The following is a 46,438-nucleotide window of genomic DNA, read 5'->3' on the forward strand; positions in this document are numbered from 1 at the left end:
CGACGGCGAAGCTCAGCAGGAGCCGGTCGAGAACCTTGGCAGCCCTGGCCCGCGCCTTGGCTGGGCGGTCGGCGTGCGCTACGAGGAGCGCTGCCTCCTCGACTGCCGCCACCAGTAGATGGGTCAGCTCGCCGACCGGGTGGTCGTCGATAATGCCCTCGGCGATCGCTTCGTCCACCATCTCGTTGATCAGGGCAATGCTGTTGCTCTCCTGGATGGACCGCAGCGTCCGCCAACCCAGCACCACCGGCCCGTCGATGAGCATGACGCGCTGCACTTCCGGTTCGAGAGCGGACTCGAGGAATCCCCGCATCCCGACGGCCAACTTTTCCCATGCGTCAGCGCCTTGCGGGGGTGAGGCGAGCGATCGCAGTGTCAGGTCGCGTTCGACCTCTTCGAAGACCGCGCGAAAGAGTTCGGCCTTGTCCTTGAAGTGGTGGTAAAAAGCACCGCGAGTGCCTACACCGGACCTCGTCACCAGGTCCGAAATACTGGTTTCGAAATATCCTTTCTCGACAAACAGCGCGCGACCGGCGTCGACTAAATCGCGCCGAGTCCTATCCCCCCTCGCCCGGCGCTCGACGTCGGCGCCACCACGCTTGGCCATTCCAGCATCGTAGCAACATTCAGCCTGTATGTTGAGTGCTCAGCGCACGATGCCGATCACCGGCATCAGCCCGAGATCGCTGTGGGACTTGAACCCCGGCGGTGCGTCGCAGATGGCGGGAATGGTGTTCACGGGCTCCATTGCGGTCCAGGCGTAGCCGACGTAGCCGGGTTTGGCGGTGTCGCGAGCGTTTTGGTCACCGCGCAGAATCAGTTCGGTGCCCGGGTCGCCCTCGATGACGATCCTGTAGTGGTAGTAGGGTTCCCAGTCAGGTTTGGGCTCGATGGCGTCGTGTTCGATGAACGAGTACAGCTCGTGCAGCGTGATGAACGGCCTGCCGTCCACCCATGCCGTCCAGAGATGATGCTGAGCGGCGACGGTTCCCATTTTGATCACGCCCTTCAGCCCCGGCATGTCCATATCCGCGGTGCCCTCGTACGGGATGTCGCGGGTTGCGATGCCGAGCTTGACCTCCGTCGTGAACCTTTCCACGGTCTTGCCCAGTCCTTCCACCACCATGGTCAGCGACTGCGCGAACAGCGACCAGGCGTGGGCGAAGAGATTGCCCTTGGCGAACTCGTCCGGTGTCTTCCCAAATCCCATCTCGTCCAGATACTTCAAGGTGTCTTTGTTGAAGTTGACCGCCTCGTAGATGTGGATGTGGTCGGTCCTGCCGACGATCCGGGCCAAGGTGAGCACTAGCAGGTCCGCGGCGTAGCCGGGATGGATTCCGCCGCCGTGGAACGACGTCGCGCCCTCGGCGCATGCGAGCTCTATCTTGTCGATGTCAGCCGCATTGACCTCGGTTCGGTGCCACCACGCGCCACCCGAGGCGACGACGTTCTTGCCGCCGCGCAGCAGTCGGCAGATCTCGTCGATGTCTGACCACAGGGGCGCATAGAACACGCAGTCCGCGTCTAACGCCTCGAGCGCGTTCTTGTCGGTGGTGGCCACAACGCCGATGGCTGGAAGCCCGACGAGCTCGCCGGCGTCTTTGCCCACCTTCTCCGGGCGATTGCACAGCACCCCGACAACTTTGAAGACGGGGTTGTGCGCCATGTGGCGCAGCGCGAGCGTCCCGACATTGCCCATGCCCCACTGGATGACGCGGTACTTCTTGCCGGTGGTCGATTCGACGGACATGGCGGCGACGCTACCAATACCCGGTAATTCGTATATGCGGTTTCGTAAACGCCCATTTCCGTCGGCTGGCGGACAACCTTCGTATTGTATGTTGCCCTAATGGCAGACGAAAAGGTTCGCGCGTACGGATCGGTTGCGCCGTTGAAAGTGGGCTTGCTCAACGATTATCCGACCCAAGCCGGCACCGAGAACGACACTCTCGACACACTGCAGTTGGTCTTCGACGAGGCGGTCGCCGCGGGTCTGGTCGACCGGCCGATAGAACTGGTGGAACGCCATGTGATCGGCCTGCCCAACGGCACGTACCACGCCGTGGAGACTGCCTACGACGAGCTGGTCGCCGAGGGGTGCCTCGCGATCTACGGTCCGTATGTCTCCGACAACGCGGTGCCATTGGCCGCGCACGCCGATCGAGTGGCCAAGGTTCCCAACATCATCCTGTCGGGCTCCGAGGGGGCGCTCGGCGAGTGGACGTTTGCGCTCAACAACGGATCGATGCCCGAAGAGCCGGTGATGCTGGCCGCCGTGATGATCGGGGACGGCCGGTCGCGGATAGCCATCGCCTACGAAGCATCTCTGATCGGCAAGGAGTACCTGGCGTTCGCCGAAAAGGCTTATTCTGTCGCCGGATTGAAGGTCGTGAGCAGGGTCGCGATACCGCAGGTAGAAGCCGACAAGTCCAAGGTCGTCAACGAGCTGCGGGATGCCGAGCCAGACGCCCTGGTGCATGTCGGGTTCGGCCACGGGTTGTGGGGCTTCACCGACGCGCTGCTGGCGGCGGGGTGGGACCCGCCGCGGTACACCACCACCGCATTCGAGATGGCGCACATCAACGCCGAGTGGATGCGACAGCTGTCGGGCTGGGTCGGGCTGGACAGCTACGACGAACGCAACCTCGTGGGGCAGGCCTTCCTGGATCGTTTCGAGGCCCGATTTGGTCGCAGGCCGGCACATTCGATGCCCGGCCTGACGCACGACGTGGCGACGGTGATCGCGCGCGGGCTCGCTGCGGCGCGCCCGTTGACCGGAGATGGCGTCAAGCAGGGCATCGAGCAGGTCAAGCTGGTCCCGTCGGCCAGTGGGGCGCCGGGGACTTTTTTGCGATTCGGCCGCTACATCCGGCAGGGCTGGATGGGAACGGACTATTTGATCGCGCGCCGGGTGCTGCCGGATGGTTCGGCGCACGTGTTCCACGCTGCGCCCAGCGACCACATCTCACGCGCGGTTGGTGTCGGCACCCCCTAGCTGGATCGCACCGAATACCGGGGCGGTGACGACGCCGGGTGGCGCAGCCAGCACGTCGGGAATCGCGCGGACCGCCCCCATCGCGATCATGAGATGCCCCGGCTCGGCGTGCGTACCGGTGGGCGGATCGCCGTCCCATCCGACATCCAGCTGCAACTCGAAACTGGGCCTTCCCTTGATGACGGCCCGGATCAGCGGCGCCTTTTCGCCGGCAGTGAGGGGCTTTAGGCCCCACTGCGGGAGGTCGCGGGTAAGGACCCACTCCTCGTGGATGGCAAGCAGCGGCCGGTCAGACCAATGGCCGACCCACGAGAACCGTTGTCCCACGACAGTTCCCGCTTCGATGGTGCCGGCGCGGACCTCGAGGTCGTGGGGGAGTGTCGTTGCGTCGACCGAGACCTCGACATGTGACAGCGTGATCCCAAGGACGTCGGCGGTGGCGTTGAGCGCCTGGCGATAGGCCAGGTCGAGCTTCTTGATGATCGGGGAATCAACGCTGACATCTCCGGGCGGTCTGCCCATGCCCATCAGGTCGACGAGCATCGGTTTGCTGTCGACCGCCGACACGTCGGTGGCCTCGTAGAGATCGATCCGGTCGATGCTCTTGCACAGCGCCGTCACCGTGGCGACCAGGCGTTCGAACATGAAGCCCGGATTCTCACCCGCCGCGTGGAAGCGGGACCCGCCTGCGCGGCAGGCTGCGAGAAAGGCGCGCTCGGTCTCCGCCCCGTAGGTGGGCAGATGGTTGTACGAGGTGGTCGTGATGACACTGGTTCCCGACGCGAGTAGTCGGCAGATATCTCCGGCGTTGGTTTCGACGGCATGCGCCTTGCTGGCGGCGTGGATGACGACGTCGGCGCCCAGCGCGAAGATCTCCTCCTTGTCCGATGTGGCGAGCACTCCGGTGGTGGGTGGCAGCCCGCACAAGGTTCCGGCGTCCTGCCCGGCCTTGGCGGGGTCGTACACCAGCACACCGACCAACTGGTAATCGGGATTCTCAATCAGTTCCTGGAGCGCGGCACGGCCCACCGCGCCCGTAGCCCATTGCACGACTCGAGTTGCCAATCGAACGCTCCTGATTGCTCTTTCGGCGATCCACAGTTATTGGTGCCCTCAACCTACATCATGTAGGTTTTCAACCAGCAAGGTGTATGTTGCGCGAGCCGATGCATGAGTGAGGAGTCGTCACATGGCCGAGCCGGCGACTGTCGAGCAGCTTGAACAGAGCATTCGAGACGCACAGGACAGATTCAACCAAGGTATGGGTGCCGACGGGGACGCATCGCCATATCCGATGCTCAGGAAACTCCGTGCGCAGAGCCCGGTGCACGCCGGCTGGCCGGAGATGGGGATGGTCGGCAATTCGGGTGACGGCCCGCCCACCTTCACCGCCTACACGTTCGACACCGTGAAGGCAATCTTCACCGACAACATCACCTTCAGCACGCGCTGCTATGAAGATGTCGTCCGGCCACTCCAGGGTCCGACGATCCTGGAGATGCAGGAACCCGAACACGCGGTCTACCGCAAACTGCATGAGTTCGCCTTCGCTCGCTCTTCGATGAAGCGGTGGGACGCCGAACTCGTCGGTCCCTTGGTGGACAAAACCATCGCGAAATTCAAGGACGCCAAGCGCGCCGACCTCGTCGACGCGGTTTTCATGCCGATCCCGGTGCGGGTGATCGCGGCACTGCTGGGCCTTCCGGATGCCGATGTGCTGCAGTTTCACCGACTCGCCATCGACCTGCTGGGCTTCCGCGGGGACATGGAATGTGCGTTGCGGGCATCGGCCGAGATGAAGGAGTACTTCGTCGGGATACTTGCCGACCGACGCAAAGCCCCGAAGGACGACATGGTTTCGATCCTGGCCGGTGCCGAAGTCAACGGCGTAAAGATGTCCGACGAACAGATCTACGGTTTCATGCGCAACCTGCTGCCCGCCGGCGCGGAGACGACCTCGCGGTCGACGGCCAGTCTTGCCCTGGCGCTCTTGACGCATCCCGACCAACTCAACGCCGTCCGCGACGATCGCACGTTGCTACCTCAGGCCATCGAGGAAGGGATTCGGTGGGAAACCCCGCTGCTCAATTTCATGCGGGAGGTCACCTCCGATACCGAGATGGGTGGCGTACATATTCCCAAGGGCGCGACCATGATGCTCAGCCTGGGCAGCGCGAATCACGACGAAACGCGATGGGACGAACCCGAGAGGTTCGACATCTTCCGGGAACGCAAGCCGCACATCGGCTTCGCTCACGGAGCGCATGTGTGCCTCGGTATGCACCTGGCCAGGCTCGAGACGACCAAGATATTCAATGCGTTATTCGATGAACTCCCCGATCTGCGGCTCGACCCGGATGCGGCGCCGCCCTACATCACCGGCACGATGTTCCGGTCTCCGCCGCGCCTTGACGTGGTATGGGACTGAAAGCGATATGCCATGACACGGGTGATCCAGTGGGCGACCGGCGTTACCGGGATGATGTCGCTTCGTCACGTCATCGAACGGGCGGATCTGGAACTGGTCGGGGTGCGCGTGTACGACACCGCGAAGGCGGGTGTGGACGCCGGCACGCTGTGCGGTGCGGGCGAAGTCGGACTTCGCACCACCGCCGATCGCGGCGAGGTCATCAACACTGACGCGGACGTGGTGCTCTACATGGGCAAGGTCGAGACCGATACGCCCGGCTGTTTTGCCGACGTGTGCGAGCTCCTCGCGTCGGGCAAGAACGTCGTGGCCACCGGGAGCCGGTTCATCCATCCCCGGTCGCTGCACGCATCGTTGGCAGACGGCATCGAGAACGCCTGTAGCACAGGACAATCCTCGTTCCTCGGAGTCGGCTTATATCCGGGATTCTTCGGCGAATCACTCACGCCCATCCTGTCGCGACTCACCGCTCGCGTCGGGCGGATCAGCGTCCGTGAAGTGCTCGACTACTCGACGTACGCCAGCCACGATCTGATCTTCAACGCCATGGGTTTCGGGCATACTCCCGACGACACGACGCCGCTGCTGGCCAACACGGAGTACGCGGCGAGCGCCTGGATCGGCAGTGCCACTGTGCTCGCGCAGTCGTTGGGGCTGCAGATCAGGTCCGTTCAGGGTTTCCGCGACGTCCGGACCACGCCGCGAGTGTTGACGGTGGCCGCCGGCGAGATCTCCGCGGGCACCGTGGCCGCCATGCGATTCGGTGTCGAGGTCGATTGCGGCGCAACCATATTGGCTGTCGAGCACCTCACCCGCATGGCAGATGACCTCGCGCCGGAGTGGCCAACCGATATCGGCTACGACGTGAGTTTCGACGGCGAGCCGAATCTGAGGTGCCACCTCGTGATCGGCTCGCACGACGAAGACCACTCCAAACAAGGGTGCTTGGCCACCGCAATGCATGCGATCAACGCGATACCGATGGTCGTGGCGGCCGATCCGGGCCTTTACGACATTTCCACGATCCCCCCGTTTGTCGCGCACTGGACAAACGGCTAGAGCGCACCCGGACTTCGATTGCCGAAACCGGTGTAGCTGCGGATCAGCGGGAGGTCGGCCATGGTCGCGAACCCTGCCGGCGCGGCGCACACGGCTGGGATGGCGTTGACGACCTGCATGGCGACGGTTATCAGTCCAGCTCTGACATGCTCCTCGATCGAGGCCTCGCGCGAAAAGCTGGCCAGGGGAAAGAAGTGCGTACGCATGGATGGATCGCCCTCGATGGTCAGCGTCCAGCCGTCAAGAGGTTTGGGCCAGTGCTCCGGGTATTCACCGCCGAGCGTCCATAGCGTCTCGAACTCGACTAGCGTCTCGCCGTTGCGATGGCCGACGAAATTCCATCGCTGCCCGGCGGTGGTGCCAGCCGCGACAACGTAGTCGAAGATCTGCAAGTCCTTTGTCGCCGGGACGGTCTCAAGCGTGACTGAGACATCGTCGATGTCTGCGTTCAGGGTGTCGGAGATGAACCAGGTCTGCTCGACGAACAGTCTCGTCAAGAACCTGAGGTACTCGTTGGCTGTCGGCGTGACCTCCTCGATTGGCCGACCGAACCACATTCCGTCGAAGGTGATCTCGGTGCTATCCCACAGCGTCCAGTCGGCCCGCTCCTGCAGCATGATCCGATCGATCGTGCGGCTCATCCCGGACAGCGCCAGGGGCAGCACGCCGGACAGGTTGCCTGGATTGAGGCCGCTGCCGTGGATGGTGCTGTTGCCTTTGTCGCATGCGGCCTGCAGGCGAACGCGGTCGGCTTCGGGGATGCGTCGCGGGTGGAATAGGAACGCCGGCGTTGCCACGTTCTTCCCGCTCTCCAACAATGCACAGATATCGTCGATACTGGTGAAGGACGGTGCGTACAACACCAGGTCGGCTTCGAGCGCGAGGATCTGAGCGACATCGGTAGTTGCGGTGACGCCGATCGGCTCTCTGCCGACCAGGGTTCCGATGTCTACGCCGTTCTTGGCATCGGCATAGACCCGCGCGCCCACCAACTGGATGTCTGGCCGGTGATCGAGGATGGTCGTGACCATCTCGGTGCCCACGGCGCCGGTGGCCCATTGGATGATTCGTAGCGGACGGGTGCTGGCGGTCAAGCGTCGCTCCCTTCACGTCCCCATCGCGGACCTTTAATGTATCGGTCGCATCGATGTTCGTAAGGCAAAAAGTCGTTACGGCAGCCGATAACGCCTATTCTCGTCCTGTGACATACAGGGTGAAGGTTGATCCGTACTATGACCCTTTCGACTTCGAGATCGACAATGACCCGTATCCCGTGTGGAAACAGATGCGTGATGCCGCGCCGCTCTACTACAACGACAAATACGGCTTTTACGCGTTGAGCAGGCACGGAGATGTCGCGCGCGAGTTGGTGAATTGGAATGACTACCGGTCCGGTAAAGGCACCACCATCGACATCATTCTCAACGGGGTCGAGGTGCCTCCCGGGATCATCCTGTTCGAGGACCCGCCGATTCACGATGCGCACCGGCGATTGCTGTCAGGGGTGTTCACGCCGCGTCGGATGGCGGCCATCGAACCGCTGGCCAGGGAGTTCTGCCGGCGCGCGCTGGAGCCCCTTTTGGACGCCGACACATTCGACTTCATCGCCGACCTCGGCGCGTGGATGCCGATGCGCACGATCGGGTACCTGCTGGGCATACCTGAGGACAGGCAGATCGCGATCCGGCGGAACACCGACCGGCTCCTCGAATTGAAAGACGGCGGGCTCGTCCAGGTGGCCGATGACATGCTGACGCGTCAGGGATCGATGCTGGAGGAGTTCATCGACTGGCGCTACGACCACCCCTCCGATGATCTGATGACCGAACTGGTCAACGCCGAGGTCGAGGAACCGGACGGTAGCCGCAGGCGGTTGACCCGTGCAGAGGTGCTGACCTACACGGGCACTGTCGTGGGCGCCGGCAACGAGACCACGACGCGGTTGATCGGCTTCGCCGGGCAGCTGTTGTCCGATCACCCCGACCAGCGCCGAGAGCTCGCAGCGGATTTCAGCCTGATTCCCGGGGCGGTCGAGGAAGTGCTGCGCTACGAGGCCCCGTCACCCGTGCAGGCGCGCCATGTGGCCCGTGACGTCGAACATTATGGGCAGACGGTACCCGAAGGGTCGGTGATGTTGCTGCTCAATGGATCCGCGAACCGCGATGAACGCCAATTCGTCGACGCCGACCGATTCGACATCCACCGGCGGGTGGCACATCTGTCCTTCGGGCACGGCATCCACTTCTGCCTGGGTGCTGCGCTGGCGCGGGTTCAGGCACGCATCGCGCTTGAGGAAGTGCTCACCAGATGGCCCGACTGGGAAGTCGACTACCACAACGCCAAACGCGCTCACACCACCAGCGTCCGCGGCTGGGCGAGCCTGCCAGTGCATGTCTGACATGACGAATACCGTCGACAGCAACCCAGATGCTCACGCCACCGATGTGACCACGCCTCGGTTCTCGCGATGGCCGGCACGAGCGGGCTGGGGGCTGTTCATCGTCGCCTACCTGGCCTTCGCGGTCGTCACCATCGCGACAATTCAATCCGGTCTGCACGGCGACCCGACGAGGACCAATCCACGTCCGAATGCCGCGCCCTATCCACCGTTCCTCGGCTTCGACAACTGGCCGCTCGCCGTGTCTATCAGCTCGGTTCCGATGGCGATCGGCCTGATCGCCACGCTGGTATGGCTGTCCTATAGGCAACGCAAGGTGCACTGGGCGGTGGTGATCGCCTTCGCCGGGTTGATCACCGGCGCGCTCGATCCTCTCGCCAACTGGGCAACGTTCGCGATCTTCGATCCGCGCATGCTGCACTTCCCGCTGACCTGGCCGTATGTCAACATATCGCCGAATCTCGAACCGGCGCTGGCATTCCTGGGCGGCTATGCCGCCTACTATCTGCTCACCGGCCTCGCCATCCTCCAACTGCATGACCGAATCGTCGATCCGCTGATCCCGCGGACGAGTTGGCTTGCGCGCCATCGGCTTGTCTCGGTCTTCCTCGGCGCGGCCGTCATCACAATTCCCATCAACGGACTGGTTCAACTCACCTGGATGAGGTGCGGCATCTTCTTCTACACGGAAGCCGTCGGCCCCGTGCTGCGCGTGGGGCATGTCTATTTCCCACTGATCATGGCGGTGTACGACTCGTTCATCTTCGCGATGGTCGCGGTGATGTGCGTTCGCGACGACGAAGGCGAACTGTTGCTGATCAGCCGTATCGCGGCCTTGATGCCTGCGCGGCAAGGACGTCCGAAGCTGACGTTGACCCGACAGTTGCTGATCTCGGTGACGGTGGGCCTGGTGTCGTTCGCAATGCCGCTGGCGGTGCTCGCGGGCCTGCGGGCGGCAGGATTGTCCGAGCCCGCCTACGAGCAGAACCCCTATCCGAGTGTCAAGGTCTACGACCCCTACGGCCATCTGCAAAACGCGGGCAAGCCCGGGCCGTTCTATCGAAATGCTAAGGAGTAGTGAAACATTGGCGACGGAAGGTAAGGGACGCTACCGCGTCGTCCACGTCGGTACTGGACTGACTGGCCGCGAGGCGTTGCGGGCAATCATCGACGATCCTCTGCTGGAACTCGTGGGCGTCAGGGTGTCGACACCGGAGAAAGTCGGGGTGGATGCGGGTCAACTCTGCGGGACTGCGGATGTCGGTGTAAGCGCAACCGGCGACATGTCAGCGGTCTTGGCGCTGGCTCCGGACTGTGTCGCCTACTGCGCGACGGCGGTCCGACGCGAAGGCGAAGCCATCGCCGACATCGCCGGCTACCTCGAGGCGGGCATCAACGTGGTGACGTTCTCGACCATCCCGATGGTCTATCCGGCCGCCGCCCCCACCGCATGGCGAGAAGTGCTGGAAAGCGCAGCCCGAAAGGGTAACTCGACGTTCTACGCGACCGGCAGTGAGCCGGGTTTCATCAGCCTGAACATTCCCACCGCTCTCTTCGCAGGGGCAGGACGGGTCGACTCGTATCGAATGGACGAGTACGCGCTCGACCTGGACAAGGCGTATCCGATCTGGGACGTCTTGCACGAGTCGATGGGCTTCGGGAAGCCCGACGGTCATGTGCCGGTTCGCATCGCCTCGGGAAAGGTGAATAAGGACTGGGACACCGTGGTGCGTTACATCGCCGACATCCTGGGTTTCGAGCTCGACCGGATAGAACTGGATTGGGAGACGCTGCTCGCGCCGACAGATCTCGACACCGCCCTAGGTGTCATCCCCGAGGGGACGATCTGTGCCCACCGCTGGCAACTTGCCGGTGTGGTCGGCGCGAGACCGGTTGTCGCCGTTCAATACTTCGCGACGGTCAGCAGCACGCCATGGCCGGATCGCTGGCCGAAGCCGGCCCGCGAGGATGAAGGCGGCATGGTGTTCCGCGTTCAGGGCAGTCCGAATATGAGCCTGGAGTTGCATCTCGAGCAGTCGGCAACGGACCGGGTGAACCCAGGCGTCGCGGTCACCGCCATGGCCGCTGTCAACGCGATTCCGGACGTCGTCAAAGCCCCGCCTGGCGTGATTGCCAATCCGCTGTCGGGACCCTCGATCGTGAGCAGGCAGTCGCGTATCTAGCCGACGTCTATTGCGTTGAGCGGTGCGGTGATCGGCAGGTCCAGCGACGTCGCGATCCCCGGCACGGCGTCGATGACGTAGGGGATGGCGTTGACGACGCGCATGGCAGTTGCCTCCATTGCGTTGTCATTGGCCGACTCTGGAGTGTCCTCGGTGCCGAGCCGTAGGTCGCACTGCATATGAGGTTGGCCCTCGATGATGAGGCGGTATGTGCCGTTGGGTGCTGTCGCCCACTCCGGGGCCAGGTCGGGAGCCATGCGGTTGATGTGTTCGATAGTGATCACCGGCTGACCGTTGACCACGCCGGTGGTTTCGGCGCGGACGGCGCCAACTGTCCCGGCGGGAATGGTCCCGCACGCTACATGCAGATCACGCGGGGTGATCACGCGTTCGTAGGACTCGGTGACCTCGTCGAGCTCAACGCCGAGCGCTTTGGCGACCAAGCCGATGGGCGGCCCCCAGGCGAACTGCTGGGCACCCTCGAGTTCAAGCAGCGGAGTGAAGTCCAGCGGCTTGCCGAATCCCATTGCAGTAACCATCAAGTCCTCATTCGGATAGGCCGAGTAGTCGAAGATCTCCTGCGCGCGAATAGACCGGATCGTGTTCGACAGGGTCGTCAGCAACACCGCGAACTGATCACCGGCGAAGCCCGGCTCGATACCCGAGGTGTAGATGGTCACCCCGCCCGACAAGGCCGCCTCGCGCACCTGGCTGGCCAGCTCGGGAATCCATCTGTCGGGGAACATCATTCCGGGTGTGTTGGTCGTGACGACGTTGAGGCCGCCGCCGAGCAGCCGCACGTAGTCGCGCACCGCCGCGGCATCCATCTCGGCGCTGGCCGCACCGTAGACGACGCAATCGGGCTTTAACGCGATGATGTCGTCGAGGTCGTCGGTCGTCGTCACTCCGATCGGACCCAGCCCGACGATCTCGCCGGCGTCGCGTCCTGTCTTCTCCGCGCTGTGCACCCATACCCCGACCAGCTCGAGGTGCGGACGCCGCACGATCGCGCGTATCGCCAGGCTGCTGATCCAACCGGTGGAAATGACGGCAACGCGTAACGGTTTGGTGGTCATGGCCATTGCTCCTACTCGTACTCGATCACAGATCGGGAATGGACAGTTCCGATTTCGGTTCCCGGATGCCCATCACTGCTCCTATCGCAATCAGCTGCATGCCGGAGCCTGTTGGCGCTTGATAATTCGGGGCGCGAGGTGCACGATTTCGCTGACCACCGTGGGGTTGGCACGTGAAATGGCAATCAGGGAGAGCATGGCATTGGCCACGTCTTCGACTGTGGACATCTCGTCTGGAATCTGGCCGTGTACCACCCATGCACGGTACAGATCGGCCAGTAGGTCCCGGTCGGCTCCGCGCAGGATTTCGGTGTCGGCGGTGGGGCCGACGCTGACCCGGATCACGGCGAGATCGGGATGCTCGGCCCGCCAGGACCGCAGGATCTCGTCGAGCGCCGCCTTGCTGGCGTGATAGGCGGCCACACCCGCGCGAGGCCGGCCAACGTCGTGGCTCGACGCGACAATGACGACCGCGTTGTCCGCCAGATGGGGGAGGGTCGCACGCAGCACATGGGAAGCACCAACGGCATTGACGGCGTACGCATACAGCCAAGTCTCCACTTCAGTCTCTTCGATCAGCGCGAAGGGCACGACGGCGCTGGTGAACACGACCGCATCCAGCTTGCCGAATTTGGCCACGACCTCACCAACAACGGATTCGACACCGCGGGGGTCGGACACGTCGAGCTCGTGCGACGATCCGTGCAGTTGATCGGCCAGTTTCGCCAGGAGGTCCAGCCGCCGCGCGGCGAGCGCCACGTTGGCGCCCCGGGAATGCGCGGCAACGGCCAATGCCTGTCCGATGCCCGAGGATGCCCCGATAATCAGCATCCGCGTCCCTGCAATGCTGGAGTGCCGGTCGCTCATGAATCGCTCCCTTTGTGCCGTGGTCGAGGCAATTCTCGCATGTGAGAATAAAGATTCTCGGCACGGGTCCACCGCAACCACTTAACGCTCAGCGGCGCACCAGCAGTCCGCTGAGCTGTTGCGCCAGCTCCGCCTTCTTGACCTTTCCGGTCGCGGTGAACGGAAGATCTTGCTTTGAGGTAACCCAGATAACCTTCGGCACCTTGTATGCCGCAAGTCGGCCCCGCAGTTGCACCCGCAATGACTCGCCGTCGAGCGTCGAATCGCCCCGGGGCACCACCGCCGCCGCGACCACCGTTCCGTCCTCGGGGCTATCGACGCCGACCACGTACGCTTCGAGCACGCCGTCGCAATCGGCAAGTGCCAGTTCCACTTCGCTCGGTGTGACGTTGGTTCCGCCGCCCGTCTTGATCAGATCACCCAACCGACCGGTGAATTTGATCCAGCCGTCGTCGTACTCGACGCCGCAATCACCGGTCCGGTAGTACCCGCTCGCAGTGAACACATCCTCGCGCTCACGCTTGTAGAGGCGCTGCATCAACGAGTAACCGCGAACCCAGATCTCACCGGTCGTCCCGAGGGGGACCGGTACACCGGTCTCGGGATCGACGAGGATGTGGCTGAGACCTTCGATCGAAAACCCTCCGGTCTCAGCTCGATCCGGCGGTTGTGGCGGATAAGGGTCCACGCCAATGTGGTTGCCGCACAGTTCTGTCATTCCAAGGGCATTCGGCCCCTTGGGTCGCCGGTCCGGCGGCACCATCGCGGGCATACTGGTGCGCTGCACCGAACTCAGGTCGCGCCCGGCGAAATCGGGATGCTCCGACAAAGACTTGCCCTGCTGTGGCCAACCGAGCGCGATCGTCGCGCGATACCGCTCCATCAATTCCAGGGCCTCTGCCGCATCAAACGCCGGCTGAGTGACGAGCGTTGCTCCGTGGTGAATCACAGCCTGCAATCCGGTGATCAACCCGCCCACCCAGAAAAACGGCATTGCGGTAAACAAGACGCTATCGGCGGTGATGCCGTACTGGAAGGTGAGGTTATAGCTGTGGCGAACCAGGGTGCCCTGTGTGTGTACCGGCGCCTTCGGGTCACCAGTACTGCCCGAGGTGTAAATGATCATCGCCTCGTCCGCCGGGGTCACGCAGGACTCGACATCGATAAGGAAATCGGCGTCGATGCCTAACGGTAGTTTTTTGTCCTCAAATACTGTCGCCCAGGCCCGGTCGCACGGTCCCCACACCCCGATCGTGCGCAGAAAAGGCGTCTTGTGCAGGACGATGCGGCCCGGTTCACGCTGTTCCGCGAGACCCGGTAACGCCTCCTCGATCCGCTCGACGAAATCGTGGTTGCGGAAGGCGGACCATGCCAAGACCGCCTTCAGGTCAGCGTGACGGGCGGTCCAGGCCAATTCGGATGCCTTGTAGAACGTGTTGAGCGGAACGGCGATGACACCGATACGGGTGGCCGCGAACCAGGCGAGCGCCCATTCCACGCTGTTGGGCATCAGAAGCCCGATGTGGTCGCCCTTTCCGATACCCTCGGCGAGCAGCGCCATCGCCAACTGCGACGACCGCACGTCGAGATCGACATATGTCAGCACGTGCCCGTCGGCGATGAGGAACGGCTTGTCGCCGAAACGCTCTGCAGACGATCTCACCAGGGCGGGGACCGTAGGCATGATCGTCGGGAAGGGCATGTGGTCGTCATCCTCCTGTTCATTGGGCCTCAACAGGATAGTTGCCTTTCCATGAAACGAGAACACCGGTTCTCGGTCGTAACGTCGTCGAACTACACTGCAAACCATGGCGCCGGACCGTCTGGATCGGATCGAGTCCAGTTTGGCGATCAGCCAGCTGCCGAGCCGCTATGCCATGGCGCTGGACGCCCGCGACCTGGAGAAGCTAACGGCGCTTTTCGTCGAGGATGTCGAGGCGGGCGCGCAGGGCCGCGGCCGGGAGGCGTTGCAGCGCTGGTATGACGGGCTTCTGCGGCGGTTCTACCGCAGCATCCACCTGATCTGCGGGCACGAGTTCGACTTCATCGCCGCCGATCGTGCGACGGGATCGGTGTACTGCCGCGCGGAGCACGAGGACGGAGACGGGTGGTACGTCATCACGATGCGCTACGACGACGTCTACGAACGACGCGATGGCCGGTGGTACTTCGTCAAGCGGCGTGAGCATCCGTGGTACTCCGTGGACGTGACCGAACGGCCCGGGCCGGACTTCATCCGGTGGCCAACGGACGTACCGTTTCGCGCGGCCATGCCACAGCGAATGCCGAGTTGGCACGCGTTTTGGGAGAAGGGCGATCCCGAGCAACCCGGGCGCCTCTCGCGGAGCCCGTAGTCCGTTTACAATGCAGAGCGAAAGTGACATTCTCATTTACGTAAATGCTAGTTTTCGCAAGTTGGGGAGGGCGTCATTTCCGACGACAAGGTGCTCAGCGGAGTTCGTGTGCTGGAGGTTGCCGCGTGGACGTTCGTGCCCTCGGCCGGCGCGGTACTCGCGGAGTGGGGCGCAGAAGTCATCAAGGTCGAGCCGCGTAGCGGCGGTGATCCCCAGCGCGGACTGGTCACGATGGGGATCGTTGACGGGGGCGGCGGGTCGGTCAACTACATGATCGAAATCCCCAACCGGGGTAAGAAATCCATCGGGGTGGACCTGAGCACTCCCGGCGGTCAGGAAGTGGTGCGCGAGCTGGCCAAGACCTGCGACGTGTTCTTGACCAGTTACCTGCCGGAGCGCCGCAAGAAGTTCGGCATCGACGTCGAGGACATCAACGCGGCCAACCCGAGCATCGTTTATGTGCGGGGGTCGGGGCACGGGCCGAAAGGCCCCGATGCCGACAAGCCTGGCTATGACGGTGTGTCCTACTGGGCGCGTGGGGGAATCGCTAACGTTCTCACCGAGGAGGCCGACGAGCTGGTGCGTTCGCGTCCCGCGTTCGGCGACCTGCTCGGCGGGATGACGATCGCGGGAGGGATCGCCGCCGCGCTCTACAAGAAGGCGACGACCGGTAAAGGCTCGGTTGTCGACGTCTCGCTACTCGGGCTGGCCGCATGGAACCTCAGCCCCGACATCGCGGTAAGCCAAATACACGGCGGCAGTGCCATTCCCAAGTATGGGCACGCCGATTCACCCAACCCGCTGGTGGCCACCTACCGCACGAAAGACGACCGCTACGTGCAGCTGATGATGCTGCAACTCGACAAATTCTACGCCGAGGCCATGCGGGTGATTGGTCTGCCCGAGTTGGTCGACGATCCGCGATTCGCCGATCCCGCAGCGCGGTTCGAGAACCGGGTAAGTCTGGTCGCGCTGCTGGACGAGGCGTTTGCCAAGCGCACGTTGGCCGAATGGCGCGAGACTCTGGCGGCACTCTCGGGGGCATGGGGAATCGTGCAGACACCGGCCGAGCTTTGTCAGGACCCCGCCGTCGTTGCGAACGGCTACATCGCGCACACCCAGACCGTCGGCGGAGTGCCATTTTCGTTGCCCACCAACCCCGTTCAATTCGACGGGCGATCGGTTGTCCCGCCCGGAGCGCCCGAGCACGGCCAGCACACTGAGGAAGTCCTGATGGATGCCGGCATCGACTGGGACACGATCACGAAGTACAAGGAATCCGGGGCGATCCTTTGAGCTCAGCGATCTCCATCGAATTCGACCCATTCTCGACCGAATTCTTCAATGGGGCCTACGACACCTACAGACGGCTGCGTGACCAGGCACCCATCTATTACAACGCGAAGTGGGATTTCTGGGCGCTTACCCGGTACGACGATGTAGCACCCGCAACCAAAGACCACGAAACCTTCTCGTCAGCCAAGGGCGCGACGCTGGACATGGTCAAGGCGCACGACGACGCCATCCCGGTACCCAAGGTGATCATCTCCATGGACCCGCCCGAGCATCAGAAGATGCGCAGGCTCGTCAGCAACGTATTCACCCCGCGGTCGATCGCCGCGTTGGAAGATATGGTGCGCGACAAGGTCTATGAGCGCATCGAGGCGCTGGATCTGGCGTCCTTCGACGTCGTTGCCGACTTCTCGGCCCTGTTTCCCAACGAGGTCATCACCACCATGCTGGGCGTGCCGAAGCAGGACCGCGACCAGATCCGGCTCTGGCTGGACTTGCTGCTTGAGCGCCATCCTGGCGAGATCGCCACCACCAAGCGGGGATACCAGGCCTCGGTGAGTACGGGCCTGTATTACTACGATTTGGTGCAGCAGCGGCGGGCCCACCCAGAAGACGACATGATCAGCCGATTGATCGAGACGGAGATCGAACGTGATGGCGTGGTGGAGAAGCTCACTGACGTCGACATCACGGGTTTCGCAACAATGCTCGGAGGGGCGGGCGCCGAAACGGTCACCAAGTTGGTGGGCAACGCGATGGTGGCGTTCGCCGATTTTCCCGACCAGTGGCGCAAGCTTCGCGACGACCGAAGCAAAATCCCGGCCGCGGTGGAGGAGTTGCTGCGCTACGAGGCGCCTTCGCAGTATCAGGTCCGGACCGCCACACGCGACGTCATGTACTACGGGACAACGATTCCGGCAGGCAGTGCAGTGCTACTGGTAACAGGCTCGGCGACCCGGGACGAGCGAATGTTCGACGACCCCGACCGGTTGGACATCGATCGAGACCGCAAGATGGGTTTCAACCTCGCGTTCGGCTACGGCATACACAGTTGTCTCGGTGCGGCGCTGGCTCGGATGGAGAGCCGCATCGCACTCGATGCGCTGTTGGACCTGCTTCCCGAGTACGAAGTCGACCGCGACGGGCTACAGCGGGTGGCCATGGCGAATGTCTGTGGCTGGTCCAATGTTCCCGTGCGCAGGGTCGGCTGAGGCCTGCCGTTCAGCGCCGGCGCGCGCCGCCGTCGACGAACCCTTTCACGACGTAGGCCCGCACGAAGTCGGCCACCGCGTCGTCGTCGCGCATATCGATCGTCGGCGACGGAGTCGTGAACAACGAGAATAGGATTCGAGCAAACCACTCGGTCGCAGTGGGGATGTCGAGATCACTTCGGACCTCGCCGGTCAACCTGGCAGCCGATACGTACGGCGCCAGGAACTCGGTGCATTCCTTGAGAAGCATTGCGGCGTTCTTGGTCATCATCAGGCTGACTTCCGCCTCGTCGAAGTATGCTTCCGGCTCGACGACGCGCCGTGCCTGGCTCACGAAGACGGCGGCTTCCACAAGCCGGCCCTCCAGGGTGCTACCGCCGCGACGGTCGATCGCCTTGGCCATGTTGCGGTAGAACCGCTGCGATGCCGCCTCCGCGCAGGCCTCGACGATTGTCTCCTTGTCCCGGAAGTATTCGTAGAACGTGCTGCGGGACACGTCGGCCGCCCGCGCAATGTCGACGACCGTCGTCTTGGCCAGGCTCTGGGTCCGAAAGCAGGCGAAGGCCGCCGCAATGATGGCAGCGCGGGTGTCGGTCGCGGTTGCCTGCGTCATGGAGGACCCCTTTCTAGCTTCCGGTCAGGGTAGCGGTGTTGCGACTCAGCGGTCGGGCGAGAGGATCAGCCCGCTGGTCGGGACGCCGGTTCCCGACGTGACCAGGACATGTTCTACGTCGTCGACTTGGTTGTAGGACGTGCCGCGCACCTGTCGAACCCCCTCGGTGATCCCGTTCATCCCGTGGATGTAGGCCTCGCCGAGCAGGCCGCCGTTGGTGTTGATCGGCATCCGTCCGCCCAACGACAGTTCGTCGATCGACACAAAATCCTTGGCCTCGCCCCGTCCGCAGAACCCGAGCTCCTCGAGTTGGGTGAACACGAACGGTGTGAAGTGGTCGTACAGGAACGCCGTCGAGATGTCATCCGGTTTCAGCCCGGAGTCGCGCCACAGCTTGTCGCCTACCACGCCCATTTCGGGTAGCCCGGTGATCTCTTCGCGGTAGTAACTTGTCATCACCTCGCCGTCGTAGGCGGCGCCTTGGGCGGCCGCGGTGATGACGGCGGGTGGCTTGGGCAGATCGCGCGCGCGCTCGACGCTGGTCACCACCATCGCGACGCCGCCATCACTTTCCTGGCAGCAATCCAGCAGGCGCAGCACCGGCTCGATGATCCAGCGCGACTCCTGGTGCTGCTCAAGGGATATCGGCTTGCCATAGAACCAGGCGTCTGGATTGTTGGCGGCATGTTGGCGGTCGATGACAGAAACCTTGCCGAAGTCGGCGTTGGTGACCCCGTAGGTCGACATGTACCGCTGAGCGTGCAGGGCGACCCACGCGGCCGGCGTCATGAACCCGAACGGGGCATATGGAGCCATCCACAACGGCGTCACACCGGGTTGGCGTCCAGCGCCGCCGAAACGAAAGCCGGAGCGCTCGTTGAATGCTCGGTAACACACCACCGCCTCGGCGGCACCCGTCGCAACGGCCATAGCGGCCTGCATCACCGTGCCCGCCGCTGCTCCGCCGCCGTGCGGCACCCTGGTGAAGAACGAGAGGTTCTCGATGCCGACGTTGCGGGCGACCTCGATCTCCTCGTTCTCGTCGACGGTGAACGTCACCATCCCGTCGATCTCGCGGGGACGCAGGCCCGCATCGTCGATGGCCGCCTTGACCGCCTCGCAGGCAAGCTGCATTTCGGTGCGGCCAGACTCCTTGGAGAATTCAGTCTGGCCGATACCGGCGAGAGCCGTTTTCCCGCCGATGCCCGCGCTCACGCATCGACCCCATCGAGCAGGCTGAGCACCGCGGTGCCGGAGACATGCGCTCCGAGGCTGTTGGTGCCCTTGAAGGTGACCTCCACCAAGCCCTCTCCGTCGGCCGACGACTTGTCGGTGACGCTGCCTTCGAAGCGCAACGGATCGTTGGGGTAGGCGGGAACACCGAGGCGAACGGAAAGCTTCTTGACCATTGCCTCGGGTCCAGCCCAGTCGTGCAAAAACTTCACACACAGCCCGTTGGTGGTCAGGATGTTGAGGAAAATGTCCTTGGAGCCTTGGGAATTGGCGAAGTCGCGGTCGTGGTGCACCGGCATGTAATCACGCGACGCGATGGCGCCCGCGACGATCAGCGTGGTGGTCACGGGCACATCCATCGGTGTGACCTCGTCACCGACATTGACGGTGTTCCACGCCAGGGTCGTTGTGCGCTTGATGGTGGAGGTCATGTGTCGCTTCCTTCCAGGTATGCGTTGCCGAGCCGGGCCAACTGCAGTGATGCCGACCCGAGTGCGAGTTCGTTCTGCTTGGCCCACAAGAAATAACGGGACAGCGGGTAGGTGACATCGATTCCCATGCCGCCGTGCACTTGCTGGGCCGAGGAGGCGACGCGGGCGCCTGCCTCGGCGGCCCAAAACTTGGCGATGCGGGCCTCTCGATCGGCCGGTCGTCCTTGGGCGATCAACCATGCCGCGTGCCACGTGGTCCAACGGATGGCTTCGACGTCAATGAACGCGTCGGCGAGACGCTGCTGGACGGCCTGGAAGGATCCAATCGGGCGGCCGAATTGTTCGCGCTCGCTGGTGTACTTGGCGGCCAGTTTCAAAGCCCGTTCCACAACGCCGATTTGGATCGCACACAAGCCGACGACGGCGCGGGTGTAGAGCGAGCCGACTATATTCCCGGCGACGTGCTCAGTGAGCCGGCGCCCGATCGCACCGGTCATGTCCATATCGGCGTGGGGTTCACCATTGGTGGTGGGCACGGGTGTGATACTCACGCCATCGGTTCCGGTGTCGACGATGAATAGGCCAGGACCGTCTTCGGTCTGCGCCGAGACGACGACGGCCGCAGCGAGTTGCGCCGCGGGCACGAGCTCCTTGCTGCCGTCTAGCCGCCACGTGTCGCCGTCGGATCGTGCGGTGGTGCGCGGGGCGTTCGGTTCGGAGTTAGCCGGTTCGACGAGCGCCGCGGTGAGGATCGTGCTGCCGTCGACCACGCTGGGCAGATACCGCTGCTGCAACACGGAATCGCCGTGCCGTGCAATCGTATCCGCGCCCAGGACGAGCGTGGCATAAACCGGCACCGGCGCGACGCTGAACCCGACCTCGCTGAGCAGAACACCCAACTCGAGGAATCCGCCGCCGCTGCCGCCCACGGATTCGGGTAGTGCGATGCCGAGTAGGTCCGCGGACGCCAGTTCGGTCCACAGTGCGGCGTCGTAGCGCACGTCGCCGGTCTCCAGCTCGGTCAGATGCTCGGGCGTGGCGCGGTGCTCGAACAGCTGGCGCGCAACTTTACCGACGGTCTCTTGTTCTTCGGTGAAGGTGAAATCCATTGTTTCCGCGTTACCTTCGGTCAGCCGGCCGGAATTGGTGCAGCACCAACTCGTCGCCGCTCGGCAGTGCTTCGAAGGTCTCGTAGAAGACCTCGACGGGCATGCCGACCTCGATGGCGGCGGGGTCGATGTCGCAGAGGTTCGACACGATGCGGACGCCCTCGTCGAGTTCGATGAGCGTGACGACGTAGGGGTACTGCAGGAACGGCAGGGGCGGATACTGCGGCATCACGAAGCTGTACACCGTGCCCCGGCCCGACGCCACGACGTAGTCCCACTTCAGCGACTGGCACTTGCCGCACATCGGCCTCGGCGGGACGCGCAGCGTCTGGCAGTCCGCGCAGCGCTGGATGCGAAGTTCGTTGTCTTTCAGGCCCGACCAGAAGAACTCGGTGTCGGGACTGATGGAGGGGGCGAGTCTGCTGGCCATCAGTCCCCAGCCGTTCCGGCGGGGGCTCCACCCGTCTTGAATCGCAAAGTGCGAAACCACTGGCGGCCGATGACCTCGCCATTCTGATCGCGGTAGGTGGTCACCCAGGTGACGAAGAAGCCGTTGCCCATCGCCGTCTTCTTTTCATCCGAGATCGAGTCGAACACCGTCTCGGCGGTGATATGGTCGCCGACTCGCGGATAGCGCTCGATCTCGAACTCGGAGTTCGTCGCGATGATGCCCGTGTACCCTGCGTCGGACAGAAACTGCAGCGGATTGCTCTTGATTTCGATCGGCACACCGCCGCGCTCGCGAATGCCCGCCAGTTTCGGTGGGGGCATCGTCCAGCTCTGCAGCATCACCGGCGGCGAGACCAAGCCGCCGTAGCGGGAATTTCGCGCGAACTCCTCATCCAGGTAGGCGGGGTTCATGTCGTCCAACGCGTGCGCCCAGTGCCGGATCATCGCGGCGTTCACCGGATCGGGTGCGCGCGAGGGCTTGCCGACTCCGTCGGTGGGCGTGCCGATCAGCGCGTCGAGGCGCTGACGGAGTTCGTCATTGGTCACTTCGGTCATAGATGTCGACACTCCCTTCAGGAGGCTCGCATGTCGCGGGGTGCACGCGGCATTCCGAGACCGGCCATGGCGATGATGTCGCGTTGCAGTTCGTTGGCACCGCCGCCGAAGGTGTTGATGACGGCGAATCGGTAGGCACTCTCCAGCTCGCCCTGGAGCGGAGCCGACGTTTCCTTGCGCAGGCCGGCTTGGCCCACCACGTCGAGCAGCTCGCGGGCCACCTGCTGGGTGAGCTCGGTGCCGAAAACCTTTGCGGCGGAGGCCTCGCCCATGCCCAGACCACCCGAGCTCATGTTCGTGTTTACCCGCAGGTTGAGCAATCGGTAGGCCGCGACCTGTGCCTCCACCCGTGCCAATGCCTGTCGGACCCAGGGCTGGTCGATGACGAACCCGTCGTCGAGTTCCGTGGTCTTGGCCCATTCCAGCGTCTTGCTGAACAGCGGCTCCAGCGCACCGAGGTTGCCGAGTGCGGCGCGCTCGAGGTTCAGCTGGTTGGTGACCAGCTTCCAGCCCTGGTTCTCGCCGAGGACGATGGCGCTCTCCGGGACGCGCACATCGTCGTAGAAGGTGTAGTAGGTCGAGACACCGGGCATCGTGCGCAGTGGTTTCCAGGAGAAGCCGGGCGAGTCGGTGGGCACTATGAATACCGTGATGCCCTTGTGCTTCTTGGCTTCCGGATCGGTTCGGGCCGCCAGCCAGATGTAGTCGGCGAATTCCGCGCCGCTGGTGAACATTTTTGAGCCGTTGATCACGAACTCGTCGCCGTCGCGTACGGCGCTGGTCCGCAATGAGGCCAGATCGCTTCCCGCGCCGGGCTCGGAGTAACCTATCGCGAAATCGATGGTGCCCTTGAGGATCGCGGGAAGGAACTTCTGCTTCTGCTCCTCGGTCCCATACTGAATAAGTGTGGGGCCGACCGTGTTCAGCGTGATCATCGGCAGTGGCGCATGGACTCGGCGTGCTTCCTCGCCGAAGATGTACTGCTCGAGCGCAGTCAGCCCGCTGCCGCCGTACTCGACCGGCCATGCGACGCCAAGCAACCCGGCCTCGCCGAGCGCCCGCCGACACTCGGTCACCGCGGCTCCACCCTCCATCAAGCCTGCGATCGCCTTGCGGCGTTCGGGGGTCATCACGGCTTCGAGGCGTTCGCGGTAGCTCTTTCGAAGCTGTTCCTGCTCGGGGGTGTAGTCGAAATCCATCAGACACCGGCGCCCATCCGCACCGGCATGCGCTTGACGCCCGGCACCATCGTGGCGCGCAGCCGCGTCACATCGCCGGTCAGTTCGATGCTCGGATAGGTGCCCAGCAGCACCTCGAACATCACCCTGGCCTCCAGCCGTGCCAGTTGTGCGCCGAGGCACGCGTGTTCGCCGGCCCCGAAGGCTATGTGTGGGTTCGGGTTTCGGGTGATGTCGAACTCCTCGCTGGTGGGGCCGAAGATCTCCTCGTCGCGGTTGGCCGCACCGTAGAGCATGACCACCGTTTCACCGGCCTTGATCTGGTGGCCGCGGATCTCGACGTCCTCGGTCGCTTCGCGTGCCATGTGGGTCACCGGGCTGGTGAACCGCAGCATCTCTTCGACTGCCAACGGCAACAGCTCGGGCTTCGAGCGAAGTAAGGCGAACTGATCGGGGTGATCCAGCAGCGCCAGCGTGCCCAGCGCGATCAGGTTGCGTGTCGTCTCGTTGCCGGCGACCAGCAGCAGGAAGGAGAAATTGAGCAGGTCCGCGTCGGTGAGGCGCTCGCCGTCGACCTCGGCGGCCGCCAGGATGGACAGGAGATCGTCCTGCCCGGTGACCTTGCCGGAGCGCCGCGCGTCGATCAGTTTGGTGAAGTACTCGTACAGCTCGCCGAGTGCCACGATGTTGTCCAGTTCGATATCGGGATCGGCGGTGCCCACCGCGGCGTCCGACCATGTGCGAAACCGCTCCCAGTCCTCCGGCGGCGCGCCGAGCATCTCCGCGATCATCCGGGTCGGCAGCGGCGCGGCAATCTCCTCGGCGAACTCGTACACCCGTGCCGGGTCGACGTCGTCGAGAATGCCCTTGACGATCTCGCGCACCTTGGGTTCCAGCAACGTGACCTGGCGTCGGGTGAAGCCCGAGTTGATCAGCTTGCGCAGCTGCCGGTGCCGTGGCGGGTCGGTGAAGATCAGGTTTCCCTCCTGCACCGGGCTTGGCATGGCGGGATCCGGGATCGAGATGCCCCTCGTCGACGTGAACTTCAGCGGATGACCGGAGACCTGGCGGATGTCCTCGTACTTGGTCAGGGCCCAAAAGTTCGTGACGTCGTTCCAGACCACCGGCATGCTGTTGCGCAGCTCGCGATAACCCGGATACGGGTCACCGGCGTAGAAGTCCGGAGAGTGCAAAGGCAACGTGGACGTCGGTCTAGAGGTGGAGTCAGCGGGCACTATGGGCCTTCCTCGACACACGGAGATCGGACAGGTAATCGATGAATGTCCGGCAATGCTGTGTCTACAGGACAAACATCGCGAATGTCAATCACTGTTTACGCACTTGAATGGCAATGGCGTTGACGCCAGTGCGTCCTTGGGTGTACATACTTGAAGAATTGTCGGATATGTCCGCATCGGCATCGGGCGACGCCGTACACTTCGGCGACCAATCGGGAAGGTCCAGTGATGTGATGGCCGAGTCGAGCCTGGTCGACAGCTATGGCGTTTATATCGATGGCCGGTGGGTCGAACCGGACACCGGGCGATACGACGTCGTCAACCCGGCGACCGAGCAGGTCATCGCCTCGGCGCCGGACGCCAGTGTTGCGCAGGTTGAGCAGGCCATCGGTGCGGCGCGTGCCGCCTTCGATTCCGGGCCTTGGGCCGTGGCGGATCCAGCCGAGCGGTCCCGCTGCATCCAACAGCTCAGCGACGCGCTGCTCGCCCGGTGCGATGAAATCTACGCGCTGGCGCAGGCCGAGTGGGGCTGCACAGCAAACGAGCGGCTGATCCATGTGGAGGGCCCTGCGTTCATGGTCGGCCATGCCGCGGAACTTGCGCTCGAACCGGCTGAGGCGCCCATGGACGCCTGGGGAGCGGCGGGGACCACCCTGTTGCGCTACGAGCCACTCGGTGTGGTCGCGGCGATGACCCCATGGAACTTCCCGCACACGCTGAACGTGATGAAGCTGGGTGCCGCACTAGCCGCGGGCAACACGCTCGTCCTCAAGCCCTCGCCGTTGACACCGCTGGCCGGTCTCGCGCTGGCGCGGCTGATCGACGAGGAGACCGAGATTCCACCGGGCGTCGTCAACGTCGTCACCCCGAGCAGTGTCGAGGCCAGCAGGATCTTGACCATCGATCCCCGGGTCGACATGGTGACCTTCACCGGAAGTTCTGCCGTCGGTCGCGATGTGATGGCCGGCGCCGCAACCTCAATGAAGCGGATCCTGCTCGAGTGCGGCGGCAAATCGGCGAGCATCCTACTAGACGATGTCGATCTGACCGACGAATTGTTCGACAGGCTGCTCTTCGAAGGGTGCACGATGCACGCGGGTCAGGCGTGCATCCTGAACAGTCGCCTGGTGGTCCCGGACACGCTGCACGACGAGGTCGTCGATCGGCTCGCCGAGCTGGCTCGCACCGTCACAGTAGGAGACCCGACCGACGAGGCGACCGGCATGGGTCCGCTGATCAGTCGCCAACATCTGGACAGGGTTCAGGGTTTCGTCAGGCGCGCGGAAACCGACGGGGCGAAGATTGCCGCCGGCGGCAGGCGGCCGGAGGGGCTCGATCGCGGTTTTTATTTCGAGCCAACGGTTTTGGTTGATGCCACCGCCGAGTCATTTATCGCGCAGGAGGAGGTGTTCGGCCCGGTGTTGACGGTGCTGCGCTACCGTAACGACGACGAAGCGGTCGGCATCGCAAACGATTCGGCCTACGGACTCGGTGGCGCGATCTGGGGCACCGACATCGAGCGTGCGGTCGGACTTGCGCGACGGATCAGGACCGGTCAGATCTCGATCAATGGCACGATACCCGGCGACGCGCCGTTCGGCGGGTTCAAGCAGAGCGGGATCGGGCGCGAGGGCGGCGTGATGGGGCTGCGGGCATACATGGAACCGAAGGCGATCGGAGTGCCCGAGTGACCCGATCCCTGTCGGGGCTGCGGGTCGTCGAGGTAGGGACCGACATTTCGGCGCCGTATTGCACCAAACTGCTCGTCGATCTCGGCGCCGACGTGTACAAGGTCGAGTCGCTGGCGGGGGATCCGCTGCGAAGCTGGGGCCCGTCGAGCGGACTGTTTGAGTATTTGAACGCCGGAAAGCACGGATTGACAATCGATCTCGAGGCGCATCCCGACGCGCTTGCTGGAATGTTTGCTGAAGCAGACGTGGTAGTCGAGGATCTGCCGGCCGGATCGGCCGACAGGTTGAACTGGGGGCTCAATCACGAAGCACTCCAACGCCTCAATCCGAATCTCGTTGTCGTCCGGATCTCCGACTACGGCCAAAAGGGCCCACGCCGGGATCGCCAGTCGACGTCGCTGACCCTGCAGGCCGCGTCAGGGTGGGTCAACACTCGCGAACTCGGCCGGGCGCCGGTACAGGCCGGCGTCCGTATCCCCGAGTACATCGCCGGCAGCTACGCAGCACTCGGGGCCCTGACGGCCCTGCGGGTCGCGGATGCCGGTCTTGATCGGGTGATCGAGGTCGATGTCTCGGCGTTCGAGTCACTCTTGTCAACCTTGGCGTATCCGATGCTGATGGCTGAGCGTTTGAAAAGCCTTGGTCTTCCGGCGAATTCAAAGGCGGGTCCGATGCTCGGCATAGTACGCGCCGCCGACGGCTGGATCGGGATCAACTGCTTAACGGGGCAGCACTGGCTGGACGTCTGCGCGATGGTAGGACTGCCGGAATTCGGCGATCACCAAATAGCCATCATGCTGGGCGGCCCCGAACGCGCGGAGTTCTTCGCGAAGGCGCAGCCCTGGCTCGATTCGATGACCGTGGCCGATCTGGTCGAGTTGAGCCAGGCGATGCGAATCCCCGCGGCACCAGTCAACGATGGAGCATCCATCCTCGACTGTCCCCAGTACCGCGAGCGGGGGTTCTTCATCGAAAGCGAAGCGGGAGGCCAACTTTTCCTCCGACCGGGCGCACCGTTCAGGTTGGCCCGCACGCCGGTTGAGCCACCGAAACCAGCGCCACGGCTGGGCGATCGAGCGGCAGCTTCATCGCACGATCGACGGACGAAGCCGGCCGCATCCGCAGTTGACGATGTGACACTGCCGTTCGCAGATCTCAAGGTTTTCGACCTGAGCACATTCTGGTCCGGCGCGTACCTCACCTGCTATCTGGGTGCCTTCGGCGCCGATGTCGTCAAGGTCGAGTCGATCCAACGTCCGGACGGTCACCGGTACTCGGGCGCGCTGCTGCGCAGCACCGATGACTGGTACGAGATAGGACCGATGTGGCAGGGCACCAACCTCAACAAGCGCGATATCACCTTGAATCTCAGCACCGAAGACGGCCGCGAATTAGCCCTCAAGCTGGCCGCCGAGGCAGATGTCGTGGTGGAGAACTTCTCGCCGCGCGTGGTGGAGCAGTTCGGTTTGGACTACGCCTCGCTGGCGAAGGTGAATCCGGAGGTCATCATGGTCCGCATGCCGGGCCTAGGTCTCGAAGGTCCATGGCGCGACTACGTCGGGTGGGCACTGAATTTCGAGCAGATATCGGGGATGTCGGCGGCCACCGGTTACCCCGACGGTCCACCGTGCAACCTACAAGGGCCTGCCGATCCGATCGTCGGTGTACACGCGACCGTCGCACTACTGGCCGCGCTCGAGCACAAGCGCAGAACCGGTGAAGGCCAACTGATCGAGGTCGCACAGATCGAGGTCGGCGCGGCGGTGGCGGCCGAGCCGGTCATCGAATACTCGTTAACCGGCCGGGCGTACGAGCGGGAAGGCAACCGCCACCGCAACTACGCACAAGGCGTCTACGCGGCCAGTGGCGACGATGAGTGGGTGGCCGTCTCGGTGCGTGACGACTGCGACTGGGCCGCCGTCGTCGACGTGATCGGCCGTCCCGAACTGCTTAACGACCCGCGGTTCGCCTCACCACAGGCACGGCTGCACAATCACGACGCTCTCGACGAGGTGCTTTCCGGATGGGCGGCGAGTCGACCGCCCGACGAGATCGCCGAGATGCTTCTTCACCGTGGTGTCCCCGCGGAGCGGATCCTCACCGCGGACCGGATGTACGACGTCGACCAGCTCGAGGCGCGCGGCTTCTACGAAGAGCTTGAGCATCGGCTCGCCGGACGACAGAGATTCCCGGGCTGGCCGTTTCGGATCACGCCGGGACCCGTGCGGCATCACCGCGCACCGTCGCCGACGCTCGGTCAACACAATGACGAGGTATTGGCGGCTCTCGGTCTGTCAGAGGACGAGCTGACGAAGCTGCGTGACGACCGGGTTATCGGCGAACGGCTGCTGAACGCCTAGGTTCAGCATCGACCATGGCTGCGATGGTGTCGACCACGCATGCCGGTCGGTCGGACCCCTCAACCTCGACGGTGACTCGCACGGTGGCCCGGCCGCCCTTGTCGTTGCGTTCCACCTTGATCAGTTCGGCGCCGGCGCGGATGCGCGAGTCGACCGGTACCGGGGCAGGGAAGCGAAGCTTGTCAGAACCGTAGTTGACTTGCATCGACAGTCCCGCGACCCGATAAATCTGTTGCACGAGAATGGGAACCAGCGACAGCGTGAGATATCCGTGCGCGATCGTCCTACCGTACGGACCCTTGGCGGCCCGCTCCGCGTCGACATGGATCCACTGATGATCACCGGTCGCCTCGGCGAACAGATCGATTTCCTTCTGCGTGACCTCGTGCCACCCGCTGTAGCCGAGGTGTTCACCGACGTGGGATTCGAACCCGGAGATGCCCTCGTAGACGGTGGGGGAGGCCTGCGTCATGCCGGGACCTTGAGCCCCAACTGCTCAATGGCGTTGCCGCCCATGATCTTCGCCTTCGCGGCATCGGAGATGCCGTCGAGCCGGTCGACAAAGCTCAACGGATCGCCGATGCCCTCGGGGTGGGGAAAGTCGGAGCCGAACATAACGTGATCCTCACCCATGATGTCGACGATCCCCTTGACGTCGTCCTCGAGGAACGGGTGGATGTAGATGTTGCGTTTGAACACCTCGACGGGATGCTCGTCGAACTCCTTGGGCATGATCTTGTACGCGGTGTTGAGCTGTTCGAGAAGATTGCGCACCCACCCGCTGCCGTTCTCGACGCAAAAGATCCTCAGGTCGGGGAACCGCGACAGCGCACCGTGGCAGATCATCGCGGCCAAGGTGTCCTCGATGGCGCGGTGGCCCATCACCACCTCGCGCAGTGCGCTCGGCTTGAACGACAGGTACTCGTCGCCGCCTTCCCATTCCATAAGGTGTTTCTGGTATCCGCTGTCCGACGCGTGCATGGTCACCGGAACGTCGGCTTTGACGACTTCTTCCCAGAACGGGTCGAACTCGGGCAGACCCATCGATCGCGAGCCGCCGAAGCGACTGGGCACCGGAGCTGGGCGAACCAAAAACGTTTTCATTCCCCGTTCGAGACACCAGTGCAGCTCCTTGATGGCCTCGTCGACGAGTGGCAGGCAAACGACGGGCGTCGCGAAGATGCGGTCGTGGTAGTTGAACGTCCAGTGTTCGTGCATCCACTCGTTGAGCGCATGGATGATTGCGTGGGTCAGGACGACGTCGTCGGTGGTGCGCTCCTCGATGAGGCTGGCGAGGGTGGGGTACATGACGCACTGATCTATGCCGAGTTCGTCCATCAGCTCCAACCTAGGGGCCGGGGCCTGGTAGGCCGGGATGACATCCATTGCTTCACCGATGAATTCGCGGAAATTCAGCCCCTCTGGATTGTTGCCCAAGAAGTAGTCCTCGGCGCTGCCCGGCCTGGCCACTCGCTCGAATGTCGGGTTGGGAATCATGTGGCTGATGTGGTCCTTGACGACGAGCTTGGGCCGTCCGTTGACCTCGACGTAGCCGACCTTGCCGCGGTGCTCTTTGGGCAGGTACTTGGTGAGCGCTTCCCTCGTCTCGTACATGTGGTTGTCGATGTCGAAGACCGGGTAGGGCAAGGACCGGGTAGACATGTGACTGATCCCTCCAGGGCAGCGAATATGACCGTTTACGCTATGTGGAAATGACGTTATCACCAACATTCCGCAACAGCTATGCGGGGTTACCGCCCACGAGTTCTTGCCACGCTTTCACGACTGCTTCGGTAGTGGTCACCGTGCTCAGCAGGGCCAACGTGTTGTCGATGATCGATTCCGCGTATTCGCGTGGGTAGCCACATACCGCGTCGCGTGGGAGCACGAACTGATAGCTGCGGTTGACGGCGTCCATCACAAAGTTCTGAATCGCGATGTTGACCGAGACACCCACGCCCACAATGGTCTGGATTCCAAGGTTGCGGAGCACCGAGTCAAGGTCGGTACCCGTCATCGGTCCGACGCCGTGCGTGCGGGTAAGGACCAGATCGCTTGGATCCGGGCCGAACTCAGGTAGTACCGAGGCGCCGGGGCTGCCCGGAGTCAAATCGGCGGCGAACGACTTCCCCGCCATGAACAGCCTGGCATTGCTATTGGACCCGCGATTGTCTGGGCGCTTCTGCACAAGGCAATGCACCACCGAGACGCCGACCGCCCGAGCCGCGTCGAGAAGCGTGGCGATGTTGGGAATCGCCTCCCGGCTGGCTTCCTCGGCCAGCATGGGCAGGCCGGCCTGCGAGCCGATTACACCGCCCTGACATTCCTGGGTGACCAGGGCGGTGGTGGCGGGGGTCAACAGATCAAGCAGGCGGGGTTGCGGCATGAGAATAGACGTTATCGTGTGCGAGAACGCAATTTCCAGTCAGTTGGTCGAGGGAGAGCAGATGGATGCCTGGGAGCTCGAAGTCCGTGAGTCGGTGCGCCAAACGCTCGCGGACTATACCGCCGCCACCGACCGGTTCGATCTGCGCGGTCTCGCCGCTTGCTTCGCACCGGACGGCGTCCTCGAGTTCACCGGCGGAGCGCACCCGCTCACCGGCCCCGCGGAGATCGAGGCGGGACTCGGCGCCGCCATGTCCAACGACCCCGACCCGGCGAGGCAGCCGCCCACTCATGTGCGCCATCACGTTTCGAGCATTCGGTTCGGTTCTGTTGCCAGGGAGCGGGTTGAGGTCAGTAGCTATTTCGCCGTCCACACCGATATCGGCCTCGACCATTGGGGACGGTATCGCGACGTTCTAGTAACGCTGAACGGGCACTGGTTGTTCGCGTATCGGCGCATCAACGTGGACGGCTTTGCAGCCGACAGCCTTATGCGATGAACTCCGTTGCGAAACCGTGCGCGTGGTCGATGTATTCGGCCCGGGTGGCGCCCTGGGGTGCGATGGTCAGCCACGTCACGCCTATCGCTTCCAGCTGTGCGATGGTGGCGTGCCGTTCGTCGGTCGACCTGCTGTCGTCGAGCAGGTTGCCTGCCGAGAAGCAAATGTCCAGCGGTTCGGCACGGCCGATCTCGGCCGCGTATTTCTTGGCCCAGGCGATGGCCGACGCCAATTCCTCAAGCGTCGAGATCTCAGCGGTCCGTGACGCGGTCGCGTAGCCGAATGTGTTGAACGGAGCCCACCCCTGCGCGCGGGCAACCGCACGGCGTACCGCGGGCTTGCTGTTGCCGCCAACCCAGATCGGTGGCGGATTCGCCGGTACCGGATACAGTCGCACGCCTCGCGCGGCGAACGAGGTGCCCTCGTAGGCGATATCCTCGCCGGTAAGCACCTTGTTGAGCACGTCCAGCGCCTCGTCCAGCAACGCCCCGCGGTTTTCGAAATCTATTCCCAGCGCTTTGAATTCGGGTTTGAGGTAGCCCGCCGCGGTGCCGAGTATCAGGCGGCCGCCGGAGAGGACGTCCAGGCTCTGGATCGACTTCGCGCCCAGGAATGGGTTGCGGTAGGCGGCGATGTAGACGTTGGTGAGCAACCTGACGACCGTGGTGGCGGCCGCAGCAAAGGACAGCGCGACGAATGGGTCCAGGGCGTGGTGTCCGCCGTGGTCGAGCCATTTGGCGTCGGGGGCGGGGTGGTCGGTGACGTGCACGGCGGCGAAGCCGCTCGCCTCGCCGGCGCGCGCGATTTCGGAGATCGCTTCGGCGGTGACGAATTCGGACACGGCCTCGACCCGCTGGGTGGGCAATTCCAGGGAGTACGAGATGGTCACGTTGGGGGTCCTTTCATGGTGTGGCCAGGGCTGCCAGGCGTTGGGCGTGGTGGTCGGGGCTGCCGAAGATCAGCTCGGTGGCCTTGGCGCGCCGAACGTAGAGGTGTGCGTCGTGTTCCCAGGTAAAACCGATGCCGCCGTGGATTCGCATGTTGTCCAAGGCGACTTGCAGAAAGGCTTCCGAGCAGACCATCTTCGCCACCGACGCAGCAACCGGTAGGTCGCTCCGGTCAGCGGACTCCGCAGCGTGGACGGCGGCAGAGCGGGCGCCCTCGACAAGCACCAGCATGTCCGCGCAACGGTGCTTGACGGCCTGGAAGCTGCCGATGGCCCGCCCGAACTGAACTCGCTCTTTGGCGTAGTCCACGGCCATGTCGAGGCAGCGTTGGGCGGCGCCAACCTGCTCGGCAGCCAGTGCGGCGATCGCGAGGTCGCACGTGCGGGCCAGGCCAGGGGCCGCGGCCCCATCTGTTCCGATCAACCGGGCGGGGACGTCGTGGAACTGCAGACGCGCGACCTTGCGCGTGCGGTCGATCGTGGTGAGCGGCTCACGAGTAAGCCCCTCGGCGTCCGCCGCGACCGCGAACAGCGATGTGCCCTCGCTCGTATTCGCCGCGGCGAGAACAACATCGACGGTATGGCCGTCGAGAACGAGATCCGCGTCGCCCCGAATCCGATGACCGGCGCGGTCGGGATGTGCCGACAGCGTGACGGCTTGCGGATCCCACGCGTCGAGGCTGCTATTGAGGATTACCGTCGCGGTCATGGATCCGTCGACAAAGTCCGGTAGATAGTCACCCATCGCGGCGGCGTCGCCGCTGCAAAGGATCGCTTGCGTAGCGAGTGCGACGGTGGAGAAGAACGGCGCACACAACAGCGCGGCGCCCATCTCCTCGAACACGACTGCGAGTTCGGATAAGGTTGCACCTGCCCCGCCGAACTCTTCGGGGACGGCGATCCCGTGCAGTCCCAGGTCACGTGCCATCTGATGCCACACCGATTTGTCATACCCCTCCGCCGTGGACATGAGGTCACGTACCCGGTCGGACGGCGAAGCGACGGCCAGGAACTCCCGCACCGACTGCCGGAGTTCGTCGGCTTCACTCATCGCGGATTCCTTTGGTGTGGGATGCCCGGCCCCGACCCGGGATAGGCACTGCCGAGAAAGGATAGTATCTTTTCTGAAATAGGAGAATCATCATTCTCGCATGAAGGAGCCGCGCGGTGACGACGAAACTCGACTACGGGATCTTCGATTGCGATACGCACTGCTACGAGACTCGTGATGCGTTTACGCGCTACCTGCCCAAGGAGTTCCAGGATCGGGCCATCACCACTGTGCGCGGAGCGGACGGAGTCGAGGTAATCCTCGCCGGCCATCGAGTCGCAACTTTCAACAGTGAGGGGGGCCTGGGTCTGGACGTCGCATACCGCCCTGGATCGCTGAAAGAGATGCTCAGGCAGATGGGATCCGGCAACCCGGAGGAGTCCTACGAGCCGCAGCCCATGCAGCCCGAGTACATCGAGCGTTCAGCACGGCTCGCGGTAATGGAAAAGCAGAACGTCGAGCGTATGGTCATCTATCCGAGCGGCATGGCCCTGTCTGCCGAGCATTACGTTGATGACACCCCCGCGCTCTATGCGAATCTTCGGTCGTTCAACCGATGGTTCGACGAGGAATGGGGCTTTAACTACCAGGACCGTATATACGCGACCGGGCTCCTTTCACTTCGCGACCGAGACTCAGCCGTCGCCGAAACCGACGCATTGATCGCGCAAGGTGCGAAGTTTGTCCTGCTGCCGACGGGCCCGGCATACGGCCGATCTCCAGGGGACCCCTACTTTGATCCGATTTACGCCCGACTTCAGGAAGCCGGCTGTGTCCTGGTGTTCCACATCATGCCCTTCTGGTACTTCGATGCGATCTCACCTGCCTGGGGGCACTGCGCAGATCCTGCCTCGTGGCACATGTCGGCCTGGCAGTGGATGAACGTCTACGGCCAACGCCCGATCGAGGAGACCCTCTCAGCGCTGATCTTCGACAACCTATTCGGCCGATTTCCCGGGTTGAACGTGCTTGTCGCCGAACACGGTGCAGAGTGGGTGCCCTTCTTCACGAAACACATGGACAAGAGCCGCGGCATGGGCCGAAATGGCCCTTGGATCGGCGGGAAACTGACGGAAAAGCCGTCTGCCATCTTCCGGCAGCACGTTCGGGTGGTGCCGTATCCCGAGGACGATACGCCTGCGATCGTCACCAGCTTGGGCTACGACGACTGTCTCGTGATGGGCTCCGACTACCCGCACGCAGAAGGGCTGGCCGAGCCTGCTGATTTCGTCAAGTTGCTCGATCCGCTCGACGACGCCGCCAAGAAGCGGATCATGCGCGACAATGCGGATCAGTTGATAGGGCGGAGCTAGGGCTCGATGGGTGATGCGGACGAGGATGGCGTCGACCTCGATCTGTTGCGCGAAGCCGCGCGCGATTTCCTGAGCGGACGGGTTGCGCAGGATTCCGTCAAAGAGCTCGCGGCCATGGACTGGACGGGGCTGCTCGTCGAGGCAAAGCTTGGCGGCAGCGGATGGCGTCCAGTGGAGACGACCGTCATCGCCGAGGAACTCGGCCGCGCACTGAACTCGTCGACCTGGTTCGGCTGTGTGCTGTCTGCCGCGGCGTTGGCCCCGGCGCCCGGCGAGGTGCGCGACCGATGGTTACCCGCGATGCTCGACGGGACCACAACGGCGGGCTGCGCGTTGGCGGGCGACACGGTCCGGGTTGCGAACGGCGATGTCATCGACATCTTGGTCACACTGGGGCGCAACGGAATCCATCTGTTTGAGATGTCCGACTCAATGCTGAGAAGCCGAGATGACGAGTTGTTGGATATCAGCCGCGCGGCATGGCGCGTCGACCTTTCCGGGGCGGAGAGCGTCATGATCGGTGGACCCGAACAAGCGGATCGATTGCTCGCGGTCGCGAGGGTTCTGCTCAGCGCGGATTCCCTGGGAGCCATGTCAACCACATTCGAGCGACTGGTCGCCTACCTGAAGGAGCGCATCGCCTTCGGTGTGCCGATCGCGAGTTTCCAGGCGGTGCAACACCGGCTGGTGGATCTGTTGGTCCTCGAGGCGAAGGCACGCGCGGTCATCATGAAGGCCGCCCGTGCCCTGGAGGCCGACGAAATCTCGGACGACGCCATCACGTTGTCCGCCGCGGCGCACGCATTCGTCGCCGCGAAGGCAACCGCTGCCGTCGACGAGTGCATGCAGCTCTCGGGCGGTATCGGATTCACCTGGGAGTACCCCTTACACCACGAGTTGCGCCGGGTATTTACGAATGGCTACCTGCTCGGCACAGCTCGCTTCAGTCGTGCGCTACTCGCGGAGAGGTCGGGTTGGTGAGCGCCGCCACCACCCGGCCCAGCGAAGCGCAGCTGACCGAGTACAGGCATCGAGTCAGGCGGCATATCGCCGACCACGCACCTCCATTCGAGGCGAGGGAAGGGCACCGGGCGCCGAAAAACGGCGAACAGCAAGCGCAATTGCGTAAGTGGTTCGCCACGTTGTTCGACGCGGGTTTCTTAGGCGCCGACTGGCCGGTCGAGCACGGCGGACGCGCCGATCACCATCCCCTGCACGACCGCATACTCAGCGAGGAGCTCCTGCGTACCCGCGCTCCGCGGCCCGTCGACCAGGTGAACCTCGCCGCCCATGTGCTGCTGCATTTTGGGTCGGCCGATCAGAAAGCCGCACTCCTGCCGCCGATTCGCCGCAGCGAGCACATCTGGTGTCAGCTGCTCAGCGAGCCCGACGCGGGTAGCGATATCGCCGCCGTCCGCAGCAGGGCTGTCGAGCAGCCCGACGGCACGTGGATGATCGACGGTCAGAAGACCTGGATCACCGACGGGCACTGGGCCGACATGGGGCTGGCGCTCATCCGCACCGACCCGAATTCATCACGTCACCATGGCCTCTCGGTGTTCGCGGTCCCGATGTCAACGCCCGGCGTCGAGGTTCGTCCGATCCGGACGATCAACGAGGCGATCGAGGTAAACGAAGTTTTTCTCGACGGCGTAGCGGTGCCCGCGGCAAGCCTGATCGGCGAGCCCGGCCAAGGTTGGTCAATTATCATGGCGGGCCTGGATTTCGAGCGTATCGGGATCGGTGGCAACGTCGTCCTACTTGAGCTGCTGATCGATGATCTGGTGATGGTGGCGCGCAACGCGATCATCGAAGGCACCCCGGCCCTCGAACGTGATGACATCCGGCAGGCAGTGGCCGAGTTGGCCGTCGAAGCCGAAGTGGCGAAGTCCTTCATCGACGACCATGTCGAACGCCTCGTCGCCGGTGCCGAACAACCGGGTGACGGTTCGATCGCCAAGCTGAGTTTCGCCGAGACCTATCACCGGGTTTCGGCATACGGTGCCGAACTCGCCCCGACGGTGTGTACGGTAGCCGCCGATCCGAGAGTCGAACAGGCCAAACAACGTCTGCGAGAATGCTGGCTGTGGTCACGCGCCTATACGATCTCCGGCGGAAGCAATGAAATGATGCGCAACATCCTCGCCAAACGTCGGTTGTTGCTTCCGAGCGGCTGATGACCGGAACCTATTGGGGCTTGGTTGAAGAAGCGGCCCGCGCGCATCCAGACCGAATCGTGCTCGCCGACGATTACCGCCGGAGCCTGACAAACGCAGAGTTGCGCGACGCGGCCGAGCGCACCGCGGCGGCGTTGGCGCAGCGCGGGATTCGCGACGGCACTGTGGTGTCCTGGCAGCTGCCGACCACGCTCGAGACGATGGTCGTCATGGTGGCGCTGACACGCCTCGGCGCCGTGCAAAATCCCATCCTGCCGATCTGGCGCGAGAGTGAAGTTCGATTCGCGACAGGGCAACTCGGTACCGAGGTGATCATCGTGCCAGGTTCGTGGCGTGGGTTCGACCATGTCGCACTCGCCGACGAGCTGGCACGAGAGCAGCCGATGACGGTTTTGGTCATTGACCATGCGGCCCGTGCCGGTGAGGGCCTTCGACTTCCTGCAGTCGATCCCGCATCGCTGCCCGCGCCTCCCACCTCGGAGACGCTGCCACGGTGGGTTTACTACTCGTCAGGTACCACCGCGGCGCCGAAAGGCGTCCGGCATTGCGATCGCTCGGTGATCGCAGGCTCGGCCGGGGTGGTGGGAATGTTCGGTGCATCCAGCGACGACGTCAATCCGATCGCGTTTCCGGTGTCACACATCGGCGGTGCGGCGATGTTGGCGGCGAGCCTGCTGACCGGCATGCGACTGGTGCTGTTCGACGAGTTCGATCCGGTGCTCACCCCGAAGGCGATCGCTGCGCACCGGCCGACGATGCTGGGCTCGGCTACACCGTTCTTTGTCGCCTTCATGGCAGCACAGCGAGAGCACGGCGCCGATCCACTCTTCCCCGATCTGCGCGGTTGTGTCGGCGGTGGGGCGCCGATCACTGCCGAACTGGGACGTCAAGTCCGCGAGACGTTTTCGGTCGCCGGGGTGGCGAACGCCTGGGGGCTGACCGAATTTCCAGTCGTGACCTCACCACCGCCGGACGGAGCGCCGGAGGTGCTCGACCATACGGTGGGCCGCCCGGTAGCCGGGGTGTCCGTCCGTGTCGTCGACGATTTCGGACGCGAAGTGGAAGCGGGGGAGGAGGGCGAACTGCGGCTCAAAGGACCGCAATGCTTCCTGGGCTATGTCGATGAAGCTATGAACGCCGACGCATTCGATGGCGAGGGCTGGTTCCGCAGCGGCGATCGGGGCCGCATTGACGCCGACGGAAACGTCGTGGTTACCGGTCGTATCAAGGACGCGATCATCCGCAATGCGGAGAACATCTCGGCGCTGGAGATCGAGGGCATACTGGCCACGCATCGGGCCGTCGCGGACGTCACGGTCATCGGTGTCCCGGATCCTCGTACGGGCGAACGTGTTTGCGCGATCGTGGTCGCTGAACCCGGAAGTGATGTCACCCTCGACACATTGGCGGAGCATTGCGAGGGCAAAGGCTTGAGTCGCCACAAATACCCCGAGCGACTTGAATTGGTGGAAGCGCTGCCGCGAAACCTCACCGGGAAGGTGCTGAAGAACGAACTGCGCGCGCGGTTTGGTGCCTGACTGGTGGTCAAGCAGGCGAGCGCTGCTCTGATGGGCTAGGGCGAGGCAAGACGACGGGAGAGAGCTAGTGCCGATGTTCACTATGCGCTTCGACATGCGAGCACCGTCGATCGGCGCGCCCCCGACCGAGCTGTATACCGCGGCGAGCGACATGGCCGCGTGGGCCGAGACGCGCGGCTGCGTAGCCGCCGTACTGTGCGAACATCATTGCGCTGACGACGGATACCTGCCATCGCCGCTGCTGCTCGGATCGGCGATCGCTGCGCGTACAAAACAGCTGATGCTGAATCTAGTTATTATTCTGCCGTTCTACGACGTGGCCCGGTTAGCCGAGGACATGTCGGTGTTGGACCACATCAGCGAGGGCCGGGCCAGCTACATATTCGGAATCGGGTACCGTCAACAGGAATTCGACCACTTCGGCCTCTCGATGTCGGATCGGGGTCGGCTCGCCGACAAAAAGCTCGGTCAGTTGCGCCGGCTGCTTTCCGGAGAGGAAGTCGCGCACGACGGTCGCCGAATGAGAGTGACACCCGCTCCCCGCACCCCGGGCGGCCCGATGATGATGTGGGGCGGCGCGAGCCTGGCCGCCGCACGTCGTGCGGGCCGAAACGGTCTGGGTTTGCTGGCCAACGGCAGCGTGCCGGGAATGCGAGACGCCTACGAGGAGGCCTGCAGGCAGAATGGTCACGAGCCAGGTTTCGTTCTGATTCCCGAGCGCGACGCTGCCACGAATTGCTTTGTGGCAAACGATATCGACGCGGCGTGGGATGAGATCGGTAAGTACCTGCTGCACGATGCGTTGGCGTATGCCGAATGGAACCCCGACAACACCGTCTCCGCCAACATCACGAACGCGAAAACGGTCGATGAGCTGCGGGCGTCGTCGCGGACTCACCTGATTCTGTCGGTGGATGAGGCGGCCGAGCGGGTCGCCAACGGTGAAGTAATGAACCTTTCACCGCTCTGCGGTGGGATGCCGCCAGAGGTGGCGTGGCCCTACCTGAAACGATTCGCCGACCTGAGCTAGAGGCCGATGAGCTGCTTGAAATTGCCGCCCATTACTTGCGCTGTGGTGTCGGCGGGAAGGGTCGCGAGTCCCTTGACGAAATCCGCGGGGTGGGCGAGTCCCTCAGGATGCGGAAAGTCCGAACCGAACATCACCCGGTCAGCGCCGAGCACGTCGATGAGGTGTGACATGTCCTCTTCATGGAACGGGTTCACCCAAACGTGCCTGCGAAAGGCATCGCAGGGGTGTTCGCTGAAGTCCTTGGGCTTCTTGCGGTAAACCCGATCGAACACCTCCATCAACCGCTGAGCCCACGATCCGCCGTTCTCGACCACACCGATGCGCAGGCCGGGGAAGCGCTCGAACACTCCATGAGCGATGAACGCCGCAAGCGTGTCGAAGATGTGGCGGCTCTCTTCGTAGATGAACCCGCGAAGCTTGGTGAGCTGGAACCCCTGGAACTCGTCGCCGCTTTCCCAATCGTCGACGTAACGGTCGTAGCCGGAGTCCGAGTTGTGCATCTGCACTGAGATGCCCGATGACTCCACGAGCCGCCAGAAGTCGTCGAATTCGGGGAGCGCGGGAGAGCGGGACGTGCCGTCTGCACGCGGTACCGGGGCTGGCCGGATCAGCACGGTCCTGGCTCCCTGCTCCAGGCACCACTCGAGTTCCTTGACGCCTTGGGCAGGATCGTTAAGCGAGATCGCGGGCACGGGGAAGATGCGATCTTGGTAATTGAACGTCCAGTCGTCGAGCAGCCAGCGGTTGAAGGCATGCGTCACCGCGTGGGTCAGTTCGGTGTCGGACTTGGTGCGTTCCTCGAGCATGCCCGCAGTGGTCGGGAACATCATCGCGCCGTCGACACCTTGGGAGTCCATCAGCTCCAGCCGCAGGTCCGGACGCCGGAACGCGTCGGGGCAGCGGATGGGCTCGGCCAGTTCACGCAGCGACTTGCCCTCGGGATTGATGCCGCGGTAGTAGTCGGCCCACGCGCCCGGCGTCGGGATCACCTCGTAGGTCGGGTTCGGGATGCACTCGGTGACCACGCCGAGGATCTGCAGCTTCTTGCGGCCGTTCACGTCGACAAATTTCAGCGCCTCGGAATATTTCTCCGGCAGGTAGCGCGTGTAGGCATCGATGGTCTCGTACATGTGGTTGTCGGCATCCCAGACCTCGAATGCTTTTCCGTCGGTCACCAGCGCCTCCAACATGCGTGAGAATATTGATTCTCAAGATAGCAAGCGGCGCTATACGGCCGCTACCGGGCCTAAAGGCTCATGAAATGACCCCCATCGACGCCCAGTGTCTGGCCGGTGATGTAGCGAGCGTCGGGGCCGATCAGGAATGCCACGGCCGACCCGATATCGTGCTCTGGATCGCCGATGCGTCCCAGCGGGATTCTGCGGGACAACCTCTCCTCCATCGCGGGATCGGCCGCGATCGCGGCGGTCATCGCCGGCGAATACGCAAGCGGTGAAACCACGTTCACGGTGATGCGGTGCGGGGCCCATTCGCGCGCCAGGCTCTTGGCGAAGCCACGTAGCGCGCCCTTCATCGTGGCGTACAGCGGTAGCGTCGCGCTGCCCTCCATACCGGCCGGCGAGGTCATGACCACCAGTGATCCTCCTCGCGCGCGGAGAGATTCGAACGCTGCCGACGCACAATGGAACGCCCCGCCGACCGACGCCGAATAGTGGTCGTCCCAGAGGCCAGCGTCGACCTGAGCAAGCTGGTGCGGCTGGCTCGATGAGTTACTTGTCGCGTTGTGCACAACGGCATCAAGCCGTCCGGTCGTGTGAATCGCTTGCGCGACGGCATCAGCAACCGAGTCTGACAAGGTGACGTCGCAGGGAACCCAGCTCGCCAACTGCCCTCGCGCGGTGATCGCGTCTACCACCGCTTGTCCTGCCTCCGACCGTGTGCCGATAAGGACGTGAGCTCCCTGAGCCGCGGACGCGAGCGCGATGCCCCTACCGACTCCGCCACCCGCACCCGTGACAAGCACGGTCAACTCGTCGAGTCTCATGGAGACATCACCGAACCGCCGTCGGCGACGATGGTCGCGCCGATGAGGTGGGTGACCGCATCGTTCAGCAGGAATCTCGTTGTCTCGACGATCGTCTCTATGAGCCCGTACTCGTCGCTGACCGCAGCGGCTGTCAAATGAGACGTGGCCGCGCTCAGTGTCGGCGCGAATAGGCTTGCGGGAACAGCGATCATGTTGACGACGATCTGCGGTGCCCACTGCCGGGCGGCGGACTTCGCCATCGCTCGAACGCCCTCGATGGCCGTGGTGTACGGCACGAGATCGGCGGCTCCGCACATTCCAATGGTCGGCACGATGAGGACGATCCGGCCGCCCCGGCCGCACATCGAGGCGTGCGAGTATTGGAGGGCCGTCAAGGTCTGGCGCATCGGTTGTTCTGCGAGCCGGCGCCCGTCGAATGCCTCGATGGCCATCAGAGGTGTCGGTCTTGGACCGTTACCCGCGACGATCACGACGCCGTCCAGCCCGAGGGGTAGCGGCACGTCAAGCTGGTGAACGGCAGAACCGAGGCCGTTGGTAAGGGCGACCGAGACAACGTCGTGGTAACCCAGGACTGCGGTACTCATCGGCGGCGGACGGCTGTCGGCGTCAATGACTCGGCATCGCCGAGCCCGCCGATTGGTGAGCGATGCGTTCTTGATGAATCCTGACCAACTCTCTGAAGCCGATACGCTCATAACGTGGCTTGGGCTGAATACCCCAGTCGTCCTTCGCCGTTCGCTGGCCGGCCGCCTCCGGTGCGCCGCCGAACGGCGGCCCGCCAAGGGGGTATGGCTGCTGGCATTCCAGCGCATCATTGGAAAAGCGCACCTTCATAAGTTCGCTGCAGATTTCGGTGAGCGACAGCGTCGGCCAGCCGTACCAGACAGCCATCACCGGGACTGTCAGCGATCCCTCGATGACCAACCCGAAGAGGCAGACGTAAAGCGCCCGCTTGAGCCATTTATGCATTCGCGCCCACGTCGAAGTGGTGCCGATCGGCAGCGAAACGGCCGAATCCTCAGTCTGGATGGTGGAATCAGACACGATAGCCCTTTCTCGGCTCGGTTAGTCGGAGAAGATTTCCCGATTGACGGTGTGCAGGTATGGAATGGCGAGGAACGGGGTGATGTAGAAGACGTTGAACGCCCACCACCCGACCACCGGGAAACCTACTGCGGTATAGCGGACATCGGCGTACATCGTCATGTTGAAGATGTAGCCCATCCACACGATGATCCCGAACCAGCAGGTCACGATTAGCCATTGATGACCCCATCGCTTCATCTGGAGGAAGGCGATCGCCGCGGCAATTCGCATGGGGAATGCGATGAGAACGCAGACCATGACCCACGCCTTCTCGCCCGGTGCGCCGGCACCGCCGATCCAGAGCTCGTTGTAATGCCAGAAGTAACCGGCGTCGATCAGGTTGCCCCACGCGGTGAACACGGTGCGGGTGATCAGGGCATGGTTGGCGAAGAGGTCCAACGCCCAACCGATGCTGTTGAGCGCAGCATCCAGGATGATCACGAAGCCGATCAGCGTGACCATCGTCGGACGTACGGACAGGCCCCCGTGCTGCGCCTTCCGCAACAGGTAAAGGCCGCGACAGAAGATGGGGAGCCCAGCGATGCCGAGCACGAGCGTGCCCATCAGACCTGTTCCGGCAATGAGCCATCGGTCGGCGCGCCGCTGTATCGCTCGGCTTTGCTGTTCGTGTTCGCCCATGCTTAGCGACCCACCCGCGGCGGCCTTGATCGGAAAAGTCATGTCGCTACCAGTGCCTAGTCAGATACATTTGCAGCTGAATTGCAAACATCGCGATCAACATTCCGTAGACGAAAATCTGAAATGCGATGAGTCCCCGCTTACGCCGGCGGTCCAGGTCGTCCACGCATTCTCCTAACTGGTGTGCTGAAAAGCCTTGAGGTCGCTCAGAACGTGCCGATGTTGCCAAGCATCCAGTAGAAGAAGGCGACCAGGCCGCACATCACCACCCACGTCACGGCCATCCGGACTAGTTCTTGCCACACGATCGAACCTCCAGGGGTCTAGCGCAAAAATGCAAGTTTACGCTTCAAGGTAACATCGCTCTCGGAAATGAGAATAGACGTTTCCAACGTCGATGCCCAGGGGTCGCGGCCGACGGAAAGCTCAGGCGCTAGCCATGGCGGCCAGCTTGCGTCTGACGACCTTGCCGACATCGTTACGCGGCAACTCTTCAACGAGCACCACCCGCACGGGTACGCGGTAGGGCGTCAGGCGTTCGCGGCACCAGGCGATTAGGTCGTCCTCGGACAGCCCGTGGGCGTGACACGCGACGAACGCCCAGGGCACCTCGCCGAGTCTCTCGTCTGGAATCCCGACCACTGCCGCTTCGCGTACCCCCTCGGCGGCCAGCAGTACGTCCTCCACCGTCCCCGGGAAGACCTTCAGCCCACCGCGGTTGATCATGTCCGACACTCGGCCGTCCAGCCACAGGAACCCGTCGTCGTCGAACCACCCGAGGTCACCGGTGTGAAACCAGCCGTCATCGGTGAGCCTGTCGAGGAACGCCGGGTCGATCTTGCGAGCGGCCGTCGTCGGCGTGCGGACCATTACCTCGTCGTCGGCGATCATGACATCAATGCCGGGCAGGGGGCGACCGACCGAGCCAAGCTTGGTCTCGCCCCATTCCCGCGCGTCGGCGGCCGACCATCCGACGACCTCGCCACCGAGTTCGGTTTGGCCGTAGGAATTGAGGACGATCACGCCGAACCTGTCCCGGAACCGTCCGGCTTGCACGGGCGAAAGGGGAGCGGTGATCGACCGCACGATCTTCAGAGGCGACAAATCCGTGACCGACTCGTCATGCAGGACCATCGTCAACGCCGCGGGAGGCAGCACTGTGGAGCGCAACTGATGCCGCTTGACCAGTGCGGCGAACTCGGCGGGTGAGAACTTGTCCATCAGCACGACCCCCGAACCCGCCCGAAAGGCGAACAGCACCTGGTAGATGCCGGCCCATAACGACAGCGAGAGCGGAACGAGGTTTGGCATCGGCGTCCGGTGCGCCTTCGGGGCAGCAGATTTTGCTCCGCGAAGCTTGGCCAACAGCCGGTCGATCAGGTCGAGCACCGTTGCATGACGCAAGGGCACCGGCTTGGGCGGCCCGGTGGTCCCCGACGTGAACTGCAGCAGCGCAACATCCGTATCGTACTGCCGCGGATCGGGCGGCGGCTCGGACGATGGCGACAGCGACCACATCAAGTCCGACCCGGCCACGAGGGGCAACGTAGATTCCGAGAAACGATGGGTTAGTTCGGGTGTCGTGATTACTGCGACCGGCCGCAATGTGGCGAGCTGGGACGCCACCTCCGCGTCGGCAGCCCGCGGGTTGAGCGGCGTGTAAACCCCACCCGCACGCCATGTCCCGAACAGCGCGGCCACCGTGGTCGCGTCATTGGGCAGCATCGCGGCGACGACTTGTCCGGTCACCAGACCGGCTTCGTCGAGTATTGCGGCCAGGCGGTCCGCGCTCACGCTGAGGTCGTCGCGCGAGACATCGGTGGTCAAAGTGTGCACGGCCGTATCGGGCAGGCCGGCCAGCAGCTCGGCAAGACTCACGAGTCAGGCTCCAGCGGTAGCCAATTGGGAGTGCGTTTGTCGGCGAACGCCTGTGGTCCCTCATTTTGGTCGGGATGGCCCCACATCGACGTCAAGTGGTTGGCACCCGCTCGGCACGCATCCGTCAAGCCGTATTCGAGCGCCCCCCACAACGCGCGCTTGGTCGCCCGCATCGCCGCGGGCGAGTTCATCGCGATCTTCTCGGCCAGTTCCTGTGCGACGTCGCGGAGCTTGTCGGGCGGGTCGACGATCTGACTGATCATCCCGAGCTCGTAGGCGCGTTGGGCGGTCAGACGTTCATGGCTGCCGACGAGCGCCATCCTCAACACCGCCTCGGCGGGCATCTTTCGCATCAGTGCGATCGTCTCCAAAGCGCTGACCTGACCGATGGAGACGTGGGGGTCGACGAAAGTCGCGTCCGACGACGCGATGACGACGTCGGCGTCGGCAACCCAATGCAGTCCGCCGCCGGCGCACACTCCATTGACGGCGGTGATGATGGGCTTCCCCACGTTGCAATGCCAGCCGGTCAACTTGAGGTCCAGCGTGCGCATCGACTCCTGGAACTGCTGCACCGCCTCGCCGTCCAGGTCCTCAACGTCGGCGCCAACCTGGAAGGCCCTGCCATTGCCGGTGTGCACGATGACCCGCACACCGGGATCAGCATCCAATTCCGCCCATGCCCTGGGGAATTCCGCACGCATCGTCGCGTCGTATGCATTGAGTCGATCGGGCCGGTTGTTGATGATCCAGCCGACTGGGCCGCGCCGCTCGACGATCAGCCTCTGGTAGGTCACGAAATCTCCACGGGGTCAAGCGGCTGCCAGCGCGCGGGGCGTTTGTCGCGCCACGCATGTACGCCTTCGGCATGGTCGGGGTGATTGCGCAACCGCCAAATCTCCTCGCTGGCGGCTCGTTTGGCTGCGGACAAGCCGACTTCGAGGGAATGCCACAACGCCTTCTTGGTAGCGCGCATCGCGGTGGGCGAGTTGGTCGCGACAGCGGCGGCCAGCCGACCCGCAGCCGCACGAAGCTGATCGGCAGGCACGACATCCGAGACCATGCCCAGCTCGTATGCCCGTTGGGCCGAGATGCGCTCGCCCTTGCCGCTCAGCGTCATTCGGGTGATCGCCTCCATCGGCGACTTACGCAGCAGTGTGATTGC

Annotated in this window: 45 protein-coding genes; 17 read left to right on the plus strand and 28 right to left on the minus strand. The window is 63.6% G+C overall.

Going from position 1 to position 46,438, the window contains the following annotated elements; all coding sequences use genetic code 11:
- A partial coding sequence (locus A5652_RS12370) for a TetR/AcrR family transcriptional regulator (protein WP_067351166.1) occupies nucleotides 1-607 on the minus strand: 607 nt, incomplete at its 3' end.
- A 39-nt stretch (nucleotides 608-646) separates the two neighbouring features.
- The gene (locus tag A5652_RS12375) at nucleotides 647-1,750 is read right to left on the minus strand and encodes a dihydrodipicolinate reductase (protein ID WP_067351169.1); all 1,104 of its coding nucleotides are present in this window, start codon (nucleotides 1,748-1,750) and stop codon (nucleotides 647-649) included.
- 99 nt (nucleotides 1,751-1,849) lie between these two features.
- Here A5652_RS12375 and A5652_RS12380 point away from each other — a divergent pair, with 99 nt between their 5' ends.
- Nucleotides 1,850-2,995 carry an ABC transporter substrate-binding protein gene (locus tag A5652_RS12380; RefSeq protein ID WP_067351172.1) on the plus strand — a complete coding sequence of 382 codons (1,146 nt, stop codon included), beginning with the start codon at nucleotides 1,850-1,852 and terminating at the stop codon, nucleotides 2,993-2,995.
- Here A5652_RS12380 and A5652_RS12385 read toward each other — a convergent pair.
- On the minus strand, nucleotides 2,966-4,045 hold the full coding sequence (locus A5652_RS12385) for a dihydrodipicolinate synthase (RefSeq protein ID WP_067351174.1): 1,080 nt from the start codon (nucleotides 4,043-4,045) through the stop codon (nucleotides 2,966-2,968). The two genes, A5652_RS12380 and A5652_RS12385, sit on opposite strands and share 30 nt — an antisense overlap.
- A gap of 139 nt (nucleotides 4,046-4,184) precedes the next feature.
- On the opposite strand from A5652_RS12385, the gene A5652_RS12390 reads away from it, so the two are divergent.
- Together A5652_RS12390 and A5652_RS12395 are read left to right on the plus strand one after the other, a co-directional pair.
- Nucleotides 4,185-5,423: a cytochrome P450 gene (locus A5652_RS12390; protein WP_067351176.1), complete on the plus strand. Its 1,239-nt coding sequence runs from the start codon at nucleotides 4,185-4,187 to the stop codon at nucleotides 5,421-5,423.
- A gap of 12 nt (nucleotides 5,424-5,435) precedes the next feature.
- A complete protein-coding gene (locus A5652_RS12395) occupies nucleotides 5,436-6,482 on the plus strand; it encodes a dihydrodipicolinate reductase (protein WP_067351178.1) in 1,047 nt (348 codons plus the stop codon).
- On the opposite strand, the gene A5652_RS12400 is transcribed toward A5652_RS12395, so the two are convergent.
- Nucleotides 6,479-7,513: a dihydrodipicolinate reductase gene (locus tag A5652_RS12400; protein WP_067351267.1), complete on the minus strand. Its 1,035-nt coding sequence runs from the start codon at nucleotides 7,511-7,513 to the stop codon at nucleotides 6,479-6,481. The genes A5652_RS12395 and A5652_RS12400 overlap by 4 nt on opposite strands.
- A gap of 170 nt (nucleotides 7,514-7,683) precedes the next feature.
- Between A5652_RS12400 and A5652_RS12405 the strand changes: the two genes are divergently transcribed.
- From A5652_RS12405 to A5652_RS12415, 3 genes are all read left to right on the plus strand, one after another.
- Nucleotides 7,684-8,880 (plus strand): cytochrome P450, encoded by a 1,197-nt coding sequence (locus tag A5652_RS12405; RefSeq protein WP_067351181.1) that lies wholly within the window; start codon nucleotides 7,684-7,686, stop codon nucleotides 8,878-8,880.
- Nucleotides 8,873-9,958: a spirocyclase AveC family protein gene (locus A5652_RS12410; protein WP_232001173.1), complete on the plus strand. Its 1,086-nt coding sequence runs from the start codon at nucleotides 8,873-8,875 to the stop codon at nucleotides 9,956-9,958. The genes A5652_RS12405 and A5652_RS12410 overlap by 8 nt, the downstream gene beginning before the upstream one ends.
- Nucleotides 9,959-10,163: 205 nt before the next feature.
- The gene (locus tag A5652_RS12415) at nucleotides 10,164-11,063 is read left to right on the plus strand and encodes a dihydrodipicolinate reductase (protein ID WP_067351270.1); all 900 of its coding nucleotides are present in this window, start codon (nucleotides 10,164-10,166) and stop codon (nucleotides 11,061-11,063) included.
- Here A5652_RS12415 and A5652_RS12420 read toward each other — a convergent pair.
- The 3 genes from A5652_RS12420 to A5652_RS12430 all read right to left on the minus strand — a co-directional run bounded on the left by A5652_RS12420 (nucleotide 11,060) and on the right by A5652_RS12430 (nucleotide 14,708).
- On the minus strand, nucleotides 11,060-12,139 hold the full coding sequence (locus A5652_RS12420) for a dihydrodipicolinate reductase (RefSeq protein WP_067351273.1): 1,080 nt from the start codon (nucleotides 12,137-12,139) through the stop codon (nucleotides 11,060-11,062). The genes A5652_RS12415 and A5652_RS12420 overlap by 4 nt on opposite strands.
- 90 nt (nucleotides 12,140-12,229) lie before the next feature.
- Nucleotides 12,230-13,006: an SDR family oxidoreductase gene (locus A5652_RS12425; protein WP_067351186.1), complete on the minus strand. Its 777-nt coding sequence runs from the start codon at nucleotides 13,004-13,006 to the stop codon at nucleotides 12,230-12,232.
- A gap of 88 nt (nucleotides 13,007-13,094) precedes the next feature.
- Nucleotides 13,095-14,708, minus strand: a complete 1,614-nt coding sequence (locus A5652_RS12430; protein WP_067351278.1) for a class I adenylate-forming enzyme family protein — start codon at nucleotides 14,706-14,708, stop codon at nucleotides 13,095-13,097.
- A gap of 121 nt (nucleotides 14,709-14,829) precedes the next feature.
- On the opposite strand from A5652_RS12430, the gene A5652_RS12435 reads away from it, so the two are divergent.
- From A5652_RS12435 to A5652_RS12445, 3 genes are all read left to right on the plus strand, one after another.
- A complete protein-coding gene (locus A5652_RS12435) occupies nucleotides 14,830-15,360 on the plus strand; it encodes a nuclear transport factor 2 family protein (RefSeq protein ID WP_067351281.1) in 531 nt (176 codons plus the stop codon).
- Nucleotides 15,361-15,435: 75 nt separating this feature from the next.
- Nucleotides 15,436-16,656, plus strand: a complete 1,221-nt coding sequence (locus A5652_RS12440) for a CaiB/BaiF CoA-transferase family protein (RefSeq protein ID WP_067351189.1) — start codon at nucleotides 15,436-15,438, stop codon at nucleotides 16,654-16,656.
- Nucleotides 16,653-17,864: a cytochrome P450 gene (locus tag A5652_RS12445; protein ID WP_232001176.1), complete on the plus strand. Its 1,212-nt coding sequence runs from the start codon at nucleotides 16,653-16,655 to the stop codon at nucleotides 17,862-17,864. Before A5652_RS12440 ends, A5652_RS12445 begins: the two co-directional genes overlap by 4 nt.
- 10 nt (nucleotides 17,865-17,874) lie before the next feature.
- On the opposite strand, the gene A5652_RS12450 is transcribed toward A5652_RS12445, so the two are convergent.
- Genes A5652_RS12450 through A5652_RS12485 form a run of 8 tightly spaced genes read right to left on the minus strand, consistent with a single transcriptional unit; the run spans nucleotide 17,875 to nucleotide 24,626 of the window.
- Nucleotides 17,875-18,477: a TetR/AcrR family transcriptional regulator gene (locus A5652_RS12450; RefSeq protein ID WP_067351197.1), complete on the minus strand. Its 603-nt coding sequence runs from the start codon at nucleotides 18,475-18,477 to the stop codon at nucleotides 17,875-17,877.
- 45 nt (nucleotides 18,478-18,522) lie between these two features.
- Nucleotides 18,523-19,692, minus strand: a complete 1,170-nt coding sequence (locus A5652_RS12455) for a lipid-transfer protein (RefSeq protein ID WP_067351201.1) — start codon at nucleotides 19,690-19,692, stop codon at nucleotides 18,523-18,525.
- Nucleotides 19,689-20,141 (minus strand): MaoC family dehydratase, encoded by a 453-nt coding sequence (locus A5652_RS12460; RefSeq protein ID WP_067351204.1) that lies wholly within the window; start codon nucleotides 20,139-20,141, stop codon nucleotides 19,689-19,691. The genes A5652_RS12455 and A5652_RS12460 overlap by 4 nt, the downstream gene beginning before the upstream one ends.
- Entirely contained in the window at nucleotides 20,138-21,250 is a 1,113-nt protein-coding gene (locus tag A5652_RS12465; RefSeq protein ID WP_067351207.1) for an acyl-CoA dehydrogenase family protein, read from the minus strand. The genes A5652_RS12460 and A5652_RS12465 overlap by 4 nt, the downstream gene beginning before the upstream one ends.
- A 10-nt stretch (nucleotides 21,251-21,260) precedes the next feature.
- Nucleotides 21,261-21,680: a Zn-ribbon domain-containing OB-fold protein gene (locus A5652_RS12470; protein ID WP_067351210.1), complete on the minus strand. Its 420-nt coding sequence runs from the start codon at nucleotides 21,678-21,680 to the stop codon at nucleotides 21,261-21,263.
- Complete coding sequence (locus A5652_RS12475; RefSeq protein WP_067351213.1) at nucleotides 21,680-22,255, minus strand: MaoC family dehydratase N-terminal domain-containing protein; 576 nt, start codon at nucleotides 22,253-22,255, stop codon at nucleotides 21,680-21,682. Before A5652_RS12475 ends, A5652_RS12470 begins: the two co-directional genes overlap by 1 nt.
- Nucleotides 22,256-22,272: 17 nt before the next feature.
- A complete protein-coding gene (locus A5652_RS12480) occupies nucleotides 22,273-23,454 on the minus strand; it encodes an acyl-CoA dehydrogenase family protein (protein ID WP_067351216.1) in 1,182 nt (393 codons plus the stop codon).
- The gene (locus A5652_RS12485; protein ID WP_067351219.1) at nucleotides 23,454-24,626 is read right to left on the minus strand and encodes a cytochrome P450; all 1,173 of its coding nucleotides are present in this window, start codon (nucleotides 24,624-24,626) and stop codon (nucleotides 23,454-23,456) included. Before A5652_RS12485 ends, A5652_RS12480 begins: the two co-directional genes overlap by 1 nt.
- Nucleotides 24,627-24,904: 278 nt before the next feature.
- Between A5652_RS12485 and A5652_RS12490 the strand changes: the two genes are divergently transcribed.
- Both A5652_RS12490 and A5652_RS12495 read left to right on the plus strand, forming a co-directional pair.
- Nucleotides 24,905-26,362, plus strand: a complete 1,458-nt coding sequence (locus A5652_RS12490) for an aldehyde dehydrogenase family protein (protein ID WP_067351284.1) — start codon at nucleotides 24,905-24,907, stop codon at nucleotides 26,360-26,362.
- Nucleotides 26,359-28,722 carry a CaiB/BaiF CoA-transferase family protein gene (locus A5652_RS12495; protein ID WP_067351224.1) on the plus strand — a complete coding sequence of 788 codons (2,364 nt, stop codon included), beginning with the start codon at nucleotides 26,359-26,361 and terminating at the stop codon, nucleotides 28,720-28,722. Before A5652_RS12490 ends, A5652_RS12495 begins: the two co-directional genes overlap by 4 nt.
- Here A5652_RS12495 and A5652_RS12500 read toward each other — a convergent pair.
- From A5652_RS12500 to A5652_RS12510, 3 genes are all read right to left on the minus strand, one after another.
- On the minus strand, nucleotides 28,694-29,194 hold the full coding sequence (locus tag A5652_RS12500) for a MaoC family dehydratase (RefSeq protein WP_067351227.1): 501 nt from the start codon (nucleotides 29,192-29,194) through the stop codon (nucleotides 28,694-28,696). The genes A5652_RS12495 and A5652_RS12500 overlap by 29 nt on opposite strands.
- Entirely contained in the window at nucleotides 29,191-30,384 is a 1,194-nt protein-coding gene (locus A5652_RS12505; protein ID WP_067351229.1) for an amidohydrolase family protein, read from the minus strand. Before A5652_RS12505 ends, A5652_RS12500 begins: the two co-directional genes overlap by 4 nt.
- Before the next feature lie 79 nt (nucleotides 30,385-30,463).
- Entirely contained in the window at nucleotides 30,464-31,108 is a 645-nt protein-coding gene (locus A5652_RS12510; RefSeq protein WP_067351232.1) for a cysteine hydrolase, read from the minus strand.
- Nucleotides 31,109-31,169: 61 nt separating this feature from the next.
- Between A5652_RS12510 and A5652_RS12515 the strand changes: the two genes are divergently transcribed.
- Entirely contained in the window at nucleotides 31,170-31,607 is a 438-nt protein-coding gene (locus A5652_RS12515) for a nuclear transport factor 2 family protein (protein WP_067351287.1), read from the plus strand.
- On the opposite strand, the gene A5652_RS12520 is transcribed toward A5652_RS12515, so the two are convergent.
- Both A5652_RS12520 and A5652_RS12525 read right to left on the minus strand, forming a co-directional pair.
- Nucleotides 31,597-32,496: a TIGR03619 family F420-dependent LLM class oxidoreductase gene (locus A5652_RS12520; protein ID WP_067351234.1), complete on the minus strand. Its 900-nt coding sequence runs from the start codon at nucleotides 32,494-32,496 to the stop codon at nucleotides 31,597-31,599. The genes A5652_RS12515 and A5652_RS12520 overlap by 11 nt on opposite strands.
- Nucleotides 32,497-32,509: 13 nt before the next feature.
- On the minus strand, nucleotides 32,510-33,604 hold the full coding sequence (locus A5652_RS12525) for an acyl-CoA dehydrogenase family protein (protein ID WP_067351237.1): 1,095 nt from the start codon (nucleotides 33,602-33,604) through the stop codon (nucleotides 32,510-32,512).
- A 116-nt stretch (nucleotides 33,605-33,720) separates the two neighbouring features.
- Between A5652_RS12525 and A5652_RS12530 the strand changes: the two genes are divergently transcribed.
- The 5 genes from A5652_RS12530 to A5652_RS12550 all read left to right on the plus strand — a co-directional run bounded on the left by A5652_RS12530 (nucleotide 33,721) and on the right by A5652_RS12550 (nucleotide 39,662).
- On the plus strand, nucleotides 33,721-34,917 hold the full coding sequence (locus A5652_RS12530) for an amidohydrolase family protein (protein WP_067351240.1): 1,197 nt from the start codon (nucleotides 33,721-33,723) through the stop codon (nucleotides 34,915-34,917).
- A 6-nt stretch (nucleotides 34,918-34,923) separates the two neighbouring features.
- Nucleotides 34,924-35,898, plus strand: a complete 975-nt coding sequence (locus A5652_RS12535; RefSeq protein ID WP_067351242.1) for an acyl-CoA dehydrogenase family protein — start codon at nucleotides 34,924-34,926, stop codon at nucleotides 35,896-35,898.
- Nucleotides 35,895-37,094, plus strand: a complete 1,200-nt coding sequence (locus tag A5652_RS12540) for an acyl-CoA dehydrogenase family protein (RefSeq protein WP_067351245.1) — start codon at nucleotides 35,895-35,897, stop codon at nucleotides 37,092-37,094. The genes A5652_RS12535 and A5652_RS12540 overlap by 4 nt, the downstream gene beginning before the upstream one ends.
- Nucleotides 37,094-38,632, plus strand: a complete 1,539-nt coding sequence (locus A5652_RS12545; protein ID WP_067351248.1) for a class I adenylate-forming enzyme family protein — start codon at nucleotides 37,094-37,096, stop codon at nucleotides 38,630-38,632. The genes A5652_RS12540 and A5652_RS12545 overlap by 1 nt, the downstream gene beginning before the upstream one ends.
- 73 nt (nucleotides 38,633-38,705) lie before the next feature.
- Complete coding sequence (locus A5652_RS12550; protein WP_067351251.1) at nucleotides 38,706-39,662, plus strand: LLM class flavin-dependent oxidoreductase; 957 nt, start codon at nucleotides 38,706-38,708, stop codon at nucleotides 39,660-39,662.
- Here the strand turns inward: A5652_RS12550 and A5652_RS12555 are convergent.
- The 8 genes from A5652_RS12555 to A5652_RS12590 all read right to left on the minus strand — a co-directional run.
- A complete protein-coding gene (locus tag A5652_RS12555) occupies nucleotides 39,659-40,852 on the minus strand; it encodes an amidohydrolase family protein (protein ID WP_082983876.1) in 1,194 nt (397 codons plus the stop codon). The two genes, A5652_RS12550 and A5652_RS12555, sit on opposite strands and share 4 nt — an antisense overlap.
- A 56-nt stretch (nucleotides 40,853-40,908) precedes the next feature.
- Nucleotides 40,909-41,667, minus strand: coding sequence for an SDR family NAD(P)-dependent oxidoreductase (locus tag A5652_RS12560; RefSeq protein ID WP_067351254.1), 759 nt, complete (start codon nucleotides 41,665-41,667; stop codon nucleotides 40,909-40,911).
- The gene (locus A5652_RS12565; protein ID WP_067351258.1) at nucleotides 41,664-42,254 is read right to left on the minus strand and encodes an SDR family oxidoreductase; all 591 of its coding nucleotides are present in this window, start codon (nucleotides 42,252-42,254) and stop codon (nucleotides 41,664-41,666) included. The genes A5652_RS12560 and A5652_RS12565 overlap by 4 nt, the downstream gene beginning before the upstream one ends.
- Nucleotides 42,255-42,276: 22 nt before the next feature.
- A complete protein-coding gene (locus A5652_RS12570) occupies nucleotides 42,277-42,699 on the minus strand; it encodes a hypothetical protein (protein ID WP_067351294.1) in 423 nt (140 codons plus the stop codon).
- Between the two features lie 36 nt (nucleotides 42,700-42,735).
- Nucleotides 42,736-43,395, minus strand: coding sequence for a hypothetical protein (locus A5652_RS12575; protein ID WP_067351298.1), 660 nt, complete (start codon nucleotides 43,393-43,395; stop codon nucleotides 42,736-42,738).
- A gap of 426 nt (nucleotides 43,396-43,821) precedes the next feature.
- Complete coding sequence (locus A5652_RS12580) at nucleotides 43,822-45,273, minus strand: class I adenylate-forming enzyme family protein (RefSeq protein WP_067351261.1); 1,452 nt, start codon at nucleotides 45,271-45,273, stop codon at nucleotides 43,822-43,824.
- Nucleotides 45,270-46,070: an enoyl-CoA hydratase/isomerase family protein gene (locus A5652_RS12585; RefSeq protein ID WP_067351264.1), complete on the minus strand. Its 801-nt coding sequence runs from the start codon at nucleotides 46,068-46,070 to the stop codon at nucleotides 45,270-45,272. Before A5652_RS12585 ends, A5652_RS12580 begins: the two co-directional genes overlap by 4 nt.
- Nucleotides 46,067-46,438, minus strand: a 372-nt coding sequence (locus tag A5652_RS12590) for an enoyl-CoA hydratase/isomerase family protein (RefSeq protein WP_232001179.1), incomplete at its 5' end; no start/stop codon positions are given. The genes A5652_RS12590 and A5652_RS12585, both read right to left, overlap by 4 nt.

This window comes from Mycobacterium sp. 1165178.9 (assembly GCF_001673555.1).
GTDB lineage: Bacteria > Actinomycetota > Actinomycetes > Mycobacteriales > Mycobacteriaceae > Mycobacterium.

Excerpts from the sequence above, each read along its gene's own strand:
- A5652_RS12375 (WP_067351169.1), bottom strand. The coding sequence starts at position 1,750 with ATGTCCGTCGAATCGACCACCGGCAAGAAGTACCGCGTCATCCAGTGG.
- A5652_RS12380 (WP_067351172.1), top strand. The coding sequence starts at position 1,850 with ATGGCAGACGAAAAGGTTCGCGCGTACGGATCGGTTGCGCCGTTGAAA.
- A5652_RS12390 (WP_067351176.1), top strand. The coding sequence starts at position 4,185 with ATGGCCGAGCCGGCGACTGTCGAGCAGCTTGAACAGAGCATTCGAGAC.
- A5652_RS12395 (WP_067351178.1), top strand. The coding sequence starts at position 5,436 with ATGACACGGGTGATCCAGTGGGCGACCGGCGTTACCGGGATGATGTCG.
- A5652_RS12400 (WP_067351267.1), bottom strand. The coding sequence starts at position 7,513 with ATGGTCACGACCATCCTCGATCACCGGCCAGACATCCAGTTGGTGGGC.
- A5652_RS12410 (WP_232001173.1), top strand. The coding sequence starts at position 8,873 with ATGTCTGACATGACGAATACCGTCGACAGCAACCCAGATGCTCACGCC.
- A5652_RS12415 (WP_067351270.1), top strand. The coding sequence starts at position 10,164 with ATGTCAGCGGTCTTGGCGCTGGCTCCGGACTGTGTCGCCTACTGCGCG.
- A5652_RS12420 (WP_067351273.1), bottom strand. The coding sequence starts at position 12,139 with ATGACCACCAAACCGTTACGCGTTGCCGTCATTTCCACCGGTTGGATC.
- A5652_RS12425 (WP_067351186.1), bottom strand. The coding sequence starts at position 13,006 with ATGAGCGACCGGCACTCCAGCATTGCAGGGACGCGGATGCTGATTATC.
- A5652_RS12430 (WP_067351278.1), bottom strand. The coding sequence starts at position 14,708 with ATGCCCTTCCCGACGATCATGCCTACGGTCCCCGCCCTGGTGAGATCG.
- A5652_RS12450 (WP_067351197.1), bottom strand. The coding sequence starts at position 18,477 with ATGACGCAGGCAACCGCGACCGACACCCGCGCTGCCATCATTGCGGCG.
- A5652_RS12460 (WP_067351204.1), bottom strand. The coding sequence starts at position 20,141 with ATGACCTCCACCATCAAGCGCACAACGACCCTGGCGTGGAACACCGTC.
- A5652_RS12465 (WP_067351207.1), bottom strand. The coding sequence starts at position 21,250 with ATGGATTTCACCTTCACCGAAGAACAAGAGACCGTCGGTAAAGTTGCG.
- A5652_RS12470 (WP_067351210.1), bottom strand. The coding sequence starts at position 21,680 with ATGGCCAGCAGACTCGCCCCCTCCATCAGTCCCGACACCGAGTTCTTC.
- A5652_RS12475 (WP_067351213.1), bottom strand. The coding sequence starts at position 22,255 with ATGACCGAAGTGACCAATGACGAACTCCGTCAGCGCCTCGACGCGCTG.
- A5652_RS12480 (WP_067351216.1), bottom strand. The coding sequence starts at position 23,454 with ATGGATTTCGACTACACCCCCGAGCAGGAACAGCTTCGAAAGAGCTAC.
- A5652_RS12490 (WP_067351284.1), top strand. The coding sequence starts at position 24,905 with ATGGCCGAGTCGAGCCTGGTCGACAGCTATGGCGTTTATATCGATGGC.
- A5652_RS12500 (WP_067351227.1), bottom strand. The coding sequence starts at position 29,194 with ATGACGCAGGCCTCCCCCACCGTCTACGAGGGCATCTCCGGGTTCGAA.
- A5652_RS12505 (WP_067351229.1), bottom strand. The coding sequence starts at position 30,384 with ATGTCTACCCGGTCCTTGCCCTACCCGGTCTTCGACATCGACAACCAC.
- A5652_RS12510 (WP_067351232.1), bottom strand. The coding sequence starts at position 31,108 with ATGCCGCAACCCCGCCTGCTTGATCTGTTGACCCCCGCCACCACCGCC.
- A5652_RS12515 (WP_067351287.1), top strand. The coding sequence starts at position 31,170 with ATGGATGCCTGGGAGCTCGAAGTCCGTGAGTCGGTGCGCCAAACGCTC.
- A5652_RS12525 (WP_067351237.1), bottom strand. The coding sequence starts at position 33,604 with ATGAGTGAAGCCGACGAACTCCGGCAGTCGGTGCGGGAGTTCCTGGCC.
- A5652_RS12535 (WP_067351242.1), top strand. The coding sequence starts at position 34,924 with ATGGGTGATGCGGACGAGGATGGCGTCGACCTCGATCTGTTGCGCGAA.
- A5652_RS12545 (WP_067351248.1), top strand. The coding sequence starts at position 37,094 with ATGACCGGAACCTATTGGGGCTTGGTTGAAGAAGCGGCCCGCGCGCAT.
- A5652_RS12550 (WP_067351251.1), top strand. The coding sequence starts at position 38,706 with ATGTTCACTATGCGCTTCGACATGCGAGCACCGTCGATCGGCGCGCCC.
- A5652_RS12555 (WP_082983876.1), bottom strand. The coding sequence starts at position 40,852 with ATGTTGGAGGCGCTGGTGACCGACGGAAAAGCATTCGAGGTCTGGGAT.
- A5652_RS12560 (WP_067351254.1), bottom strand. The coding sequence starts at position 41,667 with ATGAGACTCGACGAGTTGACCGTGCTTGTCACGGGTGCGGGTGGCGGA.
- A5652_RS12565 (WP_067351258.1), bottom strand. The coding sequence starts at position 42,254 with ATGAGTACCGCAGTCCTGGGTTACCACGACGTTGTCTCGGTCGCCCTT.
- A5652_RS12575 (WP_067351298.1), bottom strand. The coding sequence starts at position 43,395 with ATGGGCGAACACGAACAGCAAAGCCGAGCGATACAGCGGCGCGCCGAC.